40 protein-coding genes, 16 tRNA genes, 1 rRNA gene, 2 pseudogenes, 1 riboswitch and 2 other annotated features are annotated in these 57,671 nt (G+C 55.6%); of the genes and pseudogenes, 49 read left to right on the forward strand and 10 right to left on the reverse strand.

The features are described from left to right. Positions 1-44 precede the first annotated feature (44 nt). The 25 genes from rrf (at position 45) to JMF85_RS06920 (ending at position 9,378) form a co-directional block, all read left to right on the forward strand. Positions 45-161, forward strand: a 5S ribosomal RNA gene (gene rrf, locus JMF85_RS06800). Between the two features lie 34 nt (positions 162-195). After that, positions 196-271: transfer RNA gene (locus JMF85_RS06805), tRNA-Asn, on the forward strand. Between the two features lie 10 nt (positions 272-281). Then, positions 282-370: transfer RNA gene (locus tag JMF85_RS06810), tRNA-Ser, on the forward strand. Positions 371-396: 26 nt separating this feature from the next. Continuing rightward, positions 397-471, forward strand: a tRNA-Glu gene (locus JMF85_RS06815). A gap of 4 nt (positions 472-475) precedes the next feature. Continuing rightward, a tRNA-Val gene (locus JMF85_RS06820) sits at positions 476-551 on the forward strand. 21 nt (positions 552-572) lie between these two features. Continuing rightward, positions 573-649, forward strand: a tRNA-Met gene (locus tag JMF85_RS06825). Between the two features lie 44 nt (positions 650-693). Next, positions 694-770, forward strand: a tRNA-Asp gene (locus JMF85_RS06830). A 78-nt stretch (positions 771-848) separates the two neighbouring features. Beyond that, positions 849-923: transfer RNA gene (locus JMF85_RS06835), tRNA-Thr, on the forward strand. A gap of 17 nt (positions 924-940) precedes the next feature. Continuing rightward, a tRNA-His gene (locus JMF85_RS06840) sits at positions 941-1,016 on the forward strand. Between the two features lie 8 nt (positions 1,017-1,024). Beyond that, positions 1,025-1,096, forward strand: a tRNA-Gln gene (locus JMF85_RS06845). Between the two features lie 27 nt (positions 1,097-1,123). After that, a tRNA-Lys gene (locus tag JMF85_RS06850) sits at positions 1,124-1,199 on the forward strand. Between the two features lie 22 nt (positions 1,200-1,221). Further along, positions 1,222-1,296: transfer RNA gene (locus tag JMF85_RS06855), tRNA-Gly, on the forward strand. A 77-nt stretch (positions 1,297-1,373) separates the two neighbouring features. After that, positions 1,374-1,448, forward strand: a tRNA-Gly gene (locus JMF85_RS06860). Between the two features lie 9 nt (positions 1,449-1,457). Next, a tRNA-Leu gene (locus JMF85_RS06865) sits at positions 1,458-1,537 on the forward strand. A 10-nt stretch (positions 1,538-1,547) separates the two neighbouring features. Next, positions 1,548-1,624 (forward strand) — tRNA-Pro (locus JMF85_RS06870). A gap of 9 nt (positions 1,625-1,633) precedes the next feature. Next, positions 1,634-1,707 (forward strand) — tRNA-Gly (locus JMF85_RS06875). A gap of 4 nt (positions 1,708-1,711) precedes the next feature. Then, positions 1,712-1,788, forward strand: a tRNA-Arg gene (locus JMF85_RS06880). Positions 1,789-2,099: 311 nt separating this feature from the next. Continuing rightward, positions 2,100-2,855 carry a dethiobiotin synthase gene (gene bioD, locus JMF85_RS06885; RefSeq protein WP_127610036.1) on the forward strand — a complete coding sequence of 252 codons (756 nt, stop codon included), beginning with the start codon at positions 2,100-2,102 and terminating at the stop codon, positions 2,853-2,855. Between the two features lie 36 nt (positions 2,856-2,891). Then, complete coding sequence (gene bioB / locus JMF85_RS06890) at positions 2,892-3,884, forward strand: biotin synthase BioB (RefSeq protein WP_127610034.1); 993 nt, start codon at positions 2,892-2,894, stop codon at positions 3,882-3,884. 11 nt (positions 3,885-3,895) lie between these two features. Then, positions 3,896-5,104 carry an 8-amino-7-oxononanoate synthase gene (gene bioF / locus JMF85_RS06895; protein WP_054798020.1) on the forward strand — a complete coding sequence of 403 codons (1,209 nt, stop codon included), beginning with the start codon at positions 3,896-3,898 and terminating at the stop codon, positions 5,102-5,104. A 2-nt stretch (positions 5,105-5,106) separates the two neighbouring features. Continuing rightward, positions 5,107-5,910: an alpha/beta fold hydrolase gene (locus tag JMF85_RS06900; RefSeq protein ID WP_201317955.1), complete on the forward strand. Its 804-nt coding sequence runs from the start codon at positions 5,107-5,109 to the stop codon at positions 5,908-5,910. Beyond that, positions 5,888-6,754, forward strand: coding sequence for a malonyl-ACP O-methyltransferase BioC (gene bioC, locus JMF85_RS06905; protein ID WP_201317956.1), 867 nt, complete (start codon positions 5,888-5,890; stop codon positions 6,752-6,754). The genes JMF85_RS06900 and bioC overlap by 23 nt, the downstream gene beginning before the upstream one ends. Positions 6,755-6,875: 121 nt before the next feature. After that, complete coding sequence (gene kduD, locus JMF85_RS06910; protein WP_127610026.1) at positions 6,876-7,634, forward strand: 2-dehydro-3-deoxy-D-gluconate 5-dehydrogenase KduD; 759 nt, start codon at positions 6,876-6,878, stop codon at positions 7,632-7,634. A gap of 5 nt (positions 7,635-7,639) precedes the next feature. Continuing rightward, positions 7,640-8,617 (forward strand): sugar kinase, encoded by a 978-nt coding sequence (locus JMF85_RS06915; RefSeq protein ID WP_127610040.1) that lies wholly within the window; start codon positions 7,640-7,642, stop codon positions 8,615-8,617. A 98-nt stretch (positions 8,618-8,715) separates the two neighbouring features. Continuing rightward, on the forward strand, positions 8,716-9,378 hold the full coding sequence (locus JMF85_RS06920) for a bifunctional 2-keto-4-hydroxyglutarate aldolase/2-keto-3-deoxy-6-phosphogluconate aldolase (RefSeq protein ID WP_127610024.1): 663 nt from the start codon (positions 8,716-8,718) through the stop codon (positions 9,376-9,378). A gap of 166 nt (positions 9,379-9,544) precedes the next feature. On the opposite strand, the gene JMF85_RS06925 is transcribed toward JMF85_RS06920, so the two are convergent. From JMF85_RS06925 to JMF85_RS06940, 4 genes are all read right to left on the reverse strand, one after another. Next, entirely contained in the window at positions 9,545-14,095 is a 4,551-nt protein-coding gene (locus JMF85_RS06925) for a glutamate synthase-related protein (protein ID WP_230876353.1), read from the reverse strand. Positions 14,096-14,601: 506 nt separating this feature from the next. Then, positions 14,602-15,984, reverse strand: coding sequence for a glutamate-1-semialdehyde 2,1-aminomutase (locus JMF85_RS06930; RefSeq protein ID WP_141336592.1), 1,383 nt, complete (start codon positions 15,982-15,984; stop codon positions 14,602-14,604). A gap of 66 nt (positions 15,985-16,050) precedes the next feature. Further along, positions 16,051-16,188, reverse strand: a complete 138-nt coding sequence (locus JMF85_RS06935; RefSeq protein WP_155615694.1) for a hypothetical protein — start codon at positions 16,186-16,188, stop codon at positions 16,051-16,053. Between the two features lie 214 nt (positions 16,189-16,402). After that, positions 16,403-17,437 (reverse strand): LCP family protein, encoded by a 1,035-nt coding sequence (locus tag JMF85_RS06940; protein WP_141336591.1) that lies wholly within the window; start codon positions 17,435-17,437, stop codon positions 16,403-16,405. 159 nt (positions 17,438-17,596) lie between these two features. On the opposite strand from JMF85_RS06940, the gene JMF85_RS06945 reads away from it, so the two are divergent. From JMF85_RS06945 to JMF85_RS07005, 12 genes and pseudogenes are all read left to right on the forward strand, one after another. Continuing rightward, positions 17,597-18,649: an ABC transporter ATP-binding protein gene (locus JMF85_RS06945; RefSeq protein WP_127610016.1), complete on the forward strand. Its 1,053-nt coding sequence runs from the start codon at positions 17,597-17,599 to the stop codon at positions 18,647-18,649. Then, a complete protein-coding gene (locus JMF85_RS06950) occupies positions 18,642-19,436 on the forward strand; it encodes an ABC transporter permease (RefSeq protein ID WP_127610014.1) in 795 nt (264 codons plus the stop codon). Before JMF85_RS06945 ends, JMF85_RS06950 begins: the two co-directional genes overlap by 8 nt. Before the next feature lie 7 nt (positions 19,437-19,443). After that, a complete protein-coding gene (locus JMF85_RS06955; RefSeq protein WP_127610012.1) occupies positions 19,444-20,229 on the forward strand; it encodes an ABC transporter permease in 786 nt (261 codons plus the stop codon). 175 nt (positions 20,230-20,404) lie between these two features. Continuing rightward, a complete protein-coding gene (bcp, locus tag JMF85_RS06960; RefSeq protein WP_054798026.1) occupies positions 20,405-20,875 on the forward strand; it encodes a thioredoxin-dependent thiol peroxidase in 471 nt (156 codons plus the stop codon). Positions 20,876-21,022: 147 nt separating this feature from the next. After that, positions 21,023-21,211: pseudogene (locus JMF85_RS06965) on the forward strand (hypothetical protein); the annotation flags it as partial. A 334-nt stretch (positions 21,212-21,545) separates the two neighbouring features. Next, the gene (locus JMF85_RS06975; RefSeq protein WP_127610010.1) at positions 21,546-21,833 is read left to right on the forward strand and encodes a DUF7667 family protein; all 288 of its coding nucleotides are present in this window, start codon (positions 21,546-21,548) and stop codon (positions 21,831-21,833) included. A 496-nt stretch (positions 21,834-22,329) separates the two neighbouring features. Further along, positions 22,330-23,799 carry a polysaccharide deacetylase family protein gene (locus JMF85_RS06980; RefSeq protein WP_201317958.1) on the forward strand — a complete coding sequence of 490 codons (1,470 nt, stop codon included), beginning with the start codon at positions 22,330-22,332 and terminating at the stop codon, positions 23,797-23,799. Positions 23,800-23,881: 82 nt separating this feature from the next. Continuing rightward, on the forward strand, positions 23,882-24,856 hold the full coding sequence (locus JMF85_RS06985; RefSeq protein ID WP_201317959.1) for an AAA family ATPase: 975 nt from the start codon (positions 23,882-23,884) through the stop codon (positions 24,854-24,856). A 115-nt stretch (positions 24,857-24,971) separates the two neighbouring features. Next, complete coding sequence (locus JMF85_RS06990; protein WP_201317960.1) at positions 24,972-26,159, forward strand: DUF58 domain-containing protein; 1,188 nt, start codon at positions 24,972-24,974, stop codon at positions 26,157-26,159. Then, positions 26,140-28,746: a DUF4129 domain-containing transglutaminase family protein gene (locus JMF85_RS06995; protein ID WP_201317961.1), complete on the forward strand. Its 2,607-nt coding sequence runs from the start codon at positions 26,140-26,142 to the stop codon at positions 28,744-28,746. The genes JMF85_RS06990 and JMF85_RS06995 overlap by 20 nt, the downstream gene beginning before the upstream one ends. Before the next feature lie 159 nt (positions 28,747-28,905). Beyond that, positions 28,906-30,444, forward strand: coding sequence for a glutamine-hydrolyzing GMP synthase (guaA, locus tag JMF85_RS07000; protein WP_141336787.1), 1,539 nt, complete (start codon positions 28,906-28,908; stop codon positions 30,442-30,444). Between the two features lie 141 nt (positions 30,445-30,585). Continuing rightward, positions 30,586-30,686: riboswitch (purine riboswitch) on the forward strand. A 108-nt stretch (positions 30,687-30,794) separates the two neighbouring features. Then, complete coding sequence (locus JMF85_RS07005; protein WP_054800505.1) at positions 30,795-32,204, forward strand: NCS2 family permease; 1,410 nt, start codon at positions 30,795-30,797, stop codon at positions 32,202-32,204. Positions 32,205-32,345: 141 nt separating this feature from the next. On the opposite strand, the gene JMF85_RS07010 is transcribed toward JMF85_RS07005, so the two are convergent. Continuing rightward, positions 32,346-32,765, reverse strand: coding sequence for an HXXEE domain-containing protein (locus JMF85_RS07010; protein WP_054798635.1), 420 nt, complete (start codon positions 32,763-32,765; stop codon positions 32,346-32,348). A 105-nt stretch (positions 32,766-32,870) separates the two neighbouring features. On the opposite strand from JMF85_RS07010, the gene JMF85_RS07015 reads away from it, so the two are divergent. Both JMF85_RS07015 and JMF85_RS07020 read left to right on the forward strand, forming a co-directional pair. Beyond that, a complete protein-coding gene (locus tag JMF85_RS07015; protein WP_155615699.1) occupies positions 32,871-33,413 on the forward strand; it encodes a YHYH domain-containing protein in 543 nt (180 codons plus the stop codon). 68 nt (positions 33,414-33,481) lie between these two features. Continuing rightward, positions 33,482-33,740: a binding site (T-box leader), on the forward strand. A gap of 56 nt (positions 33,741-33,796) precedes the next feature. Next, positions 33,797-34,079 (forward strand) — a binding site (T-box leader). Between the two features lie 64 nt (positions 34,080-34,143). Beyond that, positions 34,144-35,775 (forward strand): 2-isopropylmalate synthase, encoded by a 1,632-nt coding sequence (locus tag JMF85_RS07020; protein ID WP_201317962.1) that lies wholly within the window; start codon positions 34,144-34,146, stop codon positions 35,773-35,775. Positions 35,776-36,419: 644 nt separating this feature from the next. Here the strand turns inward: JMF85_RS07020 and JMF85_RS07025 are convergent. Both JMF85_RS07025 and JMF85_RS07030 read right to left on the reverse strand, forming a co-directional pair. After that, positions 36,420-37,784: an FAD-dependent monooxygenase gene (locus JMF85_RS07025; protein WP_308645019.1), complete on the reverse strand. Its 1,365-nt coding sequence runs from the start codon at positions 37,782-37,784 to the stop codon at positions 36,420-36,422. After that, complete coding sequence (locus JMF85_RS07030; RefSeq protein WP_141336536.1) at positions 37,760-39,730, reverse strand: ABC-F family ATP-binding cassette domain-containing protein; 1,971 nt, start codon at positions 39,728-39,730, stop codon at positions 37,760-37,762. Before JMF85_RS07030 ends, JMF85_RS07025 begins: the two co-directional genes overlap by 25 nt. Positions 39,731-40,021: 291 nt before the next feature. On the opposite strand from JMF85_RS07030, the gene JMF85_RS07035 reads away from it, so the two are divergent. The 10 genes from JMF85_RS07035 to JMF85_RS07080 all read left to right on the forward strand — a co-directional run bounded on the left by JMF85_RS07035 (position 40,022) and on the right by JMF85_RS07080 (position 51,016). Next, on the forward strand, positions 40,022-40,657 hold the full coding sequence (locus JMF85_RS07035) for a 5-formyltetrahydrofolate cyclo-ligase (RefSeq protein ID WP_054798369.1): 636 nt from the start codon (positions 40,022-40,024) through the stop codon (positions 40,655-40,657). Beyond that, a complete protein-coding gene (moaC, locus tag JMF85_RS07040; RefSeq protein WP_258313541.1) occupies positions 40,650-41,174 on the forward strand; it encodes a cyclic pyranopterin monophosphate synthase MoaC in 525 nt (174 codons plus the stop codon). Before JMF85_RS07035 ends, moaC begins: the two co-directional genes overlap by 8 nt. Positions 41,175-41,219: 45 nt before the next feature. Continuing rightward, the gene (locus JMF85_RS07045; RefSeq protein WP_054800357.1) at positions 41,220-41,720 is read left to right on the forward strand and encodes a MogA/MoaB family molybdenum cofactor biosynthesis protein; all 501 of its coding nucleotides are present in this window, start codon (positions 41,220-41,222) and stop codon (positions 41,718-41,720) included. After that, positions 41,710-42,714: a molybdopterin-binding protein gene (locus JMF85_RS07050; protein WP_054800358.1), complete on the forward strand. Its 1,005-nt coding sequence runs from the start codon at positions 41,710-41,712 to the stop codon at positions 42,712-42,714. Before JMF85_RS07045 ends, JMF85_RS07050 begins: the two co-directional genes overlap by 11 nt. A gap of 56 nt (positions 42,715-42,770) precedes the next feature. Beyond that, entirely contained in the window at positions 42,771-43,100 is a 330-nt protein-coding gene (locus JMF85_RS07055) for a twin-arginine translocase TatA/TatE family subunit (protein WP_141336535.1), read from the forward strand. Positions 43,101-43,132: 32 nt separating this feature from the next. Beyond that, entirely contained in the window at positions 43,133-43,900 is a 768-nt protein-coding gene (tatC, locus tag JMF85_RS07060) for a twin-arginine translocase subunit TatC (protein WP_127610446.1), read from the forward strand. A gap of 192 nt (positions 43,901-44,092) precedes the next feature. Then, on the forward strand, positions 44,093-44,371 hold the full coding sequence (gene groES / locus JMF85_RS07065; RefSeq protein WP_127610444.1) for a co-chaperone GroES: 279 nt from the start codon (positions 44,093-44,095) through the stop codon (positions 44,369-44,371). A gap of 105 nt (positions 44,372-44,476) precedes the next feature. Continuing rightward, positions 44,477-46,111, forward strand: coding sequence for a chaperonin GroEL (gene groL, locus JMF85_RS07070; protein ID WP_127610442.1), 1,635 nt, complete (start codon positions 44,477-44,479; stop codon positions 46,109-46,111). Between the two features lie 169 nt (positions 46,112-46,280). Then, the gene (locus tag JMF85_RS07075; protein ID WP_201317963.1) at positions 46,281-47,942 is read left to right on the forward strand and encodes a hypothetical protein; all 1,662 of its coding nucleotides are present in this window, start codon (positions 46,281-46,283) and stop codon (positions 47,940-47,942) included. Beyond that, positions 47,942-51,016, forward strand: coding sequence for a DEAD/DEAH box helicase (locus JMF85_RS07080; RefSeq protein WP_201317964.1), 3,075 nt, complete (start codon positions 47,942-47,944; stop codon positions 51,014-51,016). The genes JMF85_RS07075 and JMF85_RS07080 overlap by 1 nt, the downstream gene beginning before the upstream one ends. A gap of 673 nt (positions 51,017-51,689) precedes the next feature. On the opposite strand, the gene JMF85_RS07085 is transcribed toward JMF85_RS07080, so the two are convergent. The 3 genes and pseudogenes from JMF85_RS07085 to JMF85_RS07095 all read right to left on the reverse strand — a co-directional run bounded on the left by JMF85_RS07085 (position 51,690) and on the right by JMF85_RS07095 (position 57,324). Beyond that, the gene (locus tag JMF85_RS07085) at positions 51,690-54,173 is read right to left on the reverse strand and encodes an O-antigen ligase family protein (RefSeq protein ID WP_201317965.1); all 2,484 of its coding nucleotides are present in this window, start codon (positions 54,171-54,173) and stop codon (positions 51,690-51,692) included. A gap of 416 nt (positions 54,174-54,589) precedes the next feature. After that, positions 54,590-55,588: an IS4 family transposase gene (locus JMF85_RS07090; protein ID WP_236595759.1), complete on the reverse strand. Its 999-nt coding sequence runs from the start codon at positions 55,586-55,588 to the stop codon at positions 54,590-54,592. Positions 55,589-56,167: 579 nt separating this feature from the next. Beyond that, positions 56,168-57,324: pseudogene (locus JMF85_RS07095) on the reverse strand (IS110 family RNA-guided transposase). Between the last annotated feature and the right edge of the window lie 347 nt (positions 57,325-57,671).

The raw sequence follows: 57,671 nt of genomic DNA on the forward strand, positions 1-57,671 counted from the left end.
GAATAGCAAGATCTGATGTTTCGCGGCAGAAGCATCAACATCCGTTTGGTGATGATGGCGGAAGGGAACCACGCGTACCCATCCCGAACACGAACGTTAAGCCTTCCAGCGTCGATGGTACTTGGACCGCAGGGTCCTGGGAGAGTAGAACGTCGCCAAGCGGATGCATGACACCATGACTCCATTCGATAACATTCCCTGATAGCTCAGTTGGTAGAGCACTCGACTGTTAATCGAGTTGTCACAGGTTCGAGTCCTGTTCGGGGAGCCACTCTTATTTTGGAGAGGTGTCCGAGTTGGCCGAAGGAGCACGATTGGAAATCGTGTAGGCGTCACAAGCGTCTCGAGGGTTCGAATCCCTCTCTCTCCGTAGAACTGCAGAATAAGTATTCGCAAGGCCCGTTGGTCAAGGGGTTAAGACACCTCCCTTTCACGGAGGTAACAGGGGTTCGAATCCCCTACGGGTCACCAGCATGGAGGCTTAGCTCAGCTGGGAGAGCATCTGCCTTACAAGCAGAGGGTCGGCGGTTCGATCCCGTCAGCCTCCACCATGATTGCTTTTTGTTTAACGACGCGGGGTGGAGCAGCCCGGTAGCTCGTCGGGCTCATAACCCGAAGGCCGCAGGTTCAAATCCTGCCCCCGCAACCAATTTTCTTTCGAGGTATGAACCTCGAGAGCGAATAACTTAGTGTGGAGCCGTGGTGTAGAGGCCTAACATGCCTGCCTGTCACGCAGGAGACCGCGGGTTCGAATCCCGTCGGCTCCGCCATTATTTGTTAAGCATAGTCTGAACTATAATATAATCGGTACATCGGATAGCTCGATGATAACCGAAATTTTGTTTTGCGCCGTCGTAGCTCAGCGGTAGAGCAACGCACTCGTAATGCGTAGGTCGGAGGTTCGATTCCTCTCGACGGCACCAGTAGTTTTTAGCCTGTGGCGGTCGTGGCGAAGTGGCTAACGCATCGGATTGTGGCTCCGACATTCGAGGGTTCAATTCCCTTCGATCGCCCCACTACATATTGGGGATTAGCCAAGCGGTAAGGCAACGGACTTTGACTCCGTCATGCCTAGGTTCGAATCCTAGATCCCCAGTTTATTGATTTCTTTGGGTAGCTGTAAGAGCCATTAGCTCAGTTGGTAGAGCACCTGACTTTTAATCAGGGTGTCGTAGGTTCGAGTCCTACATGGCTCACCATTTTCTTTCACTTATCAGGTATGCGGAAGTGGCTCAGGGGTAGAGCATCGCCTTGCCAAGGCGAGGGTCGCGGGTTCGAATCCCGTCTTCCGCTCCATAAACGAATCAGTCACAACCTCGTACTTGATTCGAAAGATGTTTCATGTTTTAATTGATCTCAGTTGTAATTATTATGCGGAAGTGGCTCAGGGGTAGAGCATCGCCTTGCCAAGGCGAGGGTCGCGGGTTCGAATCCCGTCTTCCGCTCCATCTAGACTTGCCGGTATGGCGGAATTGGCAGACGCGCGCGACTCAAAATCGTGAGGGAAACCGTGGGGGTTCAAGTCCCTCTACCGGCACTTAAACTATCGGGACGTAGCTCAGCTTGGTAGAGCACCTGGTTTGGGACCAGGGGGTCGCATGTTCGAATCGTGTCGTCCCGACCATTCATTTAAGCGGGTGTAGTTCAATGGTAGAACTCCAGCCTTCCAAGCTGGTAGCGTGGGTTCGATTCCCATCACCCGCTCCATCAAGTTCCAGTAGCTCAGCTGGATAGAGCAACGGCCTTCTAAGCCGTCGGTCGGGGGTTCGAATCCCTCCTGGGACGCCATTTCATCAACATCGCTTATTATAAGCGTTACGAATCATAAACGTTGTAAATGATCGGATAACCAACTCCACCAAATTAGTTAACGCTAATTTGGTGGAGTTTTTTATTGTTTTCATGGTTACTTGCTTTATTGTACCTTAAGTTCCGCGTTTGGCATCAAGACCGATTCAAGTTGGACCCATGTAAGGGGATGCCGAACACTGTGGAACGATTTTCCTTGATTCCGGGGAAAGGGCAGTGTACAATACGTTTAGTATTAACGTTAACCTGAATTTAAAATTAAAGGTTAACGTAAGTGAATGGAGTACAGGATGAGAAAAGGTCTTTTTGTAACAGGTACGGACACGAATGTAGGAAAGACATGGGTGACGGCGGCCCTGGCAGCCTATACGTTCCGAAAGCTCGGGGGACTTCCGAGCCCAGTAGAAATTTGGAAGCCGGTGCAATCCGGGGTACAACTGGGCGATCCGGATGCCGATAGCTTTCGGCTCGCGTACGGGAGCGGATTGCCGCAAACGGAGCCGGAGACAGTCACGATTACCTTACGGGAGCCTTTGGCGCCTTGGGTAGCCGCAGAACGGGAAGGAAAGACGATCGGATGGGCCGCGCTTGAGTCGGAAGGACGGAGGCGAATGACGGAAGGCGGACCGCTGCTGGTGGAAGGGGCTGGCGGCTTGTTAGTTCCACTAACCGGGGACCGTACGGTTGCCGATTTGGCGCTGGCGCTGGGGCTCCCGCTGCTCATTGTGGCCCGCGCCACGCTCGGGACGGTCAATCACACGCTGATGACGATCGAGTGTGCCCGAAGCCGCGGCTTGGATGTAGCCGGGGTGATACTCAACGGATATGAGGAAGAGAACGACACATCGCTGGTGGACAACGTTCGCATGATTGAAAGGTTCGGCGGCACCTCCGTGTGGGCGACGCTGCCGTGGATGCCGATGGAGCGAATGCTTTCGAACCCGATCGAATGGGGAAAATGGAGGCACGTGTGGACCGAGCTATTAGAGGAGCGTTTGCGCTGGAACGAAATCGGGCGCTTTTTTGAAGGGGAACCGATGGTTTAAGGTTGTTAAGAATTCGAATGTTGAGGGGATATCGAAATGATACAGGTACAAACGGATTGGAACGAACTGGCCGATAAGGCGATTCGGGGCGAGCTGCTGACGATGGAGGAAGGCTTATCCGTACTGGAGGCGGATGATGACGAGCTGCTAGCGATGATGCAGGCTGCTTTTAGGGTAAGGCGGCATTTCTACGGAAAAAAGGTGAAGCTGAATTTGATCATTAACGCCAAGAGCGGATTATGTCCCGAAGACTGCGGTTATTGCTCGCAATCCATCGTGTCGAAGGCCGGGATAACGAAATATCCGCTGCTGGATAAGAAGACCCTTGTAGACGGCGCACGCAAAGCGATGGAGCTGAAGGTCGGGACCTATTGTATTGTCGCTAGCGGACGAGGGCCGACGGGTAAGGAACTGGATCAGGTGGTCGAAGCGGTTCGAGAAATTAAGTCCGAGATGCCGATGAAGATATGCGCCTGTTTAGGGATTTTGAGCGAGGAGCAGGCATTGCGGCTGAAAGAGGCCGGGGTGGACCGCTACAACCACAATTTAAACACGAGCAAGCAAAATTTCGCCAACATTACGACAACCCATACATATGACGATCGTGTAGATACGGTGGAGAAGGCGAAAGGGGCTGGCATGTCGCCGTGTTCCGGCTGTATTATCGGGATGGGGGAATCGAACGAGGAGATCGTGGAGATGGCTTATGCGCTGCGTGAGCTTGATGCGGATTCGATTCCGATCAACTTTTTGAATCCGATCCCGGGTACGCCGCTTGCGGACACCCGGGAACTGAATCCGCGTAAATGCTTGAAGGTATTGGCATTGATGCGTTTTATAAATCCTGGGAAAGAGATTCGGGTAGCCGGTGGACGCGAAGTGAATTTGCGTTCGCTGCAAGCATTAGGGCTATATGCAGCCAATTCGGTGTTTGTGGGCGATTACTTAACGACGGAAGGCCAAGAAGCGACGGCCGACCATCAGATGATTGAAGATCTCGGGTTCGAGATCGAGCTGTGTGCCCTGTAGGGATCGCCCGAATGAGCAGAGCGGCGTTGGAATGGATGCAAAAGGAACTGGCTTCTTACGAGGAACAAGGGCGCTTGCGCACTTTAGCGGAATGTGAGCCGCTGGAGACAGGTTGGCTGCGGAGGAACGGAGTCCGGATGCTGAATCTCGCCTCCAACGACTACTTGAGTCTGGGAAGCGAAGGCGACGATCTACATGAACCGGAGCAGAGCGCTGCGTCGGATGGCCGGGAGACGGAGAGAGCCCGCAGAAGTACGGGATCGACCGCCTCGCGGTTAATTGTCGGCAATCATCCGGAGTATACGGCGTTCGAAGAGGAATTTGCGGCTTACAAAGGAACGGAGAGCTGTTTGTTGTTCGGCAGCGGATACTTGGCTAATGTCGGCGTGATCCCGGCGCTTGTCGGACGTCATGACGTCGTGTTCGGCGATCGGCTGAACCACGCGAGCCTTGTCGATGGGATCGTGCTTAGCCGCGCCGAGCATAAGCGATACCGGCATCGCGATCTGGATCAGCTGGAGACGATGCTGCGGAGCACCCCGGCAGGCCGGAAAAAGCTGATCGTCACCGATTCGATCTTCAGTATGGACGGAACGGTGGCGCCGCTGTGCGAGCTCGTTTGGCTGAAGGACCGTTACGGCGCTATGCTGATGGTTGATGAGGCGCACAGCGGCGGTTTGTACGGCGAGGAAGGCCAGGGTCTGGTACACGCGCTTGGGCTCTCCGGGCAGGTGGAGGTGCAAATGGGCACGTTCAGCAAAGCGTACGGCGTTTACGGCGCCTATGTAGCCGGCGAACACCTGTTGAAGTCCTATCTGGTGAATGCGGCGCGCAGCTTCATTTATACGACAGCCCTCCCGCCGGACCTTGTAGCCACGATTCGTAGACAGTGGCGGCGTGTGCGGCAGGAAAGCTGGCGCCGACGGGTGCTGCAGGAGAAGGCGGCGATGTTTCGATCGATACTGCGGCAGCACGGGCTGGATACGGGGCAAAGCGAATGCCACATTGTTCCTGTTATCATCGGCGGGAACGAGGAGACATTGCGTATGGCGGAGCGTCTGCAGCTGGCCGGCATTGCCGCTGTGGCGATTCGTCCGCCTAGCGTCCCGGAGGGGACAGCCCGGATACGTTTTACGATCATGGCGGGACACCGGGACGAGGATTTGAGATGGGCGGCCAATCAAATCGTAAAATGCCGTGAACAGGCGGGAGGGGCATGAGGATGGATTCGGCGGAAAGACGTGATCGGCGCGTCTTGTGGATTCATGGTTGGGGTATGTCCCCTCAGGTATGGAAGCCGATATCGGGACGGCTAGCGAAAGATACCGAATGGTCTCATCACGAATTCTCATACGCCGGATGCCGAATCGTATCCTCCTTATTCGAAGCACTCGAGCATCGGATAGCTGAGCTGCGGCCCGAGGCAGTGGTTGCCTGGTCGATGGGCGGCTTGCTGCTGCTGGATTGGCTGACCCGTCGCTATCGTGATTCGGATGGCGGAAGCGATTGTAAGCCGGGGGAGCATTCGGAATTAAGGAAACTTGTCTTGATCGGGGCGACCCTGCAGTTCACGGATGCTGATCGCTCCCGAGGGTGGCCTCTGCGAGTGCTGGAGCGGATGCAGGCGAGACTCCGTACACAACCGGAAGACGTGCTTCGACAGTTTGCCGCTTCGATGTTTACGGAAGCGGAACGGGAGGAAGGGAGCGCCCCGGAGCGGCTGCTGCAGCCGGATACGGATATGTCGGCGGAAGGGCTGCAGGCGGGCCTTTCCTATCTGGCCGCGGCGACGGTACGGGAAGCATGGTCCGACGAGCTGCTCCCGCGGCTGGCAGCCGGCTCCCTGCGCGTGCTCTGGATACACGGGGAGTACGATCCTGTGTGTCCGATCGGGGCCATGCCGGAGGACGCGGATGGCTTGGAACGGGTAGTTATGAGAGCGGGGCATGCTCCATTCTTGACGCAACAGGCAGCATTTTATGAGCGGTTGAGGGGATTTCTGAATGACAACGATAAGGGTGGATAAAAACCGGGTGAAACGTCACTTCGATCGCTATGCAGACGACTACGACCGGAATGCGCTTGTACAAATCGGCATGGGAGAGCGGTTATTGGAGCTGATCGAACAGCGAATTTCCCCGGATCGGGTAGGACATATCCTGGAAATCGGCTGCGGCACCGGCAGATTGACTGCTTCGCTGTTGACACGGTTTCCTAAGGCCCGCGTGTATGCGGTCGATCTTGCGCCGCAAATGGTAAGGCTGACGCTGGAGCGCTGTTCGGCGGAAGCGGAGGCGGGTAGACTGGTCGTGGTATCGGCGGATGCGGAAGGGCTGACAGCGGAGCATTTCAGAGAGCTCCGGCTCCCGGAACAGGCGGATTTGATCGTTTCGAGCGCGACGGTCCAATGGTTCAACGAGCCTGCTGATACGATGCGGGCTTGGCTTCGTATGCTGAAGCCGGAGGGAGTCCTTGCGTTCGCGACGTTCGGACCGCGAACGTTCCACGAGCTGCACGATTCGTTTACGGCAGCGGCGGAATCGCTGCAGGCGGCGGGACGGCGGCGAGGGCAGCATTTTCTCAGTTTGAGCGATTGGGAGTCGCTGCTGGATGGCGCATCGGAGGAGGTCACACGTGCGTTTACAGGCGAAGAGACGATGTACGAGCTGCATTTCCGCGACGTTCGCAGCTTCTTGTACAGCGTGAAGAAAACAGGCGCAGGCAATGCCAATCAAGAGCCGGCGGGTGGCGGCGGAATTAGCCGTAAGCTGCTCGCGGCCATGGAGAAAGCATACGTGGAACGTTACAGGGAGCCTGAAGGCATTCGGGCGACGTATCATTTGCTGTACGGCCTGTTCGGGAAAGGCTGATTTTTTATGGCGCGAGTCTGGCAAAATACCCTGATTTCACGTATAATAAGGTCAAGCAAGGGCTCCGGAAGGAGCTTTATAAAGATAAAAATTTAAACGTTTAAACGGGGAGTGGCGAGTGGTGAGCAGTTTGTTTGATTTGACGGGAAAAGTAGCCTTGGTGACCGGAGGCGCCGTAGGCTTGGGCGGAGGTATCTCGCTCGGCTTGGCGAAGGCGGGAGCAGATGTTGCGATTGTGACCAGCAACGATCGTTCACGCGAAGTGCAGCAGCAGATCGAGGCCATGGGCCGCAAGGTACACACGATCGTCGCTAATCTGATGGATGAAAGCGCGCTCGAAGGCATCGTTCAAGAAACGCTATCCGTGTTCGGCAAAATCGATATATTGGTGAACAATTCGGGAATTGTCCGTCGTACGCCGGCAGCCGACCACGCTGCGAGCGATTGGCACGACGTGTTGAATTTGAACCTGAATGCGGCATTCTTCCTTTCCCAGCTCGTCGGCCGCGAGATGATCAAGCAGGGTTCGGGCAAAATTATTAATATCGCGTCGATGCTAAGCTTCCAGGGCGGTATCAACGTACCGGGATATACCGCATCCAAGCATGCGATTGCCGGTGTAACCAAAGCGCTGGCGAACGAATGGGCCAGCAAAGGCGTTCAAGTGAACGCGATTGCCCCCGGTTACATGTCGACTGACAATACCGTGGCGCTGCGTGCGGATGAAGAGCGGAGCGCGCAAATTCTGGTTCGAATTCCGGCTGGGCGTTGGGGAACGGCAGAAGATATGGAAGGGCCTGTCGTCTTCCTTGCCTCGAAAGCGTCTGATTATATGAGCGGTCACATATTGTGCGTGGACGGAGGATGGATGACAAGATAATGAATATGAACAGGTCTACCCAACAAGAACAAATGTTTGTGCCGGAAATTGTCACATTCGGAGAAACGATGGCCTTAATGCTGCCGGAAGACGTTAAAGGCATCGAATATTCCTCTCACTTCCAATCGTTGTTCGGCGGTGCGGAAAGCAATGTCGCGATCGGCGTAGCCAGGCTCGGACATCGCGTTGGCTGGTTCGGCCGGCTCGGCAAAGACCCGCTCGGCCGGATGATTGTGAAGAAAATCCGCGGCGAGGGCGTCGACGTGTCGCGTGCCGAGCTGACGACAGAAGCGCCGACAGGGCTGATGCTGCGCGAAATCATTTCCGGCAAAACGTCGGTATACTACTACCGCAAAGGCTCGGCGGCCAGCCTGATGAAGCCGGAGCAGTTGGACGAATCGTATATCAGCCAAGCCCAGTATTTACACGTCACGGGAATTACGATGGCTTTGAGCGAAAGTGCCCGCGAGACCCTGAAAGAATCGGTTCGCCTCGCCAAGAAGAATGGCGTGAAGGTATGCTTCGACCCGAATTTGCGGTTGAAGCTGTGGTCGCTGGAAGAAGCCCGTGGCGCATTGCTGGAGATGGCGCAGGAAGCGGATTACTTTTTGCCGGGGCTTGATGAGTTAAAGCTGCTGTATGCGACGGAAAGCTTTGACGAAATCATCGGCAAGCTGCGCGAGCTGCCGGGCGTGTCGATCGTCAAAGGCGGCGAAGACGTCACGTATATCGTCGATAAGACGAGCGTGACGGAAGTGCCATATTTCAAAGCCGAGCGTATCGTCGACACTGTGGGCGCGGGCGACGGCTTTTGCGCCGGATTTATCGCCGGGCTGCTGAAAAATTACAGCTTGGCCGAAGCAGTGCGGCTCGGTAACCTGATCGGTTGTATGGTCGTTCAGAACGAGGGCGACTGGGAAGGGATTCCGACCTGGGAGCAGGTCGAAGCGTTCTTGAACAATGAGAAGCATGTGGAACGGTAGGTAGAACGGCAAGTCGGGAGAACGAAGCTTAACCGTAAGCAGGAAGCCTATAAAGAACGAAACTATAGGGAACGAAATTTGAAGGACGGAGACTCGAGATGAAAAAAATTAAACTGCTGCAGCAAATCGTAGAAGGAGGCGTCGTCGCGGTGCTTCGCGGCGATACGCCGGATGAAGTGGTGGAAATGGCCGAGCAGGCGATCGCCGGAGGCATTAAGGTGATCGAGGTAACGATGACCGTTCCGTTCGCGCTGCAAGCGATTGAGAAGCTGGCCAAAACGTATTCGAGCACGACAAGCGACCCGTCCAAATACGCGATTATCGGCGTCGGTACGGTGCTTGATCCGGAAACCGCGCGCGTCGCCATCTTGAGCGGTTCGGAGTTTGTTGTCGGTCCGTCGTTCAACCCGGATACGGTGACACTGTGCAATCGGTACCGCGTACCGGTGATGCCTGGCGTTATGACGATCCAAGAGATCCAGCAGGCGCTTGAGCTCGGCGTTGATGTCGTGAAACTGTTCCCGGGCAACTTATACTCCCCGGGGATGATCAAGGCCATCAAGGGACCGCTGCCGCAGGCGAATATTATGCCGACCGGAGGCGTTTCATTGAGCAACCTCGGTGAATGGATTAAAGCCGGCGCTGTTGCTGTCGGCATCGGCTCGGATTTGACGAGCGATGCGGTGAAGGCGGGCGACTACAGCCTCGTGGCGAAGAAGGCGGCGCAGTACATCGACGCTTTCCGTGCGGCTAAGGCGTAGACACAAGCGACGGCAAAGGGATTTGCCGAAGCAAGCGGGTGCAGTAAAAGTAAACAAGCAGGAAGTTTGAACCGTGGTGACGGTTTCGAGCTCCCTGCTTGTTTGTGTTATAAAAAAATCCCTCAGCTTTCATAGCCTGAGGGATGGATAGGGTTATGGCAACGTCCTATTCTGTTGCGACCGATTGATCGGCTTGTAAACCGACTGGTGCGATACGAACGAAGCTTGTTTCCAGGTTGTTCAGCAAATGATCCACCTTCGCCGCGGCTTCCGTTTGACCGGAGTTCGCCAGCTCAGTGCGGTAAGCGCCGAGCAGCTCGTTCAAATCTTTGATGCTTTGTGGGCCGATTGGTTCGATTTTTACTTTCGCGCCTTTGGCAATACGACGTTCGATCGCAGCTTCATCGAGACCCATCTCCGGCACGAGGCGCTGGTAAATCACGCCGCCGGTCATCCCTGCGCAAATCCAAGGACCCGGATCGCCCATGACGACGGCGCGGCCGTTGGTCATGTATTCGAACGCAAAGCCTTTCAGGTTGGCGCGGGCGGCAAGACCGCCGAGCTCGTCTTTCAACGGCGTCGTAATTTCTCCGCCGAAGACAACGTCGGCGCCGGAGAACCGGATGCAGGCACGGGTGTCCGCATTGCCTTGGATCAGGAACAAGCCGCTTTGCGCGCCGTATCCGAACGATTTACCGACGGAACCGTTGATGAATTGGTTGTGCTTGCCCGGTGCTTTCAGGATGGCGACTTTACCGCCGAGCGCCATTTTGCCTACGCCGTCTTCCGCACCGCCGTGTACCGTAATGTCGACTCCGCGAGCGTTGAAGGCGCCCAAACCGTTACCCGGTACGGAGCCTTCCGTAATCGCGATGTTGACCGGAGGCAGTTCGTCGTAGCTTCCGTCGAAACGGTCGCGTACGCGATGGCTCGCATAACGGCTGCCGAGAATCCGGGATTCGGCATCGATGTTGCTCCAAGTGCGGTTCACCGGAGCGTCGAAGGAGACGGATTCCGGGAACAAGTCGAGTCCTTCTGCGCCTGCCGCGATACGGATATCGGACGATACCGCAGCCGCCACTTGCGCTCGCGCTTCTTGCGCAGCAGCGAAGGAGAGCGGAGCCGGACGAAGCAGATCGGACAGATCGATGCGATCCAGATGGCTTACTTGTTTCAGCAGGTCGGAACGGCCGACCAGCTCTTGAGCGTCTTTGAAGCCGAGCTGTGCGACGATTTCGCGAATTTCTTCGCCGATGCCGCCGAACAGACGAATGAGCGATTCAACCGCCGTTTCGTATACGCGAGGAACGAAGCGGCGCAGGCCTTTCTCTTCGGCTTCCTCAAGCGAATCGATTTGTGTGGCGATACCGACATGACAGGTGTCGAGATGACAGCCGCGGCAAGTCGTACAACCGATCGATTGCATCGCGATGGAACCGAAGCCGACGCGGTTGGCGCCGAGCATGAACATTTTGACCACGTCCACACCGGATTTCATACCGCCGTCCGACCACAATTCCACTTGGTGGCGAAGACCGGCGTCGATCAAGGCGAGGTGCGCCAGCTTCGTACCGATTTCGGTCGGCAAGCCGACGTGTGTGATCGAGTGAATCCGGGCCGCGCCCGTACCGCCGTCGAAGCCGGACAACGTAATGACGTCTGCGCCTGCTTTCGCAACGCCGACAGCGATCGTGCCGACACCCGGAACGACAGGAATTTTGACGATAATTTTCGCTTTGCGGCCGCTTGCTTCCTTCAGCTCGGAGATGATTTGCGCCAAATCCTCGATCGAGTAAATATCGTGGTTGTTGGACGGCGAAATCAGGTCGGAACCGATGGTTGCATTACGGGCAAGAGCGATTTTGGCCGTTACTTTGGAGCCCGGCAGGTGACCTCCTTCGCCCGGTTTCGCGCCCTGGCCGATTTTAATCTCAAGGAACGCTACGGCGTTCGCGAGCTCAACGTTCACACCGAAGCGTCCGGATGCGACTTGCGCGCCGCGCGTCCGTTTGTAACGTCCGAGCATATCCTTGATCTCGCCGCCCTCGCCGTTCATGGTAACCATGTTCAGTCGCTCGCCCGCTTCCGCGTAAGCGCGGAAGGCTGTTTCGTTCTGTGAGCCGAACGACATGGACGAGATCAGGATCGGCAGATCGTGGCCGCCGATGCCGATGTTGACTTGCGAAGGATCCAGCGGCTTGCGCCCTTCGGCGTATGCTTTCTCCATATCGAAATCCGCAACGTGACGGATGGAAATCGGATTTTTCTTCTCTTCTTCGCGAAGCTTGTCACGGTAGTCGCTGTAAGGCGCCGCGCCGGAGGCTGCGTCGCCGAGCGCTTTCCACATGCGCTGGAAGAAACGGAAGTTCTTCGCCGCTTTCGCTTTCGGGTTGGCGAAATCGTTGTAACGGGCTTCGGCGTCCGCTTCAAGCTCGGCAAAGCCGGTGCCTGCTTTGTCGCTGCCCAAGTAGTTGACGATGTCGAGCACTTCCGCCAGTTCCGGCTTCAAGCCGATCGACGAGAAGAAACGGGTGTAACCGCGCAGCTCATGCGTACCGATCGTGGAGATGACTTTCTCCAGACCTTTCATCAAAGCGGTGAATACTTTGCGAGCGGCCGGCGCACCGTTCTTGGCGGATGCCGTCGCGAACATCAAATAAGGAGACAATACATCCGCACCGAGTCCACAGGCTACGGCGATGTCATGCAGGCTGCGAATCGCGGCGCTGCGCAGCACAAGCGTCGTCTGGCGGCGAAGGTTGTCGCCATAGCCGAGCTTCTCGCCGCGAAGCGCGATATCGACCCTGGATACCGCAAGGTGCGGATCCATCCACAGGCGGTCGTTCTGATGCGCCTGGCTGTCGTCCAGGATAAGCAAGGCTGCGCCGTTCTTAACGGCGGTTACGGCATCAGCGGCAAGCTGATCCAATGCGGCTTGCAGCGAGGTGCCGCGGGCGAATGTCGTCGACAGCGTCGCTACGGCATTGCCGCCTTGCGCTGCGAACATTGCCTTTAATTGCTCGAAGCTAGGCTGCTTCAGCTCGGTAAGAGAATCTACGCCGTTGCTGCCTTCCAGCACGACCGGATACAGCAACTCCATGCGCAGGCGGCTATCCGGCTGTCCGTATACTTTCGGACGGGGACCAACGACGATGCGCGTGGAGAAATGCTCCATCTCGCGGTCACGGTCAATCGCCGGGTTGGTGACAACCGCGACGCTCTCTTTAATATAATCGGGAATGTTCACGCGCTCCCAAGCCAGCGCCGCATGAGGGCTGTCATGACCCAGGGAACGGATCGGCTCCGCGCCGGTTTCGGCGGTCGATTCGATCATCTGGATCCCGTCGCGGTCCCAGCCGAAGGCGCTGTACAGCGAATCGGTAGGCGTAACGTCGGCGGATTGCTCAGCTTCGACAGCCGGAATTTCGTTATTCAAATGTTTGCGAAGGCCTTCAAAGCCGATGCGTTGTTTAGCGCGTTCCAAGACAATGCTCTGCACTTCATGGTAAGGAATCACCTGCACATGCTCGCCCGGCGTCAGGACGACGCCGATTTTCTCGCCCGGGGCGATCGGCTTCGGCTCGGCCACCATTTCGCCGACCGTAATTACGCCTTGCTCGGAAGAGAAATAGAGGGACGTGTCGCTTTCGACCATCCATACCGGACGAAGACCGAGCGCGTCTACGCTGAAAATGCACTCGTTGCCGTAACGCGATACGATGCCGGCCGGCCCTTGAGCATAGTGGCCCCATGCTTGGCGATAATAAACATACAGATCCTGCATTTCCGGACGGAACTGCTTCATCTCGTTCAAGATCGGAGGGAATACGATTTCCATCGCCTCGAACAAGCTGATGCCGGAACGGTGAATGAACGTTTCAATCGTCCGGTTCATGTCCTGGGAGTCGGAGCCGCCGTCTACGAGCGGAACACCGACCATGTCGGCTTCCAGACGCATCTTCTTCACCGTGTTGATCTCGCCGTTGTGCCCGAGAAGCGAGAACGGCTGCACGCGGAAGAAGCTGGATTGCGTATTAGTCGAATACCGGTTGTGTCCGATCGTTACTTGCGCCGCGAACAGCGGGTCGCGAGTGTCGTTATAATATTTGGGAAGAATGCTGGCCGCGCCCATCACTTTATAGGCGGCCGTCACGTTGCTGAGCGTGGCGACGTGCACGTTATACTTGGCTTCGATCGCTACGTGAAGTTCGAACAATTGATCGGCGACCTTCACTTCCTGCTTGTCGCAAAGTCCGGCGATTTGCCAGAAGGTTGGCTCGTCGTTACGGCCGTTCGGACCGAGCACGCTGCTGTCCACTTGATTTTCTTGCTCGAGCAAGATGTTTACTTGGAATTGCGCGAACAATTCGCGGATGCCCTTCTGCATATCGGCAACAGAAATGTCCAACTTACGCGGAACGAAGATATGACCGACGGAGAAACGTTCATCGTAAGCGAGCTTGCCGTCCAAACCGGCATCCGTCAGCTTCTTTTCCCACAGTGCGCGGGGAATATCGGTCAAAATCCCGCAACCGTCGCCTTCACCGTTAATAAACCCGGAGCGGTGCTCCATTTTAACGAGAGCGTCGATCGTCTTTTGAATGTTATCGCGGGATGGATACCCGTCTTTCTCTACAATACAAATGATACCGCAGCTGTCATGTTCCGTAGCGAGCAAATTCTGAAAGCGGCCCTCATCGCGCATTACTTGGTTCATTCTCGTGGTCAGCAGGCTGACCTTCACCTCCCATTAATTTTGTTGCCAGCATTCGTTCTGAATAAGAAGGCTTGTCATGCATTGAAAAAGAAAGCGGACAACCGAGCGGCAGAAACAAATGAATAAATATACATTTATACTGCATAAATGAGGTGTTCGGCGCTTTCTCAATCCACTGGAAGATAGACTCAACAGGGCAATAATAAAAAAATAAATGTGCCCACGTCCACACAATGAGCGCATATCTTCTGGGCTATCACGGCAAAAACCTCACATCTGGTGTTACATTTAGCCGATTTTTTTGAATTGCAAAGTAGTAATAGAATACCACGAAATCGAATGTGAGACAATAGAACATTGCACCTTTCGACAAGATGTAAGCGTTATCTATTTTGCATAATTGGTGAATAAAGGGAAATTTCAGATAAAATTAAAAAAACGATTAAAAACGAACGAACTATTATCGTAGACTGATAATAGTTCGTGATTTGGGTGATAAATGGAATTTATTGTGAAGCCTGCCGGCGCTGCGTTTGCGCCATCGCTTCAAAAGCGCGATCCGCTGCTTCCAGGGTTGCACGGACATGATCTTCCGTATGGGCCGTCGTCAAAAACCATGCTTCGTACTTCGATGGCGCCAGACATATGCCTTGCTCAAGCATGAGTCTGAAAAATAGGGCGAACTGTTCGCCGTCCGTATCCTGAGCCTCATCGTAGTTCGTCACGGGGTGGGCGCAAAAGTGCGTCGACAACGCACCGCGGATGCGGTTCACGGTTAACGCGATGCCATGTGCGTCGGCAGCTTGAGCGAGTCCGTCTCCGAGCATTGCGCCCAAGCGGTCGAGCCGCTCGTAAGTGCCCGGCTCTTGCAGCGCTTCGAGGCAGGCGATGCCCGCCGAGATCGAAGCCGGGTTACCGGCCATCGTGCCCGCTTGATAAGCGGGTCCGAGCGGTGCGACCTGCGACATGATCTCGGCGCGGCCGCCGTAAGCGCCGATCGGAAGGCCGCCGCCGATAATTTTGCCCAGCGCGGTCAGGTCGGGCTCCACGGCGGCGAGATCGGTCCCCTCCGGTAAGCCCGCAAACGTCTGCGCCGCTCCGTAATGGAAGCGGAACGCTGTGATGACCTCGTCATAGATGACGAGGGAGCCGTTGCGGCGTGCTGCGGCGCATAATCCTTCGAGGAAGCCGGGCTTTGGCATAACCATCCCGAAATTGCCGACGATGGGCTCGACCATGACGGCAGCGACGTCGCTGCCCCAGCGGGAAAGAGCTTCTTCCAGCGCCGGCACGTCGTTGAACGGTACGGTAATCACCTCGTGCGCGATGCTGTTCGGAATGCCCGCACTATCCGGAATGCCGAGCGTGGAAGGTCCGGAGCCGGCGGCCACGAGCACCAAATCGGAATGTCCATGGTAACATCCGGCGAACTTGATGATTTTATTCCGTCCGGTGTAGGCGCGCGCGACGCGAATGGTTGTCATGACGGCTTCGGTGCCGGAGTTGACGAATCGAACCTTGTCCATGGAAGGGATAGCTTGTTTCAACATCCGGGCGAAGGTAATTTCCAGTTCCGTCGGCGTCCCGTATAACGTACCGTTCTCGGCGGCGCGGCAGATGGCGGCGGTCACGTGCGGATGCGCGTGACCCAGAATGATCGGCCCGTAAGCGGCCAAGTAGTCGATGTATCGGTTATCGTCCGCGTCCCAGAAATAAGCGCCTTGCCCGCGCTTCATAAAGACGGGGGCGCCGCCGCCTACCGCCTTGAACGAACGGGACGGGCTGTTGACGCCGCCGACGATGTGCTCGAGCGCTTCACGGTATAATTCTTCCGAATGCGGACGTCCGGCTGTTTGCTTGAACAAGTTCGGTTCATTACTAGTTGACATGATGAATTCGGGAGCCTCCTTAATGGGAACAGGTTATTGTTCATGTAAATCGACCTGCAGGATTGATTACGGTGTAGTGACGGCATGACCTGCAATCCGGATGCGATCGCTGCCGGGTGACAGGCACGCCCGGCAGCGCCGCGCGGATAGCTGGCCGTGAAACGGCTTGCCCATAGAAGCATCGATAACATGGATGCTTGGCATGCGCCAAACCTCCGATCGGTAAAGTTTGAATTATTATATCGAAATAAGCCGCACAATCCAAGGTAAACTGTTCCGAGGACGCAAAACCATACCGCTATAGGCGCGCGCAGCCGGGCCGAGTGAAGAATAGCGGAACGATCATGCGCTTCGGCTGTAGGAGCGAGCCATACAAAAAACCAGGGCTCTAAGGCCCCGGTCAGGTATTCCGATCCTGCTATTTCTTCGCCGCGCTGCTGCTGCCGGCAGCTTTCGCTGCTTCCTGCGTCGTATTTTTCTCCGCTGGCGCGAACGGGTCGCGGTCTTCAAACACGGCTTTGACGAACTGCTGCAGCTTCTGGGTGTTCGCCGTGATCACTTCCGCGCCGCCTACGCGCTTCTCGACTAGCAGCTCTGTCGGAGGAATTTGCTCGCTGGACATGCCCTCGGTTTTCGCCTCGATGGCGAGCGTCCCCAGCTTCAGCATGTCGGTCGTGGTCAAATTCGTCTCGATGTACGGATCGATGCTGTTAAGAATCTTCGGCATGCGGATAAGCGAGCCGGTCGTTTGCATTTTTTGGGCGACCGCCGTCATAAACTTGCGTTGGCGCTCCGTCCGCGAGAAGTCGCTGAGCGCGTCATGGCGGAACCGGACATATTGCAGGGCGGTTTTGCCGTTTAACTGCTGCACGCCTTTTTTCAAATTAATATCGAACTCGGGCTCCTCGGAGTCCCGGTACTTCATGTCCTTCTCGACTTCGAGCTCGATGCCGCCGATCGCGTCGACCAACGCGATAAAACCTTGGAAATCGGTGTATACATAATATTGAATCGGAATACCGAGCAGATCGCTGACGGTTTTCATCGCCAGGTTCGGACCGCCCGTCGCGACCGCGGTATTAATCCGGTCGTTGCCGTGACCGGGCACTTTCACATAAGTGTCCCGAAGAATCGAGAACAGGTACGCCTTCTTCGTCACCGGATCGATCGAGGCGACCATCATCGAATCGGAACGCGGAATTTCGTTCTTCTTCAAGCCTCGCGAATCTCCGCCTAAGATCAGAACGTTCACCCGCTGTTTGCCTTCCCATTTGGGAGGCGCGTAGGCTTCGGCTCCTCCCGTCTTCTTTGCCGTGAAGCCCGAAAATTTTGTCGTTTCCGGCGTACTTTGGATGTTCTTGGCAAAGGTAAGGAAGCCATATGTATAATAACCGATAGCGATGAGTAAAAGAACAAGAATGCCTGTAAAAAACCATTTGATCTTGCGTGCCATGGAAAAATCGATCCTTTCCTGTAGTTTCGGTCGCTTTTCCTCTTCTTGCGGTTCGTGTATCATATACGGGTATAGCTTGTGAAAATTTCTCTTCATTATACCGGGTTTCGCTGTAAAGCTGCAAGCTTCGGCAATTTCTGACAGGAGGCTAACATTCCAATGTCGCTCGCTATAGACGTGCATGAGCTGCGCAAAGAATTTAAGGTGCAGAAGAATCGCGAAGGGCTGCAAGGTGCTCTTCGTGATTTGTTTAAACGAGAGTACACCCAGGTTCGTGCGGTTAAAGACATCAGCTTTCAAATTCCTCAAGGGGAGATTTGCGGCTACATCGGGGAGAACGGTGCAGGGAAATCGACGACGATTAAAATGCTGACCGGCATCCTCGTTCCGACGTCCGGCGATATTCGCGTCAACGGCTACGTCCCTTATCAAGAAAGAGAGGCGTTCGTCCGCGGCATCGGCGTCGTGTTCGGCCAGCGCAGCCAGCTCTGGTGGGACCTGGGCGTGGTCGAATCGTTCCAGCTGCTTAAAAAAGTGTACCGCGTTCCGGACAACGATTACCGGATTCGGATGGATGAGCTCATCGACAGGCTCCAGCTCGGCGATCTGCTGAACCGTCCTGTGCGAAAGCTCAGCCTCGGGCAGCGGATGCGCTGTGAGCTGGCGGCTTCGCTTATTCACAATCCGTCCATCCTGTTTCTGGATGAACCGACGATCGGCCTTGATATTGTCGTGAAAACCGAAATCCGCGAATTCCTCAAATCGCTTAACAGCCGGTTCGGTACGACCATTCTGCTGACAACGCATGATTTGCAGGATATCGAAGCGCTATGCTCCAGAGTTATCATGCTCGACGACGGCAACATTATTTATGACGGCGGTCTCGAGGAATTAAAGGAACGCTGGGGGAAAGGCAAAGAAGCTGCGTTCCGCTTCGCCCAACCCGTCACGCTTGATCAGTTAGAGCTGCTGACCGCCGGACTGGACGTCCAATGGAAGCTTGAGAACGAGCTGACCGCCAAAGTATGGATTCCGCATCAGTTGGCGAACGTATCGGAGCTTCTCGGCCGCGTGGTCGGAGTGGTCAACATCGAGGATATCAAAATATTCGAAACGAATACCGACGACATTGTCCGCGAGATCTACAAATCCGGTTCTTCGGAAGTAAAGCGTGAATGGACCCGGGAACGGGAAGGGGCCGTTCATGCTTAACGCGTATTTGTATATTATCCGGATACGCTTCCTGATGATGCTCGCCTACCGGGTCAACTACTTTAGCGGGATCATTATCTATGCGTTGAATATCGGAGCATACTACTTCCTGTGGAAAGCGATATACGGGAGCAAAGAGGTGCTGGGGGGCATGACGCTTACCCAGATGACGACGTATGTCGCGATCGGCTGGATGGCACGGGCGTTCTATTTCAACAATCTCGACCGGGATATTGCGAACGAAATCAAAGACGGCAGTTTGGCCATTCAGTTCATTCGTCCTTATAATTATATGGTTGTCAAAATGATGCAGGGTCTCGGCGAAGGCTTGTTCCGTTTATTGATGCTGTCCACGCCGGGCATGATTCTGGCGTCGCTGTTGTTTCCCGTGCAGCTGCCGACCGATCCGAAGCTGTGGGCGGTTTATTTGTTCATGCTGCTGCTCAGCTTCCTGATTAATTCACAGATCAATATTATGACCGGGTTAGGCGCGTTTTTTCTTGAAAACAACGAGGGCTTGATGCGGATGAAGCGAGTGGCGGTCGACTTGTTCTCCGGACTCGTCGTGCCGATGACTTTTTTCCCCGGTTGGGCAGAGAGCGTCTTGCGGTTTTTGCCGTTCCAGGCGATTACGTATTTGCCCGGCCGGGTGATTACGGGAGCGGTAACGGGCGATGCCGTGTATCACGGCTTGCTGATCCAGGCGGGATGGTTTGTGCTGCTGTTAGTGCCGCTTTACTTCCTTTGGCGCAGCGCAAGGTCGCGTCTGTTCGTACAGGGAGGGTGAGGGACGAATGTTCTATGCAGGGCTGATTCTGGGTTATTTGAAAAACTATTTCAAAACGCGTCTTACGTATCGTTCCGACTTCTGGATCGAGCTGTTGTCGGATTTGATGTTTAACGGACTGAATTTAATTTTCATTCTGATCATGTTTACGCATACCGAACTGATCGGGGAATGGAATGAGCAGCAGGTGCTGTTCATTTACGGTTATTTTATGATGGCATCAGGCTTGTTTAACACTTTCTTTAATTTGTGGAATTTTAGCGAGCGCTACATCGTCAAGGGGGAAATGGACAGGGTGCTGACGCGCCCGGCGTATAATCTGGTCCAGCTGGTGCTGGAAAATATGGACCCGCCGTCCTTATTCAGCTCCCTGGTCGGGTTCCTCATCATGGCATATACCTGGACGCAGCTGGGCCTTGGCTTCACGTGGTCGGATCCGTTCGTGCTGGTGCTGCTGGTCGTCGGCTCGGTTATGATTTATGCCGGCATTTACATTTTCTTCTCGGCGCTGTCCTTTTTCTCGGACGCTCCAACCGGGATTACCGCGCTGCTCTACAATCTGCAAAACTATGGGCGGTATCCGATGACGATCTACAACGCCGTCATGAAGTTTACGCTGACGTGGGTGCTTCCGTTCGGCTTCGTCGGGTTTTATCCGTCCGCCTATTTCCTGGACCGGGCGAATTGGGGCGGCTTCGCGCTGCTCACCCCGGTTGTCGGGGCCGTCTTCTTCGTTACCGGCGTTTGTGTCTGGAATTACGGCGTGAAGCGGTACCGCGGGGCGGGATCGTAAACGCCATCTGTTCAAGGCCGGGCGTGTAATCCTGGGGCGATTCCGCCAAGCTAATGATGAAAGAGGCCAAGAAGTACGTGGCGTTCGATAGGAGTCAGGCCGTTACGCTTGTCAAAGCGGATGGCCAAAATGTATAATGCGGCGCAAAACCTAGTACCGTCAGGAGAGGAATTCAATGGCAGAATTGCAGATCGGACAAGTGGTTCCCGACTTTACCTTAACGGCAGGCAGCGGGGAAACCGTTACGCTCAGCCAGTTCCGCGGCCGCAAGGTCGTGCTTTATTTTTACCCGAAAGATATGACGCCGACGTGCACGGAGCAATCGTGCCAATTCCGCGATTATAACGAACAGTTCGCCAAGACCGGCACGGTCGTGCTGGGCATCAGTCCGGACGACCTGAAGGCGCATCAGAAGTTTGCGGCGAAATACGAGCTGCCGTTTCCGCTGCTGTCCGATCCGGATCATCAAGTGGCCGAGAAGTACGGGGTCTGGGCGCTGAAGAAGCTGTACGGCCGCGAGTATATGGGCATTGTCCGCTCGACGTTCCTCATCGACGAAGAGGGGCGGCTTGTGCGGGAATGGCGCAAGGTGAGGGTCAAAGGCCATGTGGAGCAGGTGCTGCAAGCGGTGAAGGAAACGGTGTAACGGAAGAGAGAGCCGGTATTACTCTGTAAGATTAGCTTTAGAGGTTTTTACTTGTAAATTAATGTGTTGTATAGAATGTTACACATTTAACATTATAGAAGCGAAAACTGATGGTATTGATACCAAAGTTTTCGCTTACGAGGAGTCGCTGTAGGGGAGTTTCACCCAAGAATGTCCATTGAAGCAATAGCGAGGACCATCATTTCATTTATTGACGGCATTACCTGCGATGCGATGCAAATGGATATCCAACAATTACAGATCGATAGCCAGATAGAAGTGATCATCTTTTATTTGCAAAATGTGCTTGGAGTGAAAGAAGAGGAACTTGCTTAAGAGACACAACAGCATCGCTGTGTTCGGCATCGGCTAGTCGAGCGGAGGCTGGGCCTGCTGCAGCATGTTTCCACGCAGGGTGATACGCCGCGAAACTTCGCGCTGACGCCGGACGGCCGGTTCTTGGCGGCGCCAATCCGAACACCGGCTCCATCTGACCTACAAAGTGCGCGCTTGACGGGACGCTGGAGCCGACAGGTCATTCAATTGGAGCGCCAAGCCGGTTTGTATCTGATTCCGGTAAACGGCAGCCTGTCGAGCCGGAGCCTGTCTAAAGAAGCGCGAATTCGTCAACACTGGGAAGGCAAGCAAATTTTTCGGGAGAGTGAGAAACATGCTGCCTTTTCAAGTTCGGATGGCCGAGTTGTGGACGCTTCACCAAAGCCGGGAATTAACGACCGATGAGTCGAATGAGTTGACGATGTGCCTGCAGGCGAATGCGAACTATGCCCGCAAGCTGAGCGAGCTGCACAATTACATCTACGCAGCGTCGCTGGTCGGCGACAAGACATGGATGGATGAGCTGAATACGAGAGCGGCCCTCATCGATCAGGAGTTCCAGCTTCATCTTGCCGCGTGGAAGAATAGCAGGTTTGGCAAAGGTCAGCCGGGGCAGCCGTAAGGGGTACGGCGGTCGCAGGCGCATCTACGCAAAGAACAAGTATGCATGAAACCGCAGGGAGGCCGAGGCCTTTCTGCGGTTTTTTGGCGTGGGAGCGGGGCGACGGGGGCCTTAGTGCAGGTTCGGCATTCCTTGGAACAACGGGCGGTAGTGAAAAGGCCGCGAACCCGGCAACACGGGTAGAGCTGGTACGAAATAGCAGAACGCTGGATAGCTTATTCCGCCGTTTTCGACGTGTAGACGGTCCTCGGTGGCGCTCGAATAATAAGGCTCTGAAGGTTCGTTATTTTTCGATGATGCGGGGAAGGAGGGACAATAGCGGATCATAGTTCCTCTATGCGCTTTTCGAAGCAAACCGGTAGGACGAACTGGCCGGAGGCGCCCATAATCACAAGAGGCAATCTAGCGAAGTTTCGCGGCGCACAGGTCTAAATGCTAGGCTCCCTCCATATATTCTAGTAAAACGAAAGCCCATAGAATATACGGAGGGATTCAAATGAAGCGGGTAACATCGGCTGAACGCACCAGCAGTAGAAACAGCATCTTGCATTCTTTCTTGACCGGAATACTGGTCCTCGCCATATGGCTATCGGCCGCCCCGCAAACGTTCGCCGCCGCCCCGCTGACCGCCAAGGAGGCGGACGAGGTGTTCGCCTCGCTCTCCTCCGGTAAACGTGTAGAAGCGGAAGAGATGTCGTACCGAAAGCCGGAAGAGCCGACCGTCTACTTGACGTTCGACGACGGACCGAGCGCCTTTACGCCGCAGGTGCTGGATGTCTTGAAGGAGGAAGAGGTGCGGGCCACCTTCTTCGTCTTGGGCGAGCAGGCCGAAGCCAGACCCCATGTCGTGAAACGAATCGTGGAGGAAGGGCATGCGATCGGGAACCATTCGTATAACCATGTATATAAAGAGCTGTACTCGAAATTCGGAGCGTACTGGGAGCAGCTGCAGCGAACGGAACAAATTTTGTTCGATGCGACGGGCGTTAGAACGCCGCTCGTACGTGCTCCGGGGGGAACGGCTGGCAACTTTGATGCGTTTTACTTTTATTTGTTGAACCGCGGCGGATATTCCGTCTTCGATTGGACGATCGACAGCGAGGATGCGCGCAAGGCGGGTGCGACCGCGGAGGACATCGCGCATACGGTGGCCCAAGGTCCGTTCCGGCACGAGGTGACCGTCTTGATGCATGACGGACCGGGTCATGAGCAAACTTTGAAAGCGCTGCCGAAAATTATCAAATTGTTTAAAGATCAAGGCTACCGGTTCGCTCCGCTTTCGACGGAAGTGAAGCCGGCGCAGTTTGGCGTGAGCAAAGCCAAATGGCAGCGTGGAACGTCGTGGAGCGCCTTTCAACAGCAGCTGCAGGCGGTGGAGGAGCACCGCCCGGTTTGGGCGGCAGCCGGGAGCGTGGCGGAAGAAGCGGGCGCAGGCTCGGAAGTGAAACCGGCCCCTGAGACGGCGCTGGCCTCCGGGGGGATTGCAGCGGGAGGCCCTGACCAGTTGCGTCTTCGGACGGACTATACGACCGTGGATTTCCGGCGGGACGGCTTCCTCTTTCGGGAAGAGCGGTTCATTGTTCCACTGCGGGAGCTCGTCCAGCCGCTGGGAGCGGAGGTGGTATGGGAGCCGGGCGCGCGGACGGCGGTCGTTCGATACGGGAGCTCCCGGACGGAGTACGATTTAGCGAACTGCGAGCTGCGGGTTTATCGGGAGCAGCCGCAATGGGACCCTTCCGGGCATGAAGCTGTAACCGTCATCCCTCTGCCTGAAATGGAGCTGCGAGAGGGCTCGTTATATGTGCCGCTGCGCAGCGCGCTGGAGCTGCTCGGCGCGCAGATCGTCGCTTACGAGCCGGAGACGGACGGGCATCCCGCCACGGTCCGGGCCACCTTCCGGCAAGGCTTGCCGCTCGAACTGGGGCGGCTGTGGGCGGCTGCGGCGAAGCGTTCGGTTCCCGTCTAAAATCTCTGAAATTCGGCAATACTGGATTCATAGGATTCCAAGTCTATGAAGACTATGAGCCGCATTTTAGGAGGTTATAAACATGATGTCGTCCTCATCCGTAACGGATTCTCCCGAAGCTTTGCTTGGGCGTATCGTATATCAAGTGGAAAAAGTGATTGTCGGCAAACGGGACGTGATCGAGAAGCTGCTCGTCGCCCTGCTGGCCGGCGGTCATGTTCTGCTCGAAGACGTGCCCGGCGTCGGTAAAACGATGCTCGTCCGTGCCTTGGCGCGTACGATCGATTGCGGGTTTACACGCATTCAATGTACGCCCGACCTGCTGCCCTCGGATTTGACGGGGGTATCGATTTATAATCAACGGACAGCCGAATTTGAATTTCGGCCGGGTCCACTGCTCGCGCCGATCGTATTGGCCGACGAGCTGAACCGGACGTCGCCGCGAACCCAGGCGGCTTTGCTGGAAGCGATGGAGGAGAAGCGGGTGACGGTCGACGGGACGACGTATCCGCTGCCGGAGCCGTTCTTTCTGCTCGCGACGCAAAATCCGATCGATTTCGAAGGGACGTTCCCGCTGCCGGAGGCGCAGCTGGACCGGTTTCTCCTCAAGCTGCGATTGGGGTATCCCGAGCCGCGCGACGAGGTGGAGATGCTGAACCGGATGGAGGATGCGTTTCCGCTCACGCACATTCGGACGGTCGTGCTGCAGGAGGAGTTCGCCCAGCTGCAAAAACAAGTGCGTGCCGTGCACGTCGACGAGACGATCAAGCAATATATCGTGCAGCTGACGACGGCGACCCGTCAACATCCGGATATCGCCCTCGGGGCCAGTCCGCGGGCGTCGATCGCGCTGATGCGCGCCGCCCAGGCGGAAGCGTTCCGCTGCGGACGCGGTTTCGTGATTCCCGACGATATTAAATCGCTCTGCGTCCCGGTGCTTGCGCATCGGATCATGCTCGGAGCGAATGCCTCCATGGCCGGGAAGAGCACCGACACGGTGATGGGCGACCTGCTGGCGGCGACGCCGGTGCCGGTTCGCCGCCATGCGGCCGGTTGAGAGGCGATCCGCGATGCGAAGCTTAATCGGACTTGTCGTGATTGGAGCGGCCGCCGGCGTCTGGGCGGCGACTTGGGGCGGCCGCACGGCCTGGTTCGCGCTGGGGGTGGCCGTCTTGCTGTGGATCTACGGGCTGCTAGTCTACCTGTCCGTTCGTCGGGGAGTCCGGGTGGAGCGGTTGTTTCTGGGTCTGGAACATACGTTCTCTAATCTAGGGGCCAGAGAAACGAAGCCGGTTGAAGCCGGGTTGCTCTATGTATTTACGGGGGAATCGCTCAGCTTCGCGTATCGGGTATCGCTGCCTGCGCGCGGTCTGCCCGGCGTCTGGCTGCGTTTCGAGGAGCGCTGGGTGCATACCGGCACCGGCGAAGCTGTGACGCTGTGCGCTTACGCGCCGGCGGGCTTCCGCGGCGAGGCGCGCTTGACCGGCCGGCTGGCGGGGCTAGGCCGGGGCGTCTATGCCGCCGCCGAGCGGACGGTCACCGCCGGCGACGCCTTCGGGCTGCTGCGCGTGCAGCGGCGCAGCCCGGCCGAGGGGCAGCTGCTCGTGCTGCCCCGGCTGCTGCCGGCGGCGGCCGATCCCGGCGCCGCCTTCGAAGAAGCGCGGCGAGGCAAACGCCCGCCGAACGGCGCAAGCGTGCCGCAGGTGATCGGCACGCGGCCTTACGCGCCCGGGGATCCGCTCCGCCGGATCCACTGGCGCAGCAGCGCGCGCACCGGCGAGCTGCGCGCGAAGGAGCTCGAGCTGCCTGCCATCGGGCGGCAGCTCATCGGCTTGGACGCGGCCGGAGCCGGGAGCAGCACGGGAGACGCCCTGTGGGCGGATCCCGCGCTGACGGCGGCGGCGGAGGCCGCGGCAGGTCTCGCCCTGCGCGCGCTCGAGCAGGGCTTGCGCGTGCGCCTGGCCGTGAGCGACGGCCGGGGCGGCAGCGTCGAAGCGCAAGGCCGCGGGCGCTTGCGCGATGTGCTGGCGCTGCTCGCAGCGGTGCCTCAGGGCGATCCTCGCCCGCAGGCGTTCGCCGAGCTGGCGCTGCGCGAAGCGCTTGCTGCCGGCGGCGGAGCCGTCACGCTGGTGACGGCCCGCGCAGACGCGCAGCTGATCCCTGTGCTGCGCCGGCTGCCGGGACGGGCGGTGCAGCTCGTGTACGTGCAAGGCCCGTGGTCGGGCGGTAGCGCTGCCGCGGTGGAGTCGTGGCTGCAGCAGCTGGAGGCGATAGGCTGCCGCGTGACCGTTGTGAGCGCGCTAGCTGTGTCCTCCGCACCGCAGATAGGAGGTGACGGTTATGCCGCATCGGGACATTGACCGTCTGGCGGCGGGAGGGGGAGCGGGACAATTGCCGCATGTGGAGAACGCCTCCCCGACCGCTGCGCTCGCTTCCGCGATGCCTGCCGCTCCGTCTGCATCGGTGGGGTTTTCCGGCTATTCGCCGGGCCTAACGCCGCAGGCAGCGTACGTCTCCCCTGCAAGAGCGCTCGCCTCCACGATACCTGCCGGTCCCGCCGCTGCGGACCGGGACCCGGGCTTCGCGGGCCAAACGCAGTCTGAGCCGCGCACTTCGTGGGGCGAGGATGCCCTGCTGAGCTTGCTGCTGCTGCTGCTGCTGCTCGAATGGCTGTACCCGCTCGGCCGATTAGCCGAGGTCACCGAGCTTTATTCCATTGCTCCCTTTGTTTGGACGTTCTCGCTGTTCGTTCTGATCGATTCGTTTCGTCCGTCCGCCTGGGCGGTTTGGCCGCTGAAAGCCGCGGGGATCGTGCTGTTCACCGCTTGGCTGCACCACGGTCAAGCCTTTCCGAACGCGGAGGAATGGGCGATCTGGGGCCGGGAGCTGGCAGTCGATTGGAGCGAGGGACTGCAGGGCCGCTTAGGGGCGTGGGAGCCTGCGACGCGAACGCTGCTGTTCACGACCGGCTGGGCGTTCTTCATCTCGGTCGTGCAATCGCTTGTGCTCGATCGCCGTTCCATGTTTTGGCTGGTGCTGATGACGCTGGCGGTTCCGATCTTGATGCAAACGGCGTTCGGGTTGGATGCATTAGGGTCCGTTTGCCGCTGCCTGGCTATCGGTCTGCTGCTTCAATTGCTTCTGCAGCCCGGACGTTTGCGGCGCTGGCTTGCGGAGACGGGGACGCCGTCCGCGGCAGGGGGGGCGCCTGCGGACAGCCGCACGGTGCCGATCGCCGCTCAGGGCGTCTGGATGCCCGGTCTGCTGCTGCTTGCCGCCAGCCTCGCAGCCGGCGGTCTGGGCGTGCTGCTTCATCCGCAGCAGGCCCAGCCGCCCGATTGGTTGGCGTACATGCGGACGTGGGAAGAACATCTGGCAAACGGGTACCGTGCCGGCGCCTCCGATTCGGTGGCCCGCACAGGCTACGGAGCGGACGACAGCCTGCTCGGGCTGCCCTTGCGCGCCGATCCCGGCGTGGCTTTCACGGCGGTTACCGAGCGTCTGACCTATTGGCGCGGCGAAGCCAAGAGCCGTTATACGGGGCAAGGCTGGACGGAGCCTGAACCGACGATGCTCCAATCCCGCTTGGGCGAGCCGACGCCGGAACTGGCGGCTTCGTCCGCCTATACAGCCGTTATCCAGGAGGTGGCGTTAGCCGATTCGACGTTGAACCGCTTCCTGCTTGCGGGGGGGACGATCACCCGCGTCGACGCCTTGCAAACCGCACGGGGACAAGCCATCCCGGTCGATTGGGTGTGGAAGCAGGCGGAGACGGACCGATATGTGATGCCGGCGTTAACGGACCCGCTGTCGTTCTATCGTCTCGAAGCCCGCGTGCTGACCGACCGTTCGATGCTGCAGCGCGATGCGGGAACCGATTATCCCGCCGCCGTCCGCGAACGGTTCCTGCAGCTGCCTGAAGCGCTGCCGGAACGCGTCCGCGGGCTGGCGCGTCAAATTACGCAGCAGGCCGAGACGCCTTATGCGAAAGCCGACGCCATTGAGCGGTACTTGCGCGAGCATTACGCGTACCGCACGGACAATACGCGGCCCGCCGCGACCGGGGAGGACCTGGTTGACCGCTTCTTGTTCGAGCAGCGCGCCGGATACTGCGATCACTTCTCAACGGCGATGGTCGTGCTGCTGCGCGCTTCCGGCGTTCCCGCTCGCTGGGTTAAGGGGTTTACGCCCGGCGAAGTCGTCGCGTCGGAGAAGTTGGACGATAGGACACGATACAACGTGCAGGTGCGGCAGCAAGACGCCCATGCTTGGGTGGAGGTGTATTTCCCGACGGCCGGCTGGGCGCCCTTCGAGCCGACCCCCGGCTTTAACGGAGAAAGCGTGCCGCCGACCCCGCACACCGGGACAGCTGGGGCCGGGACGGAGGGACAGCCGTCTTCGAACCGCTGGACGGCCGGTGCCGCAGAGCGTATGCAAGCGGCGTACCGTGACCTGGCCGCCTCGCTGGACATACTCGGCGGACGCGCGAAGGCTGCTTGGGGCGGTGTCTCGGCCCGGCTTACCCGGCCGACGCTCGCCGCTGCCGCGGTCATAGCCGGGGCCGGCGCGCTCTTGGCGCTCGGCCTTACAGCCGGCAGCCGGCAGCTTCGCACCGCTGCCGCCGAGCAGGCGCGGCCCGCTGCGGCACCGTCCGGCAGCGCGGGCTTGCTGCATGGCTTGCGCCGGTTGTCCGCCCATCGCCTGGGTGAACGGTTCTGGCGCCGGCTGCAGCGGACCTACGGCCCGGCGGCGCCTGCGCAAACGCTGCGCGAATACGCCGCTTCGCGCGCCTGCCTCAGCGAGGCTCACCGGCAGGCGCTGGTCCGTTTCACGCGGCTGCTCGAAGCGCAGCGCTACGCCGATCCTTATGCGTCGTCGCCGGCCCCCGTCTCCAGACAGGCGCTGCGGGACGCTTGGCTGCAGCTGCGGCGCAGCCGCAAAGCGTAGTCGCCGCAAGAGTCCGTCCGCTGCATCGGGACGGGCTTTTTTCATTTTTCGCCATCATGCGACAAAACGGTCAGACAAAGCATTGCCCTTTATCCGGTGTAAGCTTATAATAGGTGTCATTGAAAAATGAACGCTTATTGCAGGAGGAACGTACAAACCATGGACAAGCCGAATGAAATTATTGTGGTGCTCGATTTTGGCGGGCAGTACAACCAGTTGATCGCACGCCGTATCCGCGACTTGGGCGTATACAGCGAGCTGCTGCCGTTCAATACACCGGCCGACAAAATCAAAGCGCTGCAGCCTCGGGGCATCATCTTCTCAGGCGGTCCCGCCAGCGTGTACGGGGAAGCTTCTCCGCTGGTCGACCCGGCCGTATATGACCTCGGGGTGCCGATTCTCGGCATTTGTTACGGGATGCAGATGATGGCCCATCAGTTGGAGGGCAAGGTGGAGCCCGCTTCGAAGCGCGAGTACGGCAAAGCCGAAGTCGATTTCACGGATGCTTGCGGACTCGTGCACGGGCTCGATAAGAAGCAAACCGTATGGATGAGTCACAGCGACCTTGTCGTGCAGACCCCGGAAGGCTTCGTCGTCGACGCGAGCACCGAGCATGCGCCTATCGCGGCCATGAGTCATCCGGAGAAGAAGATGTTCGCCGTTCAATTCCATCCGGAAGTGCGCCATTCCGTCTACGGCAACGAAATGATTCGTAATTTCCTGTACCATGTATGCGGGTGCGAGGGAACGTGGAGCATGACGACCTTCATTGAGGACACGATTCAAGAAATCCGCGAACAAGTCGGGGACCAAAAGGTGCTGTGCGCCCTGAGCGGCGGGGTCGATTCGTCCGTGGTGGCGATGCTGATTCACAAAGCGATCGGCGATCAGCTGACGTGTATGTTTATCGACCACGGCTTGCTGCGCAAAGGCGAGGCGGAGAGCGTGATGGATACGTTCGTCGGCAAATTCGATATGAAAGTCGTCAAAATCGATGCCCGCGAGCGATTCCTGGGCAAATTGGCCGGCGTCGACGATCCGGAACAGAAGCGTAAAATCATCGGCACGGAATTCATTCGCGTCTTCGAAGAGGAGTCGGGGAAATTCGACGACTTCGCGTTCTTGGCGCAAGGCACGCTGTATACGGATATCGTGGAAAGCGGTACGGCTACGGCACAAACGATCAAATCGCATCACAACGTCGGCGGATTGCCGGAAGATATGAAGTTCAAGCTGGTGGAGCCGCTCAAAGCGCTGTTCAAGGACGAGGTGCGTAAGGTCGGCGAAGAGTGCGGACTGCCGGCGGCCATCGTGTGGCGTCAGCCGTTCCCGGGTCCGGGACTGGCCATCCGCGTGCTTGGCGAAGTGACGGAGGAGAAGCTGACGATCGTTCGCGAATCGGATGCGATTCTGCGCGACGAAATCGCCAAAGCCGGTCTCGACCGCGAGATTTGGCAATATTTCACGGCGCTGCCGAACATGAAGAGCGTCGGCGTTATGGGTGACGCCCGTACGTATTCGTATACGGTCGGCATTCGCGCGGTAACCTCCATCGACGGCATGACTGCGGACTGGGCTCGTATTCCATGGGATGTGCTTGAGAAAATTTCGGTCCGTATCGTCAACGAAGTTGACAACGTCAACCGGATCGTGTATGACATTACCTCCAAACCTCCAGCGACGATTGAGTGGGAATAAACGAAAGAAGGCTCGTTCTCGCGACATACGAGAGCGGGCTTTTTGTTAGGTCGAATGCCGAACGATAGCGTTGAGAAAAATGTCGAATGTTCGGTAATTTTGGTTGACAGCAGTGACATCACTTTTTATAATGAATACAGGAATTGAAGAGAATAACCGTTTCGTATAATCCCGGGAATCGGCCCGGGAGTTTCTACGAGGTCACCGTAAATGATCTGGCTACGAACAAGAAAGCACGTGTTTCGCGGAATCCCGCGGAGCCTTTTTTCTTGTGAGCCCGGACCGTCAGGTACCCGGGCTTTTCGTCGTTGTTTTCGAAAACACTCTTTCCGAGGGGGATTTTGGAAAAAATGGATCGTTTGTTTAAGCTAAAAGAGAACGGCACTACAGTTCGTACCGAAGTGATGGCCGGGCTAACCACGTTCATGACGATGGCGTATATTTTGGCCGTCAATCCGAACATTCTTAGCGCATTCGGCTCCGGCGCGACGGGAATGGACTGGACGGCCGTGTTTTTGGCAACCGCGATTGCCGCAGGCGTCATTACGATCTGTATGGGGCTCTTCGTGAATTTTCCTGTCGCCTTGGCGCCGGGGATGGGGTTGAACGCCTATTTTGCGACGGTGATCCTGGCTTCGGGCGGCACGTTTACGTACCAGATGGGCTTGACGGCCGTTTTTATTTCGGGCTTGATTTTCATCGTATTGACGGTGACGAAGGTGCGGCAGATGCTGATCGTCGCAGTGCCGGACAGCTTGAAGCACGCGATTACGGTCGGAATCGGGCTGTTTATCGCGATTATCGGATTGAAGAACAGCGGGCTGCTGACCGTTGCGGTCGAAACGCTGAACGATGTGCCGAAAGGCAAATATACCGATCTGCTCTCCTTTGAGACGGTCTTCCATATCGGCAGCATGCATAACGTCAACGTGCTGCTCTGCATCATTGGACTTGCATTGATCTCGATTTTGATAGTGCTGCAGGTGCGCGGCGCGATTTTGTTCGGCATCCTGCTGACGACGGTAGTGGGCATGTTCATGCATAATCCGGACGGTACGCCGGTTGTCAATTTGGCCACGCTCGGCAGCGAGAAGACGACCTGGGTGCCGGACCTTAGCAAGCTGGCCTTTGCTGAATTCGATTTTGCAGGGATTATGAATGCAGGGATTATTTCCGTCATCTTGACGTTTACATTTGTGGAGCTGTTCGATACATTCGGAACGCTCGTCGGTACGGCGAACCGTGCCGGATTCATGAAAGACAAAGTCGAAGGCCAGAAACGCGTCGGCAAAGCGATGATGGTGGATGCGATCGGCGTCAGCGGCGGGGCCTTGGTCGGTACGAGCACCGTGACGGCTTTCGTCGAAAGTGCTGCGGGGGTCGCCGAAGGCGGACGCACCGGCTTGACGGCGGTGACGACGGGCGTCTGCTTCTTGCTCGCCTTGTTCCTTGCCCCGATTGCCGCGCTTATTCCGGGTTCCGCGACAGCGGCGGCGCTTATTATTGTCGGCGTGCTGATGATGCAATCGGTTCGCGAGATCGACTTTCAAGATTTGGTTTACGGCATTCCGGCGTTCTTCACTGTCGCGTTCATGCCCTTCACGTACAACATCGCCAACGGGATTTCGTTCGGGATCGTCAGTTATGTCTTGCTGGCCACCGTCGCGAAACTGAGCGGCAAAGGCCAATATAAAGTCCATTGGCTGATGTGGGTGCTGGCGGTGCTGATCGTGCTGCGTTATATGTTTATCACGGAGTAGCAGACTCCAGCCTGCCATTTGCGTAAAGGCTTCGGTGTCCGGCATGAACCGGGCATCGGGGCTTTTTTAATAATTAGCTCTGTTAAAGGTTCATGTTGTAACACACCTGTTCGTTGAACAAGGAGCATGATCAAATTTCTGCTAAGTTAAGCGGTCTAACAAATAAATGGTATAAGGAGTTACTAAAAAGACAGCTGTATAGAGACCTGGGGTATATGTTTTTAGTAACCATGTTTGCAAGACGTGGGCTACATTGTGTATGAGTACAAATATCAAGAAGGAAAGATATAAAATCGAACTCCATAAACTTTCTAAGTTTTGGATTTTAATGAAAGTAATTATAGACATCGTTAAGAATATAAAAACATCTCTCTTCGCAAAGGAATAAGAATTAACGTTCCAAAATTGCCAAATCTTTTTGCTTATCCGGTTGCTGTTACCCGTTATTCTGCTTTCCGTTCTTTTCGCCCATTTTTCAACAGCTATAATTTCCTCAAAATCATGAAGCATAAATATTACTACGAATAACCATATAGCATTATATAGCTCAAGCTGAAACATGATATTTTTCTCCTCTGCTTATAGTTGGGATATAAATTTGCGGGGATTTCCATTAAACTTCGATAGTGCATCCGCTTTATCCTTTGTTAAACCTATTAATGATTCTTGGCACTAAAGATTTCTACCGACCAGGAGCTGAGCAGCTCGTCAGACACGGATTCGACGCTTACGCCTGCACCGAATTCGGCGCCTCCGGCTCCGAAAGAAAAGATTCCGGACGGATCAGTAACCGTACAATTGCCTCTGTTCGACCTTTACGTAAACGGACAGCAAATAGTCAACGACGCCACGGAATACCCTGTTATCTTATACAACGATATCACCTATTTTCCGATGACCTGGAACTACACGCAAGCTTTGGCTCTGGAAACAAAGTGGGATGCGGAAGTCGGGTTTGTCGTTCGGAAAACGGATAACGAAGCCGGGGCTTTGGATTTGGATTGGGGTACGCCTTCCTCCAAGCTGTACGCGAAACTGCCCGCCTTTAACGTTTACGTAAACGATGCGTGGATCGATAACGCTAAGGAACCGTATCCGATTCTTGTTCTGAACGACATTACGTATTTTCCGATGACATGGAAGTTTGCCGTGGAGGAGTTAGGGTTGACGATGAAGTTCGAGAACGACGCTTTCTATATCTCGAAATAATCGGGCGCTGTTTTTCCCGAATGACGCATTGACATTCCATCCGGCGCATACTATAATGACTAACAAATCAAAACGCAATGATCGGGAACAGTAACCGCCATACCTATTCAGAGAGCTGCGGGTCGGTGCAACGCAGTTGGGGAACACGGTGAAACTCGCCCGGGAGCGGCAAAGCCAAGAGCCAGCATGCAAGCGCGCATGACTAAGAAGGCGGTAAGCTTTGACGGTTCGCCACCGTGATCCGGCTTTGAGCGGACTTCGCCTGCGCCTAGGGCAGAGGAGTCAACAAGAGTGGTACCGCGACGGGAACAGCCTGTCGTCTCTTTGATAGAGACGGCGGGCTTTTTTATTTTCCCAGCCGGGAGTCTCTACATGAAATAGTCAGAAACGCGAAGAACGGGAACAGTAAAGCGAACCGATCGGACAGAGAGCTGCGGGGTGGTGCGACGCAGTCGGCGGAAGCTTGAAGCTCGCCCGGGAGCGGCGGAATTGATGGGAATGGAACCGTACCCGGATGGGGCGGCCGGAGCCCGTAGATTTCGACGGAGACGTCTCCGTGATCAACATTCGAGGTGGAAGCAGCCTCATGCCGGTAGTGCACGACCGCATGGACGCAGCTTCAAGAAGAGTGGTACCGCGGCAAGCTTACAGCCTGTCGTCTCTTGATAGACAAGAGACGATGGGCTTTTTTATTTGGAGGAACACACATTCTTAAGGAGGATGAACGATCATGGAACACAACTATACAGCTCACGGTCAAGATATTCAAGGTACGGAGAAAGAAGGCATCAGGCGCATCACGATTTTCGATACGACGCTGCGGGACGGGGAGCAGGCGCCGGGCGCGACGCTCGCGCCGGAGCAAAAAATCGTCATTGCCCGACAGCTGGCCAAACTGGGCGTAGACGTCATTGAGCCGGGCTTTCCGATCTCGAGCCCGGGCGACTTCGCCGCGGTGCAGCAAATTTCCCGCGAGCTGCAGGGTGTGGAAATATGCGGCTTCGCCAGGGCGGTGAAGGCGGATATCGACGCCGCCGTCCAGGCGACGCAGGATGCGCAGCGCCGGAGGCTGCATATGTTCTTGTCTTCGTCGAACATCCACCTGGACTTCCAGCTGCGTAAAACGCGGGAACAAGTAGTCGCCCTTGCCCGGGAGATGGTGGCTTACGGCAGGCAATTTGTCGGAGAACTGGAATTTTCGCCGATGGATGCGACGCGGACGGGCGACGAGTTTCTGTTCGAGGTGATCGAGGCGGTGATCGAGGAAGGCGCCACGATTATCAACATTCCGGACACGGTCGGTTATGCGCTGCCGGAGGAGTACGGCGCGATGTTCACACGCGTGATGAAGAGCGTGCGCGGCGCCGACCGCGTCAGGTTCAGCGCGCATTGTCACAACGATTTGGGGTTGGCGGTCGCGAACAGCCTGGCGGCGATCAAGGCCGGCGTCAGCCAAGTCGAGGTCACGGTGAACGGCGTTGGCGAGCGGGCGGGCAATTGTTCGCTCGAGGAGCTGGTGATGGCGCTGGATACGAGGAAAAGCGCGATGGGCGCCGAAACCGGCGTGCGGCCGGAGCATATTTTCGCTACGTCGCAAATGGTCAGCCGTGCGATGAGCTTCCCGATCGCCTTCAATAAACCGATCGTCGGCCGCAACGCCTTCCAGCACGAAGCGGGCATTCATCAGGACGGCTTGCTGAAGAACCGCAGCACTTACGAGATCATGGATCCCGAGTCGCTGGGCATTCCGCGCAGCATGATTATTTTGGGCAAGCATTCAGGCCGCCACGCGATCAAGCACCGGGTCAGCGAATTGGGCGTCGAGCTGGATGCGGAGCAAATGGAAAGCTTCTACAACGCCTTCAAGGAGTTGGCCGACCGGCAGAAGGTGGTCCACGATCATCAGCTCCTGGAGCTGGTCGGAGCTGCGGTTAACCGTATGCTGGAGCCGTTCACGCTCGTCTCGACCCAACTGGTAACCGGCGACGCCGGACACCGGGTCGCTTCCTGCACGATCCGCAATGAGGAGACGGGACGCGAGAAGGTGTACACCGGTACGGGCGAAGGACCGGTAGAGGCTGTCGTCGCCGGGATCAAGCAGGCGCTGCCGTTTGAAGCCGAATTCGCCGATTTGGAGCTGTACTCGCTGTCGTCCGGCGAAGAGGCCAGCGGCGAAGCGATCGTGACGGTGCGGGCGAACGGTCAAACGTATCGCGGGGTTTCGGCACAGCGCGATATTTTGATGGCTGCGGCACATGCGTTTATGGCGGCCTGCAACCAAGCGGCGCGCGACGAACGGCAGCGGAAAATTCCGGCGCAAGGGAACGGAGCTGCGGAAGAGGTCGAAATTACGATTCCGTAAATTTGCACCAAAAGTAAATATTTCCGCTGCTGCTGGATCGTGGATAGAAAAACGGGTGATAGAGACTGTGGACAAAAGTTATCCACAGTCTCTGTGCATATTGTGGGTAAGTTTAGGAAATCGCGTCATGACGGGAAATGTACATTTTCGGTTTTCCACGGGTGCCGTGCATAACTTTCGCACATCATTTCTGTGGATAATGTGCATAAGTCTGTGGATGAAATAAAAAAGGCCGATTTTTCTAGAGAAAGTGACATTTTTTTCTGGGGATATCCTTGTGGATATTTCCGTCATTTTTCTTCGTTATGCACACGCTGGATCAGGTGAATTTTTTGGAGAAAAGTGCCAGAGGCCGCGGTTGATTCCGGGTTCGCTTTGAGTCCGTTTTTTCGCAATATGGAGCCGACCCTGCACTGTGGTTATGTACCTTTGCTCCCTATCCGGAAAAGTCGAAACGTATCGGTTGTGTCGTTCTTCCGTTCTTTATGGCGTTCGGCATGTTGTTATCGACAGGGAACGCGGAAAAACCGACATCGAATCGCAGCGATCAAGGCGTTCCGACATCCAGGAATGCCTCATCGCTGCTCTTCTGTATGCGCTGTCTCTTATCGAGGGGCAGTTTCTGGCGAAGAGGGCGAAACGCCTTAATGGAAGACATCGTGCCCGATCAGCCAGTCCAGCCGCTGCAACTGCAAGCCGGGCGGCATGGCGCGGAGTATCCGGTTGCGTATGGCGATCGCCGCCGGATGCTCCAGCTGGACGAGCCATCCCATCCGCCGCGAATCGCGTACAACACGGGTCGTGCGCGGGAGTCTGCTGCGTTCGTAAGCGGTTAGCGCTTGAGGCACATCGGGGTCCGCCTCCGCCAAGGCGCGTGCCAGCACCAGCGCATCCTCCATCGCCTGAGCGCCGCCCTGCCCGAGATTGGGCAGCATCGGATGAGCGGCATCGCCAAGCAGCGTGACGCGTCCTTCGCTCCAGCGCGGGAGCGGAGTCCGGTCGAAGACGTCGTGCGAGAGGACGGCTGTTTCGTCCGTCGCTTCGATCAGCGCTTCGACCGGAGACGCCCAGCCGCGCAGATGCGCGAGCACCGCCGGCTTTCGCCCGCCGGGCGGGACGGTGAAGCCTTCGGGTGCGTTCACGGCGGCGAACCAGAAGATGTCCCCGCGGCCGATCGGCGTGGCGCCGAACCGCACGCCGGGACCCCATGCTTCGAAGCCTTCACCGACGTCGCCTGCGATGCGCGCTTCCGGAAACCGGCAAATGCCGCGGAAGGCGGTGAACCCGGCGTAGCGCAGCGGGGTATGGCCGAACAATGCCCGGCGCACGGTGGAATGCAAGCCGTCGGCCCCGATCAGCAGGGCACCGGTCGCGGTTTCCCCATTCTCAAAATGCGCCGTCACGTTCCACTCCGTTTGCTCGAATCGCACCAATCGCCGTCCATAAATGATCGTATCGACGGGCAGCAGCGCGATCAGCACGGCATGGAGGTCGGCCCGATGGATCATCCAGCTCTCCGAGCCGAACCGTCTGGCTTGCTCCTCGACCGGGAGACGGGTGATCCGCTTGCCGTCCCAAGTGCGGATCAAGCCCTGCCGAACTGGCGAGCCTTGAGCGCGGACGGCATCCCCGGCCCCAAGCCGGTCCAGCGCCTTCATGGCGTTGGCGGCCAGAACGATGCCGGCGCCTGCGCCGGAGTCTGCTTTTTCGCATACGCAGCATTCCCAGCCTTGCATGTGCAGCGCCCGGGCAGCGGCCAATCCGCCGATACCGCCGCCGATGATCAACGCCTTCTTATTACGGTGTTTATCCGCTTCATCGAACAAGTTGCGTCCCTCCTCTAACGATTGGCAAATGAGATGAATGGCAAAGGTTCCAGCCTGTAGGGTTGTCCCGCCGGTTCGACCCGATTCCGCCCCGATGTGAAGAAAGGCGCCCTCCCAGGCGCCCTTCCTTACATGATTACACGCAATGACACTTATGATTACGACTCCGCCAGCTGCTCCCACTGTTCATAACAGGTTGCCAACTCGCTGCGCTTGGATTCCATGGCTGTATTCTTTTGCTGCACGAGCACGTAATCGTTGTACACCTCGGGCAGGGCCAGCTCGCTTTCCAGCTCGGAAATTTCATTCTCCAGCCGGGCGATTTGCTCCTCGAGCTGCTCGAGCTTGCGCTGACGGCTGCGTTCCTCGCGTTTGGCCTGCTTATTCGCCTCATAGCCGTTCGCCGGGGCCGCCTGTGCGCTGGCGGACGAACCCGCGGCGCTTTCAGCGCCTTTGCTTGTTCCGCCGCGCTTTGCCGCCTCCTGCGCCAGCCGCTCCTGCTCGATTTCGGCGAGCTCCTGCTTTTTCTCGACATAATCGTCATAGTTGCCCAGGTAGACGGTGACCCCGTCAGGGGCGAGCTCGAGCATGCTTTCGGCCATTTTGTTGAGGAAATACCGGTCATGCGAAATGAAAAGCAGCGTCCCTTCGTAATCGATCAACGCCGATTCCAATACTTCCTTCGAATACAAGTCCAGATGGTTGGTCGGCTCGTCGAGAATGAGCACGTTCGCTTTCAGAAGCATCAGCTTGGCTAGCGCAACCCGGGCCTTCTCGCCGCCGCTGAGCGATCCGACTTTCTTGAAGACGTCCTCGCCGCTGAACAGAAAATTGCCGAGCACCGTGCGAATCCGCGCTTCCTCTAAATGAGGGAACGCGTTCCATACCTCCTCGAGCACGGTATGGTTCGGATTGAGGCCGGTTTGTTCCTGATCATAATACCCGATCTTAACGTTAGTTCCCCACTGATAGGTGCCCCGGTCGGGTTGATGCTGGCCGATGAGCGTTTTGAGCAGCGTCGTTTTGCCGATCCCGTTCGGACCGATCAATGCCGCCGTGTCGCCTCGCCGCAGCTGAAACGTGACATTGCGCACCAGCGGATTTCGTCCGTCATAAGACACGCTTAGACCGCGGACGTCGAGCACTTCGCGGCCTGTCTGCGCTTCGATCTCAAAGGCGAAGCTGGCTCTCTTGAGATCTCCGAGCGGCTTGTCCAGCCGTTCGATTTTCTCAAGCGCCTTGCGGCGGCTTTGGGCCCGTTTCGTTGTGGACGCGCGCACAATATTCCGCTGTACGAATTCTTCCATCTTGGCGATTTCATCCTGCTGCTTTTCATATTGTTTCAATTGAATCTCGTAGTCCGCTTCTTTCAGCTCGATGTACCGCGAGTAATTGCCGGTGTACCGTTTGGACGAGTTGCGCTCGATTTCATAGATGGCATCGACCAGCGCGTCCAGGAAGTAACGGTCGTGAGACACGACCAGAATTGCCCCGGGGTAGGAGCGGAGGTATTGCTCCAGCCACGTCAGCGTCGGAATGTCCAGATGGTTGGTCGGCTCGTCGAGCAGCAGCAGATCCGGCGCTTCGAGCAGCATCTTGGCCAGCGCCAGCCGCGTCTTCTGACCGCCGCTTAACGCCTGAACGGGGGTGTCGGCATTCATGCTGCCGAAGCCCATACCGTTCAGCACGCCCCGCACCTTCGCTTCGATCTCATAGCCGCCCTTGGCGCGGAACGCGTCGGACAGCTCGGCGTAACGCCGCATCGTGTCCTCCGTTTTTTTCTCGTCGGCGAGCACGTCGGGTTCGGACATGCGCGCTTCCAGGCGGCGAATCTCTTCCTCCATCTCCAGCATGCCCGCAAACACGCTCATCAGCTCGTTCCAGATGGATCGATCCGAGGCGAGACCGGTGTTTTGCCGCAAGTAGCCGATTTTCGTTTCCTTCGCTTTAAAAATGTTGCCCTCATCATACGACAGCTCGCCGGCAATGATCTGCAGCAGCGTCGATTTCCCCGCCCCGTTCACCCCGACAAGGCCGATGCGTTCGCGGGCTTCGATCTGCAGCGTTATATTGGAAAGCACGGTCGTAACGCCGTAGCTTTTGGTAATCCCCGATACTTGCAAAAGCATAATTCTGAAGCCTCCCAGCTTGTATATGCGTTCATTTACGTTTCTTTTTCGCGGTTTTACGACTATAAGTGTAGCATATTCGCTCCGTTTTTTCGATTTCCTTCCGTTTACCCGGCGGCTTGTCCGATTCCTGGGGAGTCCCTTCTACGGCTGCAGTCGAAGAACAGGGAGCGGCCTGCTTTTTTTTATTGCTTATTTATTGTAAACTGGTGAAAATGGATGTTTCTTAACAAAACGGAACTTGTTCCTTCTGGAGCAAGTGTTGAATTGCCTGTTGAAAAGAGGCCGGTCATGAACATTAAAGAGAGAAAAATCAAGCTTCGGCGGGAGGCCGAGGCGGTGCGGGCCGCCATCGGGGAGGACGAGCGTCAGGCCAAATCCGAGGCGATCAGCCGCAAGCTGATGGCCCGTCTGGAAGAGCTTCTGCAGCCGGATCCGTCTGTCCGCCGCAAGCCGACCCTGCTGACGTATATGCCGGTCAAGACGGAGGTCGACGTAACGCCCGTGCTGGAAGCGTGCTGGAAACGGCCTTGGCGGGTAGTTGTCCCGAAGATCGTGACTGCGCATAAGCAGCTTAAACTATATGAAATTAAATCCTACGCCGATTTGGAGCGGGGCACTTGGGGAATTCGCGAGCCGGTGGCTAAGGCGCCGCAGCTGTTCGATATTCGGCAAATCGACGTCGTGATTGTGCCTGGACTCGCCTTTGACTTAAACATGGGGCGGCTCGGGTATGGCGGCGGCTTCTATGACCGTTTCATACAGCAGTATGTGCGCACCGGTCTGCCGAAGCCGTACATTGTGGCGCCGGCCTTCGAAGAGCAAATCATCGACGAGGTGCCGATGGGACTGTTCGATTTTCGCATTAACGAGCTGGTGACCGAGTCGCGGCGTTATGTGGAGGGAGGGGCGATTGTCCTTGACTAAACGGGAAGAAGATCAAGAGACGGCGAAAGACGCTGCGCTATCGCCGCTGACGCATTTCAACGAGCAAGGACGTGCGCGCATGGTCGATGTATCGGACAAGTCCGAAACGACCCGCACAGCGACCGCGCGGACGACGGTGACGATGCGTCCCGAGACGCTGCAGCTGATCCTGCAAGGACGGATCGGCAAAGGCGATGTAATGGGCGTCGCCCAGGTGGCGGCGATCATGGCGGCTAAGAAAACGTCGGACTGGATTCCGATGTGTCATCCGCTATTTTTAACCGGGGTCAATGTCGAGTTCGACAACAACGGGGAAACCGAGCTTTATATTGAAGCGACCGTTCGTACGAAGGGGCAGACCGGGGTGGAAATGGAGGCGCTCACCGCCGTGTCCGCCGCCGCGCTTACGGTGTACGACATGTGCAAAGCCGCCGAGAAATCGATGCAGATCGGTCCGACCCTGCTGGTCAGCAAAACGGGCGGAAAAAGCGGCGATTACCTACATACATCATCTTAATGTCAAAGTCGGGATTTGAAACGAATCAGGGGGAGGAGCAGGCTTATGCGCTGGAAAGTGGCGATCTTGACGGCAAGCGACCGCGGTTCACGCGGAGAACGGGAAGACACTAGTGCGCAGGTCATTCGGGAATTAATCGAAGAGGAGATGAACGGCGAAATCATCGAGTATCGGATCGTGCCGGATGAGAAGGATGAAATTATGGCCGCCTTGATCGAGATGACCGATTACTTTAAAGCCGATCTGATTCTAACGACGGGCGGAACCGGTTTGGCACTCCGGGATGTGACGCCGGAAGCGACGCTGGAAGTGATTGACCGGCAGGTGCCGGGACTCGCGGAAGCGATGCGGCTGTATTCCATGCAGAAGACGCGTCGGGCCATGCTGTCCCGGGCCGTCTGCGGCATCCGCGGGAAGTCGCTCATCGTGAATTTACCAGGCGCCCCGAAGGGCGTGTCCGAGAACTTATCCGCCGTGATGGACCAGCTGCCTCATGCGCTTTCGATTTTAACAGGACGCGAGGGGGATCATGGCTATGAAGCCTGATTCGATGATGGAAGAAGTCGAGGTTGAGAAAGCGGTCGGGCTGGTGCTTGCCCATGATCTTACGCAGATCATTCCCGGTCAATTCAAGGGGCGGTTGTTCAAGAAGGGCCATGTTATCCGCGAAGAGGACATTCCGGCGCTGCTCAGCATTGGCAAAGAGCATATTTATACGTTGAAGCTGCAAGCCGGGTATTTGCACGAGGACGAAGCGGCCCTTCGGCTGGCGCAAGCGGCCCAAGGGCCTAACGTGGAATTGACGGAGCCGCACGAAGGGAAAATTACGTTAAAGTCGACGATCCACGGGCTGGTCAAAATCGATCAGGCGCGCATCGACGCGGTGAATGACATCGATCAGGTGATCATGTCGACGATTCGCACGAACGCCGTCGTCAAGCCGGGGCAAGCGCTGATGGGCACGCGGGTCATTCCGCTCGTGATCGAAGAAGCGAAGGTGGAGCAGGCGGAGCGGGCGGCCGCTTCGGCCGCGTTCCCGCTTGTCGAGGTGAAGCCTTTCCGGCCGCTGCGCGTGGGCCTGATTACGACGGGGAGCGAAGTGTTCAAAGGCCGTATTCAAGATAAATTCGGACCGGTCGTACGGGAGAAGCTAGCGGCGCTCGGTTCGGAGGTTATCGAGCAGCGCTTGGCGCCGGATGAGAGTGAGACGATCGCGCGTGAGATTCTGCGGTTTCTGCGTGAGGATCGCGCCGACTTGATCCTGCTGACCGGCGGCATGTCCGTCGATCCCGACGACCGCACGCCGGGTGCGATCAAGCAGGCGGGAACCGATATTGTCAGCTACGGGACGCCGATGCTGCCCGGCTCCATGCTGCTCGTCGGTTATTTGGAGGGGGTGCCGGTGATGGGGCTCCCCGGCTGCGTCATGCACGATCCGCATACGTCGTTCGATGTGCTGCTGCCGCGGATTTGCGCCGGTGAAACGATTACGCGCCGGGACATTACCGAGCTCGGTTACGGCGGTTTGCACCATTGCTGACACAGGCGTGTCTGGCGCCATAGGGCTTTGAAATTTGGAGGAAAGGTCGAGAGGCCATGTTTGGGAATATCGGATTTTCTGAGTTTTTGCTGATCGCCGTCATCGCACTTATTGTATTCGGACCGGCGAAACTGCCGGAGATCGGCCGCTCGCTCGGCCGTGCGATTCGCGAATTTAAGCAAGGGGCGCAAAATCTGTTGAACGACGAGCCGGAGCAGGCGCAGCGTAAAGACGTGACGCCGTCGCAGCATGAGGCTGCCCCTGAACCGCCGCAGCCCGTCGAAAAGCCCGCGGCATCGGCATCCGAATCTGCGCCGAGCGGCGACGCCACCCCGCCGCGCATTGCCGCCGATTCCCGCAGCAATCCGCGCCGGTTGCCGGATTGAGCGGTGCGTAAACGTTAAAGGCAGGTGTAACGATGAGTCAAGAAGAGGGCATGAGTCTTGTCGAGCATTTAACCGAGCTTCGCAAGCGGATTATATGGGTCGTCGTCGTGCTGATCGTCGGGATGGCGATCGGGCTGTTCACGGCGAAGCCGTTAATTACATATTTAAAAACGATCCCCCCTGCGAACACGATTAATTGGAACGTGTTTTCCCCGTGGGATTCCATTAAGATGTATATGAATTTTGCATTGGCCACAGGGCTTTTGATTACCCTTCCGTTTACGCTGCTGCAAATTTGGGGATTTCTGAAGCCCGGTTTGCGGGAAGTGGAGCGCAAAGCGTCGCTCATTTTCGTGCCGTTTGCCTTTCTCATGTTTCTGATCGGATTGGCTTTCGGGTATTTCGTCGTATTTCGCATGGCCTTCCTGTTCACGACCTCGATCGCGCAAAGCTTGCAGCTAAGCGAAACTTATGGGATCGCGCAATATTTCTCCTTCATGTTTAATATCCTGATTCCGATCGCGCTCGTGTTCGAGCTGCCGATTGTCGTGATGTTCTTGACCAAGATTCGTCTGCTGAACCCGAAGCTGCTGAAAAAAGTGCGCCGCTTCGCCTACTTGATCCTCGTTGTCGTCGCTACGATGATTACGCCGCCGGATGCTCTGTCCGCCATTGTCGTCGCCTTGCCGATGATTATACTGTACGAGTTCAGCGTGTATTTATCGTCGCTGATTTATCGCAAGCAGCAGCTCCAAGATCAAGCGTGGGAAGCGGAGAGCGCGCTTAAGCCTGTCGAATGACAGGCTTTTTTGTTGTTTGCTGTCGGTATATTTTAAAAGACCCCAGGAGACAATGATGAAGGTGCAAAAATGTTGTAAAACTACTTGCAAAATGAGTGCGAAGTGAGTATCATAAGAATTGTTGTTAGCACTAATGAGGTTCGAGTGCTAATAAAAAACTCAGTACCATATTTCAAAGGAGGCTATTTTCTCATGATCAAACCGTTGGGTGATCGCGTAGTTATCGAAGCCATCGCTAAGGAGGAAACGACAGCAAGCGGTATCGTACTGCCGGACACGGCGAAAGAAAAGCCGCAAGAGGGTAAAGTCGTAGCAGTCGGCAGCGGTGCACTCAAAGACGGCGTTCGCGTTCCGCTTGAGCTGCAAGAAGGCGATCGCGTGATTTTCTCCAAATACGCAGGTACAGAAATTAAATTTGAAGGCCGCGAGCTGCTCATCATGCGTGAGAGCGACGTCCTTGCCATCTTGTAGGACAAGTTCGAAAGCGCCTCGTCATATACTTAAGTTTGGCTCCACTACTTAGGAAAATATCCGAATCGTTAACCATAAACATTTTCCAATCGGGAGGGTATACTCATGGCTAAAGAAATTAAATTTAGTGAAGAAGCACGTCGTTCGATGCTTCGCGGGGTTGACGCTTTGGCGAACGCCGTAAAAGTTACATTGGGACCGAAAGGACGCAACGTCGTTCTTGAGAAAAAATTCGGCAGCCCGCTGATCACCAATGACGGCGTGACGATCGCCAAAGAAATCGAACTCGAAGACGCGTTCGAGAACATGGGCGCACAGCTCGTTAAAGAAGTTGCTACGAAAACGAACGACGTTGCCGGCGACGGTACGACAACCGCTACGGTTCTTGCACAAGCGATGATCCGCGAAGGGTTGAAAAACGTAACGGCAGGCGCTAACCCGATGGTTATCCGCAAAGGGATCGAAAAAGCGGTTAAAGCGGCTGTCAGCGAGCTTGCCAGCATCGCAAAACCGATCGAAGGCAAACAATCCATCGCTCAAGTTGCTGCGATCTCCGCTGCTGACGATGAAGTCGGCCAATTGATCGCCGAAGCTATGGAAAAAGTGGGCAAAGACGGCGTTATCACCGTAGAAGAGTCCAAAGGCTTCGCAACCGAGCTGGAAGTCGTTGAAGGTATGCAATTCGACCGCGGCTACATCTCTCCTTACATGATTACGGATACGGATAAAATGGAAGCCGTTCTGGAAAATCCATATATCCTGATCACTGATAAAAAAATCACGAACATTCAAGAGATCCTGCCTGTGCTTGAGAAAGTTGTTCAATCCGGCAAACAGCTCTTGATCATCGCAGAAGACGTAGAAGGCGAAGCTTTGGCAACGCTGGTTGTGAACCGTCTTCGCGGTACGTTCACTTGCGTAGCGGTTAAAGCTCCTGGCTTCGGCGATCGCCGCAAAGCGATGCTGGGCGATATCGCAGCTTTGACTGGCGGTCAAGTGATTACCGAAGAGCTCGGCCTGGAATTGAAATCGACGACTCCGGACCAACTCGGTTCCGCTCGCCAAATCCGCGTGACGAAAGAAAACACGATCATCGTGGACGGCGCCGGCGACAAGAAGGATATCGGCACTCGCGTATCGCAAATTCGCGCACAACTGGAAGAAACAACTTCCGAGTTCGATAAAGAAAAACTGCAAGAGCGTTTGGCAAAATTGGCCGGCGGCGTAGCGGTTGTGAAAGTCGGCGCAGCTACCGAAACTGAGCTGAAAGAGCGCAAGCTTCGCATCGAAGACGCTCTGAACGCAACTCGCGCTGCCGTTGAAGAAGGTATCGTTGCAGGCGGCGGTACAGCGCTTGTGAACGTCTACGCAGCTGTATCGGCTGTGAAGGCTGACGGCGACGAGCAAACGGGCGTGAACATCGTTCTGCGCGCTCTGGAAGAGCCTGTTCGCACAATCGCAGCTAACGCGGGTCAAGAAGGCTCCGTTATCGTTGAGCGCCTGAAGAAAGAATCCGTAGGCATCGGCTACAACGCCGCTACCGGCGAATGGGTCAACATGATCGAAGCCGGTATCGTCGACCCTGCGAAAGTAACGCGCTCTGCGTTGCAAAACGCTGCGTCCGTCGCTTCGATGTTCTTGACAACCGAAGCTGTGATCGCAGACAAACCGGAAAAAGACAAACCTGCTATGCCTGATATGGGCGGCATGGGTGGTATGGGCGGCATGGGCGGATTCTAATCCGACCTGCCTGCTCTCGAGAAGCAGCATCCTTTATGGGGTGCTGCTTCTTTGCGTTGTGGGACTGGGGGCGGCGGCGGAAAACTGCGGCGCCTGCATCTAAATCGACGTAAATATTGTGATATAATTAGACTTATTTTGCAGCGATGGTTGGAACGGGAGGACAAGGATGCAGGAGCGAACGTGGAACGAGTGGGTGAAGCTTGCCTATCGTTATTTCAGTTACCCTATACTGCAGCAGGGCTGGAAGCTTTATAGCAAGGGCTTGATCTTTGATTGTTATGACGAGGGCGGTATGGTTGGCGGTACTGTAGGGAGCCGAGCTTACGGTAATGGCGGCAGCGGCGATGCGAAGCTGGTGAAGGACGGTTTTCAGACAAGCACCTGCACGTGCCAGAGGGGAGCCTCTTGTGAGCATCTGGCGGCCCTCGCCTTCTTGTTTTTGGAAGAGGATCTGGCATTCGATGCCTATAAGCTTTTGATGCCGGGAGGCAGCGGATGGGGGGCCAAGTCTGTGGTTACGCCGGCCTTCGACGAGCGGCGGCAAGTCGCTGCGTCGGAAGCGGCTCTTGCCGTCGCCCAGAGTGCGGCTGGGAAGGCGCCCTTGAAGGCTGCCGCGCCCAGCCCCAATTCTAACACGGAGGATTGGTATCGTTATTTCGAGAGTACCTTTCCTGTCGAACATTATTCGAATCTTCGAGCCATTCAAGGGATGTACGATCATGTGACGGGTAAGCTGATGAGACTTGCCGGGGCGGACTGGAAGCCGACACTTCGCTTGCTATACGAGCTTCAGGTGCTTTTGTTCGTGATGCAGCTTGCGGATCAGGTTGTCGCTAATCGCAATCGGTACCTCGGTTATTACGATAGCTATGCGGCAGCGGAAAGCGGACAGGAGATCGCCGAAAGGTGCTGCGACAGATTAGTCGAACTATTGGGCGAGATCGATACGGACGAGGCCAACCGACTGTACGAGGATCGGCTTCAGAGCATGGCCGATTATTTGGCTGCGCACGCTTTTCCGGCGTTTTCCGGCCCGATCCCCTGGTCCTATGTGTACACGTCCACCTGGTGGGGTCTGCTCTGGAGGCAGGATCGGGTTGACCGGGAGAAAACGCGTCTGAACCGGGCGCTGCGAAGCGATTCGCTAGCACCGAAACAAGCGGATCAATACATTCTGGCGTCGCTCGGATTTGATGTGCATGACAGGCAGGATGAGGCGGCGATGCGGAAAGCGGAGCAATTGAACCATAAATCTCCTATGCTGTTTTATCCTTACCTGCATGGCTTCGCAGCGGAACGGCAATGGGAACGGATGATGATCTGGTTGGAGTGGATGGTTCCATTCGTCCCCATGATTCGATATGGAGCGGAGGAATCGTATTTCTCTCTCTGGGCTACGGTTCTTCCGCACGTGGACGCGGAAGATCGATGGAAACGCGCCGTCATGGCCTTAATCCCGCGCAGTATGCCGTATTATTCGGCCTACTTGCTGCAGCACGAACGGTTTCAAGAGTGGGTCGACATCCATATGGCCCTCGGGATTACGCCGCTCGATCTGCGCGTCAGCGATTATAAGCCGGTGGAGACAAACCGCAAGGATTTGCTGCTCCCCTGGTTTCATCACGGCATAGAACGCTTCATTGCCGAGAAAAACCGGGATTCTTACAAGAAGGCGGTGCGTTTGATGAAAAGGCTGGAATCGCTGTACCGCCGCTTGAAGAAGCAGGATCAATGGGAACGTTACTTGTCTCATGTCAGCGTCAAGTATTCGCGACTCCGGGCCTTTCAGCAGGAGCTGGGCAAGCTGAAGAAAGAGGGGGATGCGTAATGTTGGATCTTGATGCCGTCATGGTGGAGGGGGAACAGCTGGAGAGCGGCGAATGGCTGTTGTGGGAAGAGTCGGAGCTGTCTTTGTCCGGTTCGCAGCTACGGATGAGGCTGTTTGCGTGGCACCCCCGCAGCCTCTATGGAACGCTGCTCCGGGAAGGAACCGGCTTCCGCGGGGAGTCGTTGGTCCTGTCGCCTTATGATGCGCTGGATTACTTCGCGGCTCCTGGAAATTCGCTCCATCTGCCTGTTGAGTGGTCGGATAAGCTCAAGCTGGCGCAGCAGGCGGCAAGCTTGCTGCGTGAGGCGTTGGTCCATGGCTGGTACGCGCCGGAAGCGAGCGCGTGGCAGGAGGGCAAGCGGGAGTGGAAGCCGCTGCTGCCTGATAAGCAGCAGGAGCTGTATGCAAAGCTGCACGAGGAGCTGCTGGCGGAGGGAATTGACGCATCGCGCTGGTTCACGCAGGCTGTGGAGGAGCTGCTCGTCAGCGAGCCCGCTGTTCGCGAGGCCTGGGACAAGCTTTGTGAGGAACAGCCGTTATTGACGGCTGCGCCGTTCGCCGAGGAGAAGGTTCCATCCGCTCTTGCGCTCGATGAAGAGGAATGGTTGACCGCCGTTAGCTGGAAGAAGGACGAGATTCCTTTTCGCATCTGCCTTCAATTGGTCGAGCCGAACATGGATTCGGAAGGGGACGATGCCGGAAACTCGGAGGACTCCTTCTGGACGCTGCGTATGCTGCTTCAGGACAAGCATGACCCGAATATGATGGTGGAAGGGGAGTTGGACGGGAACACTGTCCGTGCGCTTGCTGAAGGTTTTGCAGGCCGCATTCCCTTCGCTTGGGAGAAGCATGTTGAACGTAAGCTGGGGGCTTTGTTCGAACGGGCGGAAAGTCTCGTACCCGAGCTGTTTGAGCAGCGTTCGCCCGGCGAGGACAGGCTGCCAGGACGGCTGACGGATGAGGCGGCGTGGCGTTTTCTGAATGAGGATAGCTTGAAGCTGCTGCAGGCAGGTTTTTCCGTCTTTCTGCCTGTTTGGTGGGAGGAGCTGCGGCGCTCACAGCCTCGGTTAAAGGCTCAGTTGAAGTCGTCGGTCGGTTCCAGAAGCGAATCGTTCTTCGGCGCCGACCAGCTGATGAAATTCGATTGGAAGGTCGCCGTCGGGGAGCTGGATTTCTCCGAGGAGGAATTCGCCCGCCTGACGGCGGAGAAGAAGCGTCTTCTCTATATCCGCGGCCGCTGGATTCAATTAGACCCGGCCTTCGTTGCGGCGGTGCGTCAGGCGATGAAGCGAGTCGGCAAGCAAGGCCTGTCGTTCCGGGAGGTGCTGGAGCTGCATTTGCTCGGAGCGGGTCGCGGGGACAATGGTACGGTCGATGCGGAGCAGCAGGAGGCTGAAACGACGGAGCTTCGCATCGAGGTGGAGCTTAACAGCCATATGGCAGAGCTGATCGGACGCTTGCAGCATATGAGCCGCATCCCGATCGTAGAGCCGCCGGTTACGCTCCAGGCGGGCCTGCGCAATTACCAGAAGGCAGGCGTGTCGTGGCTGCTGTTCCTGCGCCAGTTCGGCTTGGGCGCATGTCTTGCCGACGATATGGGTCTCGGCAAAACGATCCAGTTTATCGCGTACTTGCTCCACGCCCGGAACGGGACGGTGAGCTTGGCCGGGGCGAGGTCGCATGACCGTGCCGCTGCGAAGCAGGCCCCTGCGCTTCTCATCTGCCCGACCTCGGTGCTCGGCAACTGGCAGAAGGAGCTGGAACGGTTTGCCCCTACGCTGCGCGTCTATTTGCATTACGGTCCGCAGCGGGCTAAGGGCGAAGCTTTCATCGAGGCTGTGAGCGGCTTTGATCTCGTTCTCACCTCGTACAATTTGGCTCAGCTGGACGAAGCTGAATGCTCTTCCGTCGTCTGGGACGTCATCGGCCTGGACGAGGCGCAGAACATCAAGAACGTGCATACGAAGCAGTCGGCCGCCATCCGCCGCTTCGACGCGCTCCACCGGATTGCCCTGACGGGAACGCCGATCGAGAACCGGTTGACTGAGCTGTGGTCGATTTTTGATTTTATAAATCCGGGGTATTTGGGCAGCTTGAGCGCGTTTACTCACAAGTACGTGAATCCGATTGAAAAAGGCGGCGATCCCGAACTGGTGGAGCAGGTGCAAAAGCTGATTCGACCGTTCCTGCTGCGACGCGTAAAGAAGGACCCGGCGATCCAGCTCGACCTGCCGGATAAAACCGAGACGAAGGCGTACGTTTCCTTGACGCTGGAGCAGGCCAGCCTTTACGAGAACGTCGTCCAAGACTTGATGAATCGCATTGATTCCTTAACCGGTATGGAGAAAAAAGGGCTCATTCTGGCCACACTCACGAAGCTGAAGCAAATTTGCAACCATCCCGCGCTGTTCCTGAAGGAGCCTGAGCCGGGACCCGCAACCTGGGAGGACCGGTCCGGTAAGGTGGAGCGCCTTCTGGAGCTCGTTCATGAGCTTCGGGATGAAGGCGACAGCTGCCTGATTTTCACCCAGTTCGTGGGGATGGGCCATATGCTGAAGGCGATCCTGGAGCGGGAGCTGGGCGGGACCGTTTACTTCCTGCACGGAGGCGTTCCGAAGAAGCAGCGCGATGCGATGATTGCGCGGTTTCAGGGAGAGGCGGCCGCATCGGCCGGGAAGCCGATAGGCGCTGGAGTGGAAGCTGCAGAGGCAGGGAAGCGACCGGGAGCTGGTGCCGAAACAGGGGGAGGCATCTTTATCCTCTCGCTGAAGGCGGGAGGAACGGGACTCAATCTGACGGCGGCCAACCACGTCTTCCACTTCGACCGTTGGTGGAATCCTGCTGTAGAGAACCAGGCCACCGACCGCGCCTTCCGTATTGGACAAACCCAAAACGTGCAGGTGCACAAGTTCGTCACCCTCGGCACGTTAGAGGAACGCATCGATGAGATGATCGAGCGCAAGCTCGGCCTTAGTCAGCAAATCGTCGGAGCCGGCGAAAATTGGGTCACAGAGATGACCACAGATGAGCTGCGGGACATGTTCGCCCTGCGCCGCGAATGGATTGGCAAGTAGCGGGGGAAAAAGACAGCGAATGATGAATAGCATGAGAGAAATAGCTTGCGGAAACGGCTTATCGCCCGTGGAATGACAGATTAGCGGCAATGGGCTGCGTACACGATAGGAGGCTCAATACCAACAATGTCCAAACGTAAACGCGAACGGATGAAGGAAAAGGAACGCCGGCATCAACGCAAGGGTGCACCCCAGCTAACCGTCATCGAAGGAGCACAAGCTGGCACTGCCGCCGCTGTGACAGCGGGAAGCGGCGGAGTCCCCGCTCCTGAGGCGAGTAGCCCGCAGGAGCGGCCAACCGCACCCGCCAGCCCCGCTTCGGCGCAGCAGGCGGACGCAAGCGCGGTCCCAAGGCGCCGCGGACGTCAGCCGAAGACGCAGGTCGACACGGCGTCAGCCGGTGCGACCGCAAGCAGCAGCGGTGACGCAGCAGCGCCTCCGGCCGCGGCCGGCGTTCCGGCGCCAGCCAAGGGCCGCGGCACCAGCGCGCGCGGCAAGGTCCGCTCCAAGGCTGCGCCGGAAGCGAGCGCGGCCGAAGGCGCGGGGGCGAGCCCGCACATCGGCGGTATGTCTCCCGCCTGGCAGCAGCTGTACGCAGCCGTAAGCCGGGTGGCCCGGCGGGAGGACTAAAAGAAAGGAGCTAATCCTATGGTCGGAATAGCTCCTTTCTTATTTATTTGAGATTCACTAAAAATTGAACTTCATTCTTCTCATTCGGATCCGCTGCGACCAGCTTGTCGTAAACCGCTTGGTCGTTCTTGCCCTGCTTTTGCAGCGCGGCCAGGTACCATCTGGTGTTCTGGCGAGTAAAGGCATCTGCAAGGTTATCGCTGACTCCTATGCGGAGCATGTTCTCGGATTCCGGATATTTCTTTTGTAAGTAATAAATTTGTCCAAGTGAGAAGCCCATTTGAGGGGTCAAACTAAATTCATTCCCTTGCAACTGCTCTTTAGGCAAGCTGGCTAGCGCTTGTTTTTGCGATTCGAATCGATGATAAAGCTCAATTGCCTTGGACCAGTATTGCTCTTGACTTTGCTGATCCCGCTTCTCGAAGGCTTGTGCCCCGAGTCGGGTGGCCAGATCGATGGCCTTCTCATATAAGGCTACTTTCCACGGGAAGTTGTCAATTTGTTCACTTGCCAGGTTTAATGCCTCTTGTTGGTTATCCTTCAACAAATAGCTTTGAATCTTTCGTTCGATCAAAAAATAATCGAAAGGTTCTTTTTCCCTTGCTTGATCGATCAAGGATACGGCTTCCTTATAATAGTTCTCATCCTTGGACTGCGAGTATACTTGAAATAAAATCGCTACTTTCTGAAGCACGTATTCCGGTTGAGTCGGACGCTGCTCTAAAGCCAGATTCAAAGGTGCAATGAGTTGATTAAAGTCCGTATTACCGGATGCCAGTAAATTTTTCGTTGTTGTATAATTGCGGTTTGCGCTGACCAGTTGTACGGCATTGAAGAATAAAATAAACGATAGAACAACCAGAATAGATGGGAATGCCCACTTTTTAGTACCGAGTGTTTGCAGCCATGCGGCTTTTACCTCTGACGTATCGGAAGAAACCATCGCCCCCATGCAGAGAAAAAGGAGTAAGCCCAAGTATACGAAACTTAAGTCGAAGTCCAGTGCACTGTGAACAAGCAGCCCAATCGCGATGATGTAGAAAATAAATCTATGCTCTCGCTCTTCCTCGTTCTGTCGTAAATAGTTCCTGATGTAAATATAGAAGATGGACAGAAGGATGAGGATGAAGATAATACCCCCGACAATTCCTGTTTCTACCAAGTACTGCAAGTAAAAGTTGTGTGCTTGTCTGCTGGTGTAAGGGTTGTTCTGGTACTTCTCGTAGAGCGAGCTCCAAGCCCCGCCCCCGGCGCCAAAAACAGGATAATCCTCGAACACTTTAATGGCGTCCTTATAAAATGTACCGCGCTCCAGTACACTGTGCTGTTGAAAGTTAATGTTCTCGATACGGGTACGGATATTTTCCGGGAGCATCTTTGTTACGCCCGTATCGTTCAGGAGCAGCACCGCTCCGATCGTTCCTGCAACCACAACAATAAGCGGCAAGCCGATGTGGGAGAAACGCTTGCTTTGCAGCTTATCAAGCTTACGCTGTAACCAAGGCTCTACGAACAATTGAATCAATACCGCAAGGACCGTATACCCGAGCGAACAAAGGATCAGGCTCGTCCAAGCGCTCAGAGCCGTCTGCGAATCATATGTTTTGAATAACTGCACGCCTACGGTTGTGACTTGATTCAGGATGATGAAAGATAAAACAAATGAAATTAGCAAGTGAAGCAGGTATGTTACTTGCTTATAAAGCTTCAGGAACGGGAGCACGAGCAGTACAATGACCGGCAGCACAACTAAGGCGCCGCGGGACAGCGTAACGAAGAAAGAGATGATGATCGGCACGACAAACAGGGCGTGCAACGCTATCGTGTACCAGCGCTTGGAGGTCATCAGCATATGAACGGCGCACAAAAGGATCGCTATCAAATATCCGGCGTATGTATTCGCATACTGGAACACAGAAGTCAGACGCGGACCATTGGAGTCCTCCATGACCGCATGCTCATAATACTTCAGTAGGCCCATGTCAGCAGCGAACCAATTGACTAAACGGAAGACGCCTTCCTTCTGCCCGAGCCAGTTCAGCAAACCGAAGGCCACAATAACGTACGCTGATGCGATCAGCAGATATTTAAGAAAGGTTAGTCCGAATTTCGCGTTAGATATATAATACGCCAGCAAGAAAAATGCCACATAAATAATTTGGATGTAAAACAAATTAAAAGCAAGAGTCGACGACGCTGCCGAAAATGTCGAAATCAAGTAAGAAATGGGGATCAGCCATACGGCAATCGTTAACAAATCGGCTTGCGTTTGTAATTTCCAGTGATAGAAAAGAAAAACCGACAACAAAAAGAAGATAATGCACGTCCATACTAGTGATGAGAAAATCGGTCCTTCAAAAGAGGAGAAGTTCCCGTTGAACAATGCTTTCTGGAACGGAGCCCAGAAGAGGAAGAGACTAGTGATGCCGAGTAAGATCCACAATAGGATTGAGTTTGCGCTAGTTGAGGTTGAAGCTGATTTCTTGGTTCCGCTGTAATAGCCGGGTTGAGGCTTTTTCGTGCCCATGGGTATGCTCCTATCTAACTAAAATTCTATGTTATACGACAAAAATTTTATCATAAATGTACTATGATTGAAATATCAAAGGGTTTTAGTGTTCCGTACTAGTGCAAAGCATATCTCTCAAAGTTTAATGTGAGGGCTCATAGTTTTCTCCTTTTTATAGAACTAATCACTAACGTTGCATAAAACTCATCTCACGCAGTAGTCAGACTATTCAGAACAAGTATTTGAATCAGTTTGCCAAAAGGTCGATCTCCCCTAAGAGGTAGCCTGTCCATTTGGTGAATTGTGTAAGATAAGTCATATAGTAACTTGTGCGTATTCTTACTGCGACTTACGTTTTCTTCCTGCTGATGAGCAAATTGGCTTGTATTGAATCCGGTCCATCCATTTCGTTGCCGTATCCCAGAGTAAGACCTTTAACCACCGGTAGAGTTCCAGAAGACTGTGCTTCGTCCTGGTCCCGGCTTAATCATCACTAGTAGACAAAAGGCGATGAGTGCAATCCATACCTGGTTCATAACAGCTTTTTCACTTGTCCCGTAGAAGCTCTTGATTCGAACATGCTGCTTCATCCACTTGAAGAAGGTTTCTATCGCCCAACGATCTCTATAGATCTGACCGATTTCATCGGGACTCAGATCAAAGCGGTTGGTTAGAATGGCTATGGGATTTCCTTCAGAATCTATCGTATGGATGAGACGCAACACGTTTTCCATTCGCTTCTGTGGGGTGCCGACATAAACCATTTCATCGGTGAGCACGCAGCTGTCAGAAAGTAACGAAAACGATTCAATGGGACGAGTGACCGTGTTTTTCTTCGTCCGTGTGACAAAGAAGATGCCGTGGTCACAGTAGTCATCAAACTTGGCATAGTCGATATAACCATGGTCGTACACATAAGTCAGACCGACATCATCGACTAAGTGCTCCAGCTGACTCCGATCATTTTTCTTCGCCGGGGTCAGGACTACCTTCTCAGGCACAACGGTCTCATCGTCTATGTATGCCAGACGAAAGTGCAGTTTCACACCGGCCTTGGTTTTGCGAAACTCTGCCCACTTATACTTCTGTATGCAAAGCCCGATGGTAGTGGAGTCGATGATCCGAAAGTCTTTTCGCAAGGAAGTGGAAGCGGTGCTTTGGCGAATCTGAGAAACCAGCTCGGTAAACACTTGTTCCAGTAATGCAGAATCGACTTGTTTATGTTTCCGGCTCAACTGAGATGCGGATATCGATTGAATACCGAGTTCTTGTTGAAAGTCTTTAGACAGCACATCGTCTGCAATCTCACGTAACCCAGCTCGTTGTAGAATTTGTGCATGCAAGAATAATTTCAAGTAAGCGTAGCTCGTAAGCTTCTTGACGTACTTATCTTGTCCTTCTTGTGCTACCCGTGCATTTGAATGTTTTCGCACAAATGGGAGAAATCCATTTACCAAATGAGGAAAATATAGTATCCCTGTCCATGGCTAATACTTTTCAGTGGATTATGGACAGGTACTAGCTGACTATTCCATTGTAAAGGATTTTTTCATGTTCAAATATCAATAACACAGAATATTATGAAGATTCAGAGAACATTAATGCAACGCTAGTGAGAACTAATGAAACTTATATATCTTAATCATAGCAAAATAGTTACGCCTATTATTAATATTTATTTGGAATATGAATCTAAGGGGCAAACACACGCTCTCCAGAAATTACGATAAAATCTTGTCATCTGCGGAATTGTATATTTTTTTGGGTAGTATTCGTACTACATCTTTGTTAGAATAGCGTTTGACAGGATTCGGCAGTATTTTTAATAATTGTAACAATTTTTTCTGTGAAAGTCATTTTGCACAATTAATCTTTAAAACGCAATAATTTGTTTTTTTAGTCCCCTCAGATCAGGCAAATCGGGAACGTTTGTTAAAAATAGCAAAAAGATGCCCGGGGTAAATATATATTACCCTTTTACGTATGTGATGTATCATAATTTGGCGATACTATTAAGCTAAAGGTTGAGCGGAGGGTGGTCCGCCTTCCACATAGGCTGTCTTATTCTTCAGCATCATATAAATAATCGTGAGAATCTTGCGAGCCAACGCAATTAACGCTTTTTTCTTACCTCGACGAGATGCCAATTTCCAAAACCGCACGGCTAATTGAGATTTTCGTGACTTGGTTGCGGCCCATGCTGCTTCACATAAGGCAGTTTTCACATGCGGGTTGCCCTTGGGGGTGTTCGTGTACTTTTTTTACCGGCGCTCTCATGGTTTCCGGGAGCCACCCCAGCCCAGGATGCTAAATGAGCGGCTGTTGGGAACTGCTCCATATCAACACCGATCTCCGCAATGATGACTGCTGCGGTCACCTCGCTTACGCCGGGGATTGTTTGAATCAACTGTTGCGCTTCCTTGTAAGGCTGCAGATGGGCCTCAATCTCTGCATCCAGCGCAGCAATGGATTGCTCAAGAAAGGTAATATGTTCCCAGCAATTGCGAATCATCAACATCTGGTGCGTATTTAACGTACCGAAGAGTGATTCGGCCACACGAGCGACATTGCGTTTGATGTTGCCATGAACCCGCTTTTCAATGTCGTCCGGATCGACATAGCCTTGCGTGATCAATCGCTCAAGGAGGTTGCGTCCGGATACGCCGAACACAACCGAAATCACGGTGCCAAGCTTCACGTTTGAGGCTTCTGGCACCTTTTGTATGCGATTTTTCTCAGCGGTCAAGTTTCCGACCCGTTTCTTGCGTAAGCGTGTCAAATCACGTAGTTCCCTGAGATCCTCGGACGGCACGAAGCCTTTCTCGATCAGGCCCATCCGCAAAAGCTTGGCGATCCATTCGGCGTCGCTAACATCAGGTTTGCGTCCCGGAACATTCATGATTCGCTGCGCATTGGCGAGAGCAATATCAAAGTAGCCTTCAAGAATGTTGTAAACCGGCTTCCAGTAGATACCGGCACTCTCCATGGCGATGTGTGAGACACCCTCAGACTCAAGCCATGACATCAAAGCAAACAAATCGCGTGTCATTGTCGGAAAGGTCCGTATTTCTGCACGAGGTGTTTCATCGCCTTCGCCAATCAATACGCGAGCAACAATGGTTTCTTGATGCACATCCAGTCCGGCACAACGAGAAATTAACACATCCATCTCCAATTACCTCCAATCCAATCAAGTGGTACTGACGATTGGCGCATTCGTTTGAAGTCTCCGTTTTTCTGTACGCGATCATTCAGCCGTGTAGTGCCGAAGCCAGCATGGGGTTGTTCACAAAACGAGTGCTCACAGTTTTTAGGACAGAGTCGAACCACCAAAAAGAGTCACGTATTTCTGTCCAATCGCAGTATTACTCAGTATGGAAGAGAAAGAGCCGCGCTAAACGCCACTTTCATGTTGGGGGTGCGGCGGAAAAGCCATGATTGTTTTAATGGATTGTAGGATTATCTAAGTGTTCTTGTTAAAATTAAATAAATACGAAAATGGAGGCAGCATAGTTT

This window comes from Paenibacillus sp. EPM92 (assembly GCF_016586185.1).
GTDB classification, from domain to species: domain Bacteria; phylum Bacillota; class Bacilli; order Paenibacillales; family NBRC-103111; genus Paenibacillus_G; species Paenibacillus_G validus.

Bases quoted from the DNA above. Each gene is read 5' to 3' on its own strand.
- bioD (WP_127610036.1), top strand. From the start codon at position 2,100: ATGAGAAAAGGTCTTTTTGTAACAGGTACGGACACGAATGTAGGAAAG.
- bioB (WP_127610034.1), top strand. From the start codon at position 2,892: ATGATACAGGTACAAACGGATTGGAACGAACTGGCCGATAAGGCGATT.
- bioF (WP_054798020.1), top strand. From the start codon at position 3,896: ATGAGCAGAGCGGCGTTGGAATGGATGCAAAAGGAACTGGCTTCTTAC.
- JMF85_RS06900 (WP_201317955.1), top strand. From the start codon at position 5,107: ATGGATTCGGCGGAAAGACGTGATCGGCGCGTCTTGTGGATTCATGGT.
- bioC (WP_201317956.1), top strand. From the start codon at position 5,888: ATGACAACGATAAGGGTGGATAAAAACCGGGTGAAACGTCACTTCGAT.
- JMF85_RS06915 (WP_127610040.1), top strand. From the start codon at position 7,640: ATGAACAGGTCTACCCAACAAGAACAAATGTTTGTGCCGGAAATTGTC.
- JMF85_RS06920 (WP_127610024.1), top strand. From the start codon at position 8,716: ATGAAAAAAATTAAACTGCTGCAGCAAATCGTAGAAGGAGGCGTCGTC.
- JMF85_RS06925 (WP_230876353.1), bottom strand. From the start codon at position 14,095: ATGAACCAAGTAATGCGCGATGAGGGCCGCTTTCAGAATTTGCTCGCT.
- JMF85_RS06930 (WP_141336592.1), bottom strand. From the start codon at position 15,984: ATGTCAACTAGTAATGAACCGAACTTGTTCAAGCAAACAGCCGGACGT.
- JMF85_RS06935 (WP_155615694.1), bottom strand. From the start codon at position 16,188: ATGCCAAGCATCCATGTTATCGATGCTTCTATGGGCAAGCCGTTTCAC.
- JMF85_RS06940 (WP_141336591.1), bottom strand. From the start codon at position 17,437: ATGGCACGCAAGATCAAATGGTTTTTTACAGGCATTCTTGTTCTTTTA.
- JMF85_RS06945 (WP_127610016.1), top strand. From the start codon at position 17,597: ATGTCGCTCGCTATAGACGTGCATGAGCTGCGCAAAGAATTTAAGGTG.
- JMF85_RS06950 (WP_127610014.1), top strand. From the start codon at position 18,642: ATGCTTAACGCGTATTTGTATATTATCCGGATACGCTTCCTGATGATG.
- JMF85_RS06955 (WP_127610012.1), top strand. From the start codon at position 19,444: ATGTTCTATGCAGGGCTGATTCTGGGTTATTTGAAAAACTATTTCAAA.
- bcp (WP_054798026.1), top strand. From the start codon at position 20,405: ATGGCAGAATTGCAGATCGGACAAGTGGTTCCCGACTTTACCTTAACG.
- JMF85_RS06975 (WP_127610010.1), top strand. From the start codon at position 21,546: ATGCTGCCTTTTCAAGTTCGGATGGCCGAGTTGTGGACGCTTCACCAA.
- JMF85_RS06980 (WP_201317958.1), top strand. From the start codon at position 22,330: ATGAAGCGGGTAACATCGGCTGAACGCACCAGCAGTAGAAACAGCATC.
- JMF85_RS06985 (WP_201317959.1), top strand. From the start codon at position 23,882: ATGATGTCGTCCTCATCCGTAACGGATTCTCCCGAAGCTTTGCTTGGG.
- JMF85_RS06995 (WP_201317961.1), top strand. From the start codon at position 26,140: ATGCCGCATCGGGACATTGACCGTCTGGCGGCGGGAGGGGGAGCGGGA.
- guaA (WP_141336787.1), top strand. From the start codon at position 28,906: ATGGACAAGCCGAATGAAATTATTGTGGTGCTCGATTTTGGCGGGCAG.
- JMF85_RS07005 (WP_054800505.1), top strand. From the start codon at position 30,795: ATGGATCGTTTGTTTAAGCTAAAAGAGAACGGCACTACAGTTCGTACC.
- JMF85_RS07010 (WP_054798635.1), bottom strand. From the start codon at position 32,765: ATGTTTCAGCTTGAGCTATATAATGCTATATGGTTATTCGTAGTAATA.
- JMF85_RS07020 (WP_201317962.1), top strand. From the start codon at position 34,144: ATGGAACACAACTATACAGCTCACGGTCAAGATATTCAAGGTACGGAG.
- JMF85_RS07030 (WP_141336536.1), bottom strand. From the start codon at position 39,730: ATGCTTTTGCAAGTATCGGGGATTACCAAAAGCTACGGCGTTACGACC.
- JMF85_RS07035 (WP_054798369.1), top strand. From the start codon at position 40,022: ATGAACATTAAAGAGAGAAAAATCAAGCTTCGGCGGGAGGCCGAGGCG.
- JMF85_RS07045 (WP_054800357.1), top strand. From the start codon at position 41,220: ATGCGCTGGAAAGTGGCGATCTTGACGGCAAGCGACCGCGGTTCACGC.
- JMF85_RS07050 (WP_054800358.1), top strand. From the start codon at position 41,710: ATGAAGCCTGATTCGATGATGGAAGAAGTCGAGGTTGAGAAAGCGGTC.
- JMF85_RS07055 (WP_141336535.1), top strand. From the start codon at position 42,771: ATGTTTGGGAATATCGGATTTTCTGAGTTTTTGCTGATCGCCGTCATC.
- tatC (WP_127610446.1), top strand. From the start codon at position 43,133: ATGAGTCAAGAAGAGGGCATGAGTCTTGTCGAGCATTTAACCGAGCTT.
- groES (WP_127610444.1), top strand. From the start codon at position 44,093: ATGATCAAACCGTTGGGTGATCGCGTAGTTATCGAAGCCATCGCTAAG.
- groL (WP_127610442.1), top strand. From the start codon at position 44,477: ATGGCTAAAGAAATTAAATTTAGTGAAGAAGCACGTCGTTCGATGCTT.
- JMF85_RS07075 (WP_201317963.1), top strand. From the start codon at position 46,281: ATGCAGGAGCGAACGTGGAACGAGTGGGTGAAGCTTGCCTATCGTTAT.
- JMF85_RS07080 (WP_201317964.1), top strand. From the start codon at position 47,942: ATGTTGGATCTTGATGCCGTCATGGTGGAGGGGGAACAGCTGGAGAGC.
- JMF85_RS07085 (WP_201317965.1), bottom strand. From the start codon at position 54,173: ATGGGCACGAAAAAGCCTCAACCCGGCTATTACAGCGGAACCAAGAAA.